This is a genomic window from Paraburkholderia sp. BL6665CI2N2 (assembly GCF_004366535.1).
GTDB lineage: Bacteria > Pseudomonadota > Gammaproteobacteria > Burkholderiales > Burkholderiaceae > Paraburkholderia.
Window position 1 is genome coordinate 6,659,007 of the sequence record NZ_SORC01000001.1, and the last position, 57,671, is coordinate 6,716,677.

Sequence of the window (57,671 nt, forward strand, 5' to 3'; positions counted from 1 at the left end):
GCATGAATCTCGACGCGCGGGCGTATCACGACTACAAACCCGTCGCGTTCGAAGCGGTGCTGCAATCGTATGCGCGTCTGCAGGCGGCGTACGAGACGATTTTCGTCGAAGGCGCGGGCAGTCCGGCGGAAATCAATCTGCGTGATCGCGATATCGCCAACATGGGTTTCGCGGAAGCGGTCGATTGTCCGGTCGTGCTGGTCGCGGATATCGACCGCGGTGGTGTGTTCGCCCATCTCACGGGCACGCTCGCGTGCCTGTCGGAGAGCGAGCAGGCGCGGGTGCGCGGGTTCATCATCAACCGTTTTCGCGGCGACGTCAGTTTGCTGAAGCCGGGCTTGGATTGGCTCGAAGCGAAGACCGGCAAGCCGGTGCTCGGCGTCGTGCCGTACCTGCACGGCCTCACGCTCGACGCCGAAGACATGCTGCCGCCCGAGTTGCGCGCGGCGCATAGCGGCGGCGCGGCACGCATGCTACGAGTGGTTGTGCCGGTGCTGCCGCACATCAGCAATCACACGGATTTCGACGCGCTGCGCGCGCATCCGCAGGTCGATTTTCATTACGTGCGTAGCGGCGCACCACCGCCGCCGGCTGATCTGATCATTCTGCCGGGCTCGAAGAACGTGCCCGGCGATCTGGCGTTTTTGCGCGCGCAAGGTTGGGACGCCGTGCTGCAAAAGCATTTGCGTTACGGCGGCCGCGTGATCGGCATTTGCGGCGGCATGCAGATGCTTGGGCGTGAAGTGGCCGATCCGCATGGTGTCGAGAGCGCGCCGGGGACGTCAGCCGGACTCGGCTGGCTCGACTACTCGACCGTGCTCACGCGCGACAAGACGCTCAAGAATGTCACCGGACACCTCGCGTTGCCGGGCTCGCCCGAAGTGGCCGGCTACGAGATTCATATGGGCGAAACGCGCGGCCCCGCGCTCGACAGGCCCGCACTGCGCTTGGGCGATGCGCAGGCGGCGCATCCCGACGGCGCGATTTCCGCCGACGGCCAGATTCTCACGACATACGTCCACGGGTTGTTCGACACGCCGGCCGCCTGTGCCGCTTTGCTCGCATGGGCGGGATTGCGCGATGCCGAGGAAATCGACTATCCGGCGTTGCGCGAGGCGTCGCTGGAACGTCTTGCGGATACGCTTGCGAAGCATCTCGATCTGCCGAAATTGTTTGCGGCGATTGGGTGACTTGGCGTCGGGCGCGGCGGGGTTGTGGGTCGATTAAATCCTATCGAGAAATAATCAAAGCCCGTAGGAAGGTTTTTTGCCTCATATGGTTCGAATAGAGTTCCAATATCGACGGCCGGTTCCAGGCTGTCCCTCTCTCAAGGATCTCGTCATGAACTCGAACCGCTCCGCCGATCTGGCCGCTCTGCTTCTTCGCGTCGCCTTGGGCGTGCTGTATCTCGCTCACAGTCTGCAGAAGATTTTCGTCTTCACGCTGCCCGGCACGGCACAGTTCTTCGTTTCGCTCGGCTTGCCGGGGTGGCTCGGCTATGTGACGGCGTTCGTCGAACTGTTCGGCGGCATCGCGCTGCTGCTCGGCGTGCAGGTCCGCTGGGTCGCGCTGGTGCTGCTGCCGTTCATGCTTGGCGCGATGTCGCAGCATCTGCATAACGGCTGGGGCTTCGCGTCGCCGCATGGCGGCTGGGAGTATCCGGCGTTCTGGGCGGTGACGTTGGCGGTGCAGTCGCTGCTTGGCGGCGGGGCGCTGGCGTTCGGCGGGGCGAGGGCGCCGCGGGCGGTGGCTGCCTGATCGGCCTGGCCCAGTAAGGCCAAACCCAGTCAAAAAAAGCACGCGTCCGGAAGGCCGCGTGCTTTTTTCATGGCGCGGCGCTCGTGGCGCCGGCTTCACGCAATCAATACAACACCATCTGCGTACAGCGAAACAGCGCCATCGTCTTGCCGTTCGGATCGGTGACCGTGGCGTCCCACACCTGCGTGCTGCGCCCAAGATGCACGCCCGTCGCGACCGCGCGGATCGTTCCCTCCGTCGCCGTGCCGAGAAAATTGCTTTTCAGTTCGATGGTCGTGAAATTGCGCGCCGTCTCCGGCAAGTGGGCGAGGCAGGCGTAACCGCAGGCGGTATCGGCGAGACCGATCACGGTGGCGGCGTGCAAAAAGCCATTCGGCGCGAGCAATTCCGTGCGCACGGCCAATTCCGCGGTCAGGACGCCTTCTTCCAGCGACAGCACATGCACGCCCAGCAAGCCGGGCAGCGAGCCTTTCTGGCGTTCGTGGAGACGTTCGACGGTGTATTCCGGGCGCAGTTTGCTCATGAGATTCGGGTCCTCAATGGAAAAATCGGCGGGCACGGCGGCCGATTAGCCGTTTGGGGGCTTCGGCCAACGTGCATTTGTCGATATTATCAACGGCTGGATCAGCAGGTGGCACTGAACCCGGCACGAATCCGGGCACACTTGCGCATGTCAAAGCAACTACGCGGCAAACCGGCTGGCGGCGCCCAGCCTTCTTTCCGGGAGAATTCATGACGGTGATCGTGGTGGCGAATCCGAAGGGCGGCGTGGGTAAAAGCACGCTGTCGACCAATCTGGCCGGCTATTTCGCCGCAGCCGGCGAATGGGTCGCACTGGCGGACCTGGACAAACAGCAGTCCGCGCACGCGTGGCTGTCGTTACGGCCCGACACGCTGCCGGCCATTGAAACCTGGGAAGTCAATCAGGACGCGCCGGCCAAACCGCCCAAAGGGTTGGAGCACGCGGTTATCGACACGCCGGCCGGGCTGCACGGCAATCGTCTGGGTATCGCGCTGGATCTGGCGGACAAGGTGATCGTGCCGCTCCAGCCGTCCATGTTCGATATTCTCGCCACCCAGGAATTCCTCGAACGGCTGGCCAAGGAGAAGGCCGTCAGGAAAGGCGCGATCGAAATCGGCGTGGTCGGCATGCGCGTCGATGCGCGCACCCGCTCGGCGGAACAACTGCATCGTTTCGTCGAGGGTTTGAAGTTGCCGGTGCTGGGTTTTTTGCGCGACACGCAGAATTACGTGCAACTGGCGGCCCACGGGCTGACCCTGTGGGACGTCGCGAAAAGCCGTGTGGAGAAGGATCTGGAGCAGTGGCAGCCGATCCTCGAATGGACTAACGGGAGCGGCAAGAAAGGATGAAGCGGGCAGACGGGCCGCGGCGCCCGCTACACCGTAATGCAGCCCACGTTATAAGTATTTGGTCGCCTCGCGAAGGGCGTGCGCTGGTGATCTACGGGGGCTCAAGTCCAGACTGAAGTTTGACGCCCACGCCTTAACCCGGCCAAAAAGAAGCGTTCAGCGCCGCGACCAGACGAGGGCTCAAGCGAACTACAAGGCGTTCAGGTCCAGTTCTGCGTCGGCACGTGATCGCGGCTGCCCTTGATCTTGTTGTTGTCGTCTACGAATACCAGGTCCGGCTTCCAGCCGGCCTTCAGTTCCGCTTCATCCACCACCGCGAACGCCGCGATGATCACCAGATCGCCCAACTGCGCGCGCCGCGCGGCGGAACCGTTCAGCGAAATCATGCCGCTGCCGCGCTCGCCCTTGATCGCGTAGGTCGAGAAACGCTCGCCGTTGTTGATATTCCAGATGTCGATCCGCTCGTTTTCGACGATATTCGCCGCTTCCAGCAAGTCTTCGTCGATCGCGCACGAGCCTTCGTAGTGCAGCTCGCAGTGCGTGACCGCGACGCGGTGGATCTTCGACTTCAGCATGTTGCGTTGCATGACCAATCCTGTGTGATTTCTTATTCGTGTCTACGCTATCTGAGACGACTTCAGATTTCGAGGTTGTCGATAAGACGCGTGGCGCCGAGCTTGGCGGCCGCCAGTACGACCAGTTCAGCGTTCGCGTCTTGCGGACCCGGCGGCAGCAGATTCGAGCGCTTGCGCACCGCGATGTAATCCGGCTGCCAGCCGCGCGCGGCCAAGGCCGCCATCGCCGCCTGTTCGACCTTCGCGAAGTCGCGCTCGCCGGAAAGCACGGCGTCGCGCACGCGATTCAATTCAGCGGCCAGCTTCGGCGCTTCGGCGCGCTCGGCGGCCTGCAGATAGCGATTGCGCGAGCTGAGCGCGAGCCCGTCGGTGTCACGCACGGTTTCGGCGGCGATGATGTCCGTGGGCAGCGCGAACTGGTTGCACATGCGGCGCACGATCATCAACTGCTGGTAATCCTTCTTGCCGAACACGGCGACGCGCGGCTGCACGCACGACATCAGCTTCATCACCACCGTGCACACGCCCTGGAAAAAGCCAGGCCGGAATTCGCCTTCGAGGATATCGCCCAGATCGTGCGGCGGATGCACGCGATACTCCTGCGGTTCCGGATACAGATCCTTTTCCGTCGGCGCGAACAGCACGTAGACGTTTTCCTTCTGGAGCTTTTCGATATCCGCTTCCATGGTGCGCGGGTATTTGTCGAAATCCTCGTTCGGACCGAACTGCAGCCGGTTGACGAAAATACTCGCCACCACCGGATCGCCGTGCTGGCGGGCGAGACGCATCAGCGACAGATGGCCCTCGTGCAGATTGCCCATGGTCGGCACAAAGGCCGTGCGATTCTGGCCGCGCAACTGGTCGCGCAATTCATGGATCGAGCTGATGACTTTCATGATCGGACAGGGATTTCCTCGCGCGGGGCGAGACTGGCTGGACGCAAAACCCTACGGAATCGCGCGGGCCGCCGCCTCACTGGTAATGACAGGTTCGGAGCGCGGGATTGTAGTGGATTTGCGTGGCCGCCGCACCGAAAAGAGGCGGCTTTTCCCATCGGGTTAAATCCTGATATGCGGGATTTCGCCCCGTTCGAGGCCGTCAGGCGGGCAGATAGGCGAGGCGCACATAAATCGGCGCGAAGGGTTCTGCCTGGGTGATTTCGACGAGCGTTTCGCGGCACAGCTCGAGCACGGCGATGAAATTCACCACCACCACCGGCACGCCCTTGCTCGTGTCGAACAGGTCGGAGAACTCGATGAAGCGCGCGTTCTGCAACTGCCGCAGGATCGAGCTCATATGCTCGCGCACCGACAGCTCTTCGCGCGAAATCTTGTGATGCTGAACCAGCTTGGCGCGCTTGATCACGTCGGCCCACGCGGCGCGCAGGTCTTCGCTGTTCACGTCGGGAAAACGCGGCGTGATGCTTTGCTCGATGTAGACCTCGGCGCGCAGGAAATCGCGCCCGAGTTGCGGCAACTGGTCAATACGCTGCGCAGCGAGTTTCATCTGCTCGTATTCGAGCAGGCGCCGCACGAGTTCGGCGCGCGGATCTTCGGCTTCCTCGCCGCTGTCGGCCTTCTTGACCGGCAGCAGCATGCGCGACTTGATCTCGATCAGCATCGCGGCCATGAGCAGATACTCGGACGCGAGTTCGAGATTGGTCTGGCGCAACTGGTCGACGTAGCCGAGGTATTGCACCGTGACGTCCGCCATCGGGATGTCGAGCACGTTGAAGTTCTGCTTGCGGATCAGGTACAGCAACAGATCCAGCGGTCCTTCGAACGTTTCGAGAAAGACTTCGAGCGCGTCCGGCGGAATGTACAGGTCCGTCGGCAGCTTGAAGAGCGGCTCGCCGTACAGGCGTGCAAACGCAATGCCGTCGACGGTGTCCGGGGTCGAATCGGTGGCGGGCGCGGCGAGCGCGGCGTCGGGGGCCGGCGGTGCGCCGTGGGCCTCGTCGGCGTGACTCACGCGCTTAGAAGTTTTGATAGTACGAGTAAGGCGTCTGTTCCACGCGCGAGGCTTTCTGCTCGGCGCGTTCTTCCAGGTCGATCGGCTGTTTGTCCCACAGCAGCGCGCGGCCGCGGCGTTGTTCGGCTTCCAGATTGGGTTTCTGTTGCTTGAGCTGGTTCAGGAACTGGGTGATGTCCGATTGATACATGGCTCGACGTCCGTGGTATGGGAATTGGCGGCTGCCCGGCGCGCATTTGCGTAGCTCGCATCTGGGTTGTTTCGTCGCACGGTGCCGCTGCTATTCCATAATTTTACCGCATGCGCGGCGCGGGGGCGAAAAACCGCGGCATAGCCGGGCGGGCGGCGCATGAAAATAGCTGGAACCCGCGTGGCGCGGCGTGCGTCCAAGGCGGGCGCGTTGGCGGCTGGCGTGCCGCGGACGTTGTTTTAGAGATCTGGCGGCGTCGCGCCGATGTGGTCAAATAGCGTGCTTCGGCCGCCGCGGCGCGCCTGAGCGACAAAATTCATCAACCACGGCCGGAGGTCCTGTTTGGCGGGGTGCGCGATCGACAAGCCGCGGCTGCGGCGCGGCAAGGCCGGTTCCGGGTCTGGGCATCGCACGCCCATGCGGCACTGGCTGCGCACGTGGCTGGCATTTGGCCTCGTCATGCTGACGCTGGCAACCGGCAACGCCCATGCAGCGAAAGCGGCGGCCAGCTACAAGGTCGACATCGAAGCCACGCCGCGCTCGCTGCGCAAGCTGTTGGAAGCGCATCTGGATATCGCGCGTTTCGCCAAACGCCCCGACATCAGCGACGACCAGTTCGAGTTTCTGATCACCGCCACGCCCCAGCAAGTGCGAGATCTGGCTTCCACACAGGGCTATTTCACGCCGATCGTGCGCACGGATGTGCGTACCGTCGACGACGCGAAGCACGTCACGGTGAGCGTCGATCCCGGTCCGCAGACCGTCGTCTCATCGGTTTCGCTGTCGTTTCGCGGGCCGGTGCTGACCGAAGATCCTGAGCAGGAAAACACCGCGCGCTTCGCATTTTCACTGCACGAAGGCGATCCGTTCTCGCAGGGCGATTGGGACGACGCGAAAAACGCGTCGCTCAAGGCCTTGCAGGCGCGTCGCTATCTGGGCGCGAAGGTCTACCACTCGGAGGCACGAGTCGATCCGCGCACGCACGAGGCCAAACTGTCGGTCACCTACGACAGCGGGCCGACCTTCACGATGGGCAAGCTCGACGTATCGGGCACGCGCCGCTATCCGGAACAGATCGTCGAGAACGTGAATCCGATTTCGGTGGGCGATATCTACGACGTTCAGCGCATCACCGAATTGCAGAGGCAGTTGCAGAACACGCCTTACTACGCGAGCGTCGCGATCGACGTGAACAGCGACCCGGCCAAGCCGGTCGAGACGCCGGTGCACGTGAAGGTGTCCGAATATCCGTACAACAGCATTCGAGGCGGCGTCGGCTATTCGACGGACAACGGTCCGCTGGTCCAGGGTTCCTATTCGTATCTCGACACGTTCGGCAAGGCGTGGCCGTTCACCATTCAGGGTCGCGTCGACCAGATCCAGCAATACGGGCAAATCCAGCTCGCCATGCCGCCGGGGCCGCGTGCGTGGACCAATAGCATGCTGGCGTCCTACACCACCACCGACGTATCCGACACGCGTATTTACAGTATCCGCGGCGGCGTGCAGCGGGCCCGGACCTCGCAATTCATCGACTACAACTATTCGCTCCTGTACTACCAGGACCGGCTCGATCAGAACGCGGCGGAGCCGACCACGAGCCGCGCGCTGGTGCCGTCCTGGTCGTGGACCCGGCGCCATACCGACGACCCGTTGTTTCCGCGCAGCGGCAACCTGATTCACGTCGAGGCGGGTTTCGCGGTCAAAGGCGTGCTGACCGACCAGACCTTCATTCGCGGCTACGCGCGCGGTCAGCAGTATCTGCCGATCGGCAAGCAAGACCTCGTGCTGATTCGCGCCGAACTCGGCGGCGTGTTCACGAGCGGCCCGTCGAGCGGCATTCCGGCGTCGCTGCTGTTTCGCGCGGGCGGATCGAATTCGGTGCGCGGCTATGGCTATCAGAGCATCGGTAACAGCGTCGATGGTTCGGTGCTGCCCACCAAGTATCTCGTCACGGGCTCGGCCGAGTACCAGCACTGGTTCAATCACGACTGGGGCGCGGCCGCGTTCTTCGACGTCGGCACCGCCACGGACACATGGGGCGAAAAAGTCTTTTATCCCGGCGTCGGCGTCGGGGCGCGCTGGCGCAGCCCGGTTGGCCCGGTCAACGTCGATCTCGCCTACGGCATTCGCAACAGGAGCGTGCGGCCGTATCTGACGCTGGGCATTGCCTTCTGATGAAAACCTGCTTCCACATGATCCACGCATGACCACCGACGTTTCCACTCAACCTCCCGTGCAGCCTCCCGGCGCTAATCCGCCAGGAGAGCCGCCGGGACAGCAGCCGCCGCCCGGGGCGCCGCCGCCCAGGCGTCGCCTCGGCCGGTTGCTGCTGAAAACGTTCGCGTGGTTGGTGGCCGTGCTGGTGTTGTTGCTCGCGTTGGGGGTGGGGTTGCTGTACGGCGCGCTGACGACCGAGCGCGGCACCGCCTATGCCTGGCAGGCGGCGGTGAAGCTGCTGGGCGGCAAGCTGAGTGGCACGCTGGAGCGAGGGACGCTCGCCAATGGCCTGCAATTGCGGCAAGTACGCTGGCGCAGCCTCGACAGCAGCGGCACCGATATTCAGATCGACCGCGTGGCGGGCCGCTGGGCGTTCGCGCGCGAGCCGTGGCGATTCACGATCGACTATCTGCATATCGGCACAGTGGACGCGCGCATCGGTTCTTCGTCGTCGAGCAGCAGCGGGCCGGTGAAACTGCCGCAGGATTTGCGCTTGCCGATGCAGCTCGACGTCCGCGACGTCCAGGTCGACAAGCTGCTGCTGCATCAGGGCGCGTCGACAACCGAATTCTCGCGCTTCGTCTTCCATGGTCGCAGCGACGGGCGCCATCACGAAGCCGCGATCGAGCGGCTGGATACGCCGTTCGGCGCGGTGACGGCGGCCGCCAAACTCGACGGTGTGCGGCCGTTTCCGTTGAGCGGGGAGATCGGCTATTCGGGGAAGGTGAACGACGAAGCGGTGCAGGTGGGCGGCCATCTGAGCGGCTCGTTGGAGAATCTCATTGCGGAACTCGACGCTAGCGGCATGAAGCTCGCCGGTCATGCGCGGGTCGAGGCTACGCCCTTCGGCGACGTGCCGCTGCAGCGCGCCACGCTGACTTTCGATCACATCAATCCGCAGGCTTTCGCGCCCGGTGCACCGCTGGCCGATCTGGCCGTGCGGGCGGAATTGCAGCCGGTGGGGCAGGGTGCGGCGGGGGAGGTCGTGCTTGGGGCGAGTGGGGCGGCGGGCGCGAGTGTCGCGAGTGCCGCGAGTGCAATAGGCGCTGCGTCCGGGACAGTTGCGGCAAGTGGGGCGAAGGCAGTGAGAAAGCCCGCGAGTTCGGCGAGTGCTGGTAATGCCGCGAACACCGCCAGCGCAGCCGACACCCGCAGCCGCGCGGCCAGCCAAAGTGCCCTCACAAGCGCAAGCCAGGCCGCGAGCGCAGCACAACCGCCCGTGGCGAAAAACGGAAAGAGCAACACCCCACCCGCCGCGACTTTCGCCGTCGCCGGCCATGTTTCGATCGTGAACGCCAAACCCGGCGCGATCGACCAGAACCTGCTGCCGCTAATCGACGCCAACGCGGACGTGCGGCTCGACGCCCAGGCGCAGCGCATCTCGAACCTCGCCGTGCGGATCGTGAAGAACGCTACGCTCACAGGCGGCGGTACGCTATCCGCCAAGCGCGGACAGTTCGATCTGCGCGTCGCCAACCTCGACCTGAACGCGCTGCAAGCGACGGTGCGCCCCACGCAGCTGTCCGGCCCCATCGGTGTGCGCCTGAACGACGATGTGCAGAGCCTCACGCTCGATCTCGCCGACCCGAAAGCGGCGTTGCGCGCCCAGGGCAAGGTGACGTTCGATCCCGCCCGCATGAGCTTCAACGACGTGCGCATCACGTCGGGCAAAGGCCGCATCGATCTGTCCGGGGCGCTCAAGCACGACGCGAATTCCACCTACAACCTGAAAGCGCAACTGACCGATTTCGATCCGTTGACGCTGACTTCGCAGATGCCGTCGCGCAAGCCGGTAGCCGAAGCGGCGCCGGCAGCGAACCAGGCCAGAAACACCAAAACCGCACAGGCCGCAGCCGCGCAAGTGGGCAGCACGGCCGGCGCAAAGTCCGCGGCGCCCGCAGATAAAGCCGCCGCCGCCGTGAAAAACACCGCCAAAGCTGCGGTCAAAACCGAAGTAGTCGACCGCAAAACGTCGCCGCCGAAGAAACGCGGCGCCCCGCCCGCCCGCAAGATCGAAGCGCGCGTGAGCGGCACGCTCACCGCCGCCGGCGTGCTCGGTCCAGTCTTCACAACCAAGGCCGAATTCAAGCTCGGTCCGAGCGTCTACGACGGCCTGCCGCTGACCGGCGGCGGAACGATCCAGTTGGCGGGTTCGCGGATTTTGCCGAGCCGCGCGAACCTCTCGGTGGCGGGCAATCAGGTGGATCTGCAGGGCAGCTTCGGCGCACGCGGCGACCGGCTGAAGTTCCACGTCGACGCCCCGGCGCTGGAACGCCTCGGCTTCGGTCTCGCGGGACTTATCGCGGCCGACGGCGACGTCACCGGCTCGTTCGCGCATCCGAATGTCGTGCTGAACTACAAGGCGGACAGCGTGGTGTTCAGCAGCAACCACATCGGCCATGCGGAAGGGCACGCCGAATTGCGCGACGGCGCGAACGGCGCGCTCGTCTTCACCACCGACGCGCGCAATGTCAGCGCGGGCGGCGTCGATCTGAGCACGCTCACGGCGCGTCTGTCCGGCACGCGCGCCAATCACACGCTCGAGGCCGCGGCCACCGGCAAGTTGCAGGAGCGTCCGCTCGATCTCACGCTCGCCGCCAACGGCAAGCTGACTGAAGCGCGCGACGGCACGCGCTGGGACGGCACCGTCACGCGCTTGCAGAACCGCGGCATGCCGGCGTTGAATCTCGAGTCGCCGCTCGCCGTCAGCGCCGGGCCGGACCGCCTGACGCTGGGCACGACGCGGCTGACGCTCGAAGGCGCGGTGTTGAGCCTGAAAACCTTCGTCTTCGACCACGGCAAGGTTCAGTCGGCAGGCAGTCTGACCGGCATCTCGGTCGCGCGGTTGCAAGACTTGCGGCGCGAGATCACGGGCGAGCCGCCGCACGTCAAAACCGATCTCGTGTTCGACGGCGACTGGGACTTCGCGCTCGGCAGCACGGCGACCGGCCACATCCAGTTGCAGCGCCGCAGCGGCGACGTCACGGTTGAAATCGGCCGGGGGCTCGCGTCTCTCGGTATTTCGAGCATCGCCGCGCGCGCTGAGTTCAGCGGCGGCAACCGGCTCAATGCCACCTTGCACGCGCAGGCGAGCCGCATCGGCGTGATCGACGCCGACGCGCACACCACGCTGGTGATGCGCGACGGCTTCCTGGCCCTCAACGAAGACGGCGCACTCACCGGCAATGTGAACGCCAACGTGCCGTCGCTGAAAACGACCGGCGGCCTGTTTGGCCCGAGCTATCTGCTCGACGGCCACCTCGCGCTCAAGCTCGCGCTCGGCGGCACCGTCGCCAAGCCGAACCTGACCGGCTCGCTGCTCGGCGACGGCCTGTCCGCGACCATGGTCGATCAGGGCGTGCAGTTGAAGGACGGCGTGGTGCGCATCGCGCTTTCGCACAATCTGGTCGACTTTCAGCAGGTTGAATTTCACGGCGCAAGCGGCACCTTGCGTGCCACCGGGCGTGTGCGTCTGGACGGCGCGGAGCCTGATCTGACCGCGAGCATCGTCGCGGACAAGCTCGAATTGTTTGCCGCGCCGGATCGTAACTTGTCGCTGTCGGGCAGCGCGAGCGTCGCGAACGCGGGCGCGCAGGGCGGCATGGCGATCAACGGCAAATTCGTGGTCGATCATGCGTTGTTCGACATGCCGGAGCAGTCCGCGCCGAAGCTCGGCGACGACGTCGTGGTGGTGCGCCCGGACGGTTCGGTGGCGGGCGAGCGGCCGCGGCCCGTGCCCGGCACCAACAAGCCGATCGGTCCGTTTGCGCCGCGCGCCAATATCGACATCAGCCTTGGCAACAACTTCCGTTTTCGCGGCCAGGGCGCCGACCTGGGCCTGACCGGCACGATCACGGCGATGAGCGCGCCGGATCTTCCGCTGCGCGCGGTGGGGAACGTGCGCGTCACGCAGGGCTCGACCTACACGGCGTTCGGCCGCAAGCTCAACATCGAGAACGGCTTCTTCACGTTCAACGGGCCGGTGGCCAATCCAGGCATCAATATCCTGGCCATGCGCCGCAATCAGCAGGTCGAGGCGGGCGTGCAGGTCACGGGCACGGTTCAGTTCCCGACGGCGAAGCTGGTGTCCGAGCCGAACGTGCCGGACAACGAAAAGCTCTCGTGGCTGCTGTTCGGCCACGGCACGGATCAGGGTAATAACCTCGGTCAGCAAAGCACCATGACGACGGCGCTCGCGCTGCTCGGCAGCGCGAGCGGCAAGCGGATCGCGCAGACGTTCGGGCTTGACGAATTTTCGGTCGGGCAGAGCGAAGTCGGCTTGACCGATCCGCAAGTGGTGATGGTGTCGAAGGCGATCAACGAGCGGCTCGTGATCGGCTACGAACAGGGGCTGCAGTCGGCGAGCAATGCGATCAAGGCGACGGTCAACCTGACGCGGTACTGGTCAGTCGGGGCTTACGGCGGCACGTTCACCGGCGTCGAACTGTTTTACACCCGGCGCTTCGACCGGATTCGGTGGTGATGGGTTGATCGGCTGCGCTTGAATCTTGGCGCCTGGGGTCAAAAAAAACGGCACGCCTTTTTAGGGCGTGCCGTTTTTTCATGCTTGCTTGCTGCGTGAGACGCCGCGCGCTTCTTACTTCACGCGCATGCCCGGCTTCGCGCCGCTGTGCGGCTCCAGAATGTACAGGCCCGGTTCCGCTTTTTCGTCGGTGGCGGAGGCGGCCAGCACCATGCCTTCGGACAGGCCGAACTTCATCTTGCGCGGCGCGAGATTCGCGACCATCACCGTCAGCTTGCCGACCAGTTGCTCCGGCTGATACGCCGACTTGATGCCCGAAAACACGTTGCGGGTTTTCTCTTCGCCTATGTCGAGCGTAAGCTGCAGCAGCTTGTCCGATCCCTCCACCGCCTTGCACTCGACGATCTTCGCAATGCGCAAATCGATTTTCGCGAAGTCGTCGATCGAGATGGTGCCGGACGTTTCGTCCTTGTCGGCGGCGGCTGCTTTCGCTGCCTTCGACTTGCCTTTGGCATCGGCCGGCGCGGTTGCTTCCGGCGTGGCTTGCAGCGAGTCGCTATTGGCTGCAATCAGCGCGTCGATCTGCTTCGAATCGACGCGCGTCATCAAATGTTTGTACGCGTTGATCGGGCGCGTGGAGCTGAGCGGCACGTTGGCGTCGGCCCATACCAGCGGTTCGATGCCGAGGAAGCCTTCGACCGCTTCGGCGAGCTTCGGCAGCACCGGCTTGAGCGCCAGCGACAGCAGACGGAACGCTTCGATGCTCACGCTGCACGTTTCATGCAACGCGACGCCGTTCGCCGGATCTTTGGCCTGATCCCACGGCTTGGCGGTATCGACGTATGCGTTCACGGCGTCGGCCAGTTCCATGGTCTGACGCAGCGCGCGGTTGTACTCGCGCGCTTCGTAGTTCGCGGCGATTTGCGGCACGGCGGCGCGCAGCGAGGCGAGCAACGGATGCTGCATCGCGCTGTCCTGCACGCGGCCGTCGAAGCGCTTGATCAGGAAGCCGGCGGCGCGGCTCGCGATGTTCACATACTTGCCGACCAGATCGCTGTTCACGCGCGCCTGGAAGTCGTCGAGGTTCAGGTCGAGGTCTTCCATCGTGCTGTTCAGCTTGGCCGCGAAGTAGTAGCGCAGCCATTCCGGATTCAGGCCCGTGTCGATCACGCTCTGCGCGGTGATGAAGGTGCCGCGCGACTTCGACATCTTCGCGCCGTCCACGGTCAGGAAACCGTGCGCGAACACGTTGGTCGGCGTACGGTGGCCCGAAAACTCGAGCATGGCTGGCCAGAACAGCGTGTGGAAATACAGAATGTCTTTGCCGATGAAGTGGTACTGCTCAGCCGTCGAACCCTTGCGAACCCACGCGTCGAAGTCAAGGCCGCGCTTTTCGGCGAGGTTCTTGAAGCTCGCGTAATAGCCGACCGGCGCGTCCAGCCACACGTAGAAATACTTGCCCGGCGCGCCCGGAATCTCGAAGCCGAAATACGGCGCGTCGCGCGAGATGTCCCAGTCGGCGAGCTTGGCTTCGCCGGCGTCGCCGAGCCACTCGCGCATCTTGTTGGTGGCTTCCGGCTGGGCCAGGCCGCCCACCCATGCGCGCAGGAAATTCTCGCAACGCGGATCGGAGAGGCGGAAGAAATAGTGCGTCGACGTCTTGCGAATCGGCGTGGCGCCGGAGACGACCGAGTAGGGATTGATCAGCTCGGTGGGCAGGTAAGTCGAGCCGCATACTTCGCAGCTGTCGCCATACTGGTCTTTGGCGCCGCATTTCGGACATTCGCCCTTGATGAAGCGATCCGGCAGGAACATTTCCTTGACCGGGTCATACGCCTGTTCGATATCGCGCGCGTCGATCAGGCCCGCTTCCTTGAGCGCGACATAGACGTTTTCGCTGAGAACGCGGTTCTCTTCGGAGTCGGTCGAGTAGTAATTGTCGAACGAAATTCCGAAGCTGTCGAAGTCGCGCTTGTGTTCCTGCCAGACGCGGTCGATCAACTGCTTCGGCGTGAGACCTTCCTTCTCCGCGCGCAACATGATAGGCGTGCCGTGCGTGTCGTCGGCGCCCACGTAATAGACCTCGTGTCCGTGCATTCGCAACGTCCGGACCCAGATGTCCGTCTGGATATATTCGACCAGATGGCCAATATGGATTTGCCCGTTCGCATACGGAAGGGCCGACGTGACGAGAATCTGGCGACGGCCTGACGGCGCGCCTGCGGAGAGATCGGTTACGGGTGCTGACATAAGGATGGTGGGAGCCTGCGGTGGGACGAAAGGTTGATTCTAGCAGGGCAGGCGCCCGGCGCGGGGCGGGCCGCCTGGGCGCGGCGTGAGTCGCTGCGGGCCGGACGGTGTGTAAACCGAGCGCCCAAAAAAAAACCGGGGCTATTAACCCCGGAGCAACAACGACAAGAGGAGAATGGTGACGCGGCGGCTTCGCCAGCCACGTACCGTAAAGACAGACAGCGGATTTTCGGCAGAGTTCGAAATTTTTTTCGTTCCCCTGCGAGTTTCTTTTCCGCCGCCTTTCACGGCTTTCCAAAGCATAACGGTCGCCGAAGGTCCAACCCCGGCGACCGGCTTTCTCAATCTCCCTCGGTCTCGTCCTTATTGCGTGGTGTGCTGAGCCGTAGCGCGCAGATAGATTTCCACGCGGCGGTTCGCGGCACGGCCGGCTTCGGTGTTGTTGTCGGCGATCGGCTGGTTCTGGCCCATGCCTTGTGCCGACAGGCGTTGCGGCGCGACGCCACGTTGGCCCAGGTAACCCGTCACGCTTTCCGCACGGTTCACCGACAGCGTCTGGTTGTAGGCCGGCTGGCCCGTGCTGTCCGTATAGCCGATCACTTGTGCGATCAGTTCCGGATTCTGCTGCATGGTTTGCGTCAGTTGATCCAGCACCGGCGCGAACGACGGCTTGACTGCGTAGCTGTTGGTGTCGAACGTGACCGAGCTCGGAATGTTCAGCTTGAGCGAACCGTCCGGCTGTTCGGTGATTTGCGTGCCGGTGCCCTTGGTGGCGCCCGACAGCTTGTTGTGAATGGCTTGCCAGTTGTAGCCGGTGATGCCGCCCACCGCCGCGCCGACGCCCGCGCCGATCGCCGCGCCCTTGCCGCCGCCGAAGATCGCGCCCAGCGCCGCGCCGGTGCCGGCGCCCACACCAGTACCGACAGCCGTGTTCGTGCCCTGTTGGCTCGCGCAGCCGGCCAGCAATGAACCGGCAACCGCGAAGACTGCCAGGCGAGTCATGATTTTTGCATTCATTTTTGATTCCTCTTGAGTGAAGCGAGTCAGGCGAGCAAGGCGCGACCAAACAAATTTATCTGGCGAAGATGACGGCCATGAAGCCGTCGGTTCACCGATACGAAAAGTCTTACGCCCTGTTCAGCCTCGGTCCGACAGTAAAAAAGGGTCTTCCGGCACGCCGTGGCGTCAGCCACTACAATAATGACTGAAGCACGCAGCGATGCGGCCCCCATGGCGTTCCGCCTGCCCGAAGGGTGCCCGGCACGCCTGGTTTTCGCAATGCTGTCTAACAATTTCTTTCAAATTCCGGCGCGTGGCCGAGACTTCGATTCCGCTGCGCCGCAGGTGTTCCCCACGGAGTGTCAATGAGTATCGATCGGGCATTGGTCGACGCTGCCCTCGCAGCCGTCGCTGACCCCAACACCGGCCGGCCGTACGCAGCCGCCAAGAACATCAGGAACGTCGCCGTGCAGGGTGACACGGTCAGCGTCGACGTGGTACTCGGCTATCCGGCCATGCGCCAATTCGACGCGATCCGCGCGCAATTTTCCGATGCGCTGCGCGCCGTGCCAGGCGTGGCGGACGTGCGTGTCCAGCTGTCGCAGCAGATCGCGGCGCACACCGTGCAGCGTGGCGTGAAACTGTTGCCGAACGTTAAGAATATCGTCGCGGTGGCGTCGGGCAAGGGCGGTGTCGGCAAAAGCACGACCGCTGTGAATCTTGCGCTGGCGCTGGCGAGCGAAGGCGCGTCGGTCGGTATTCTCGACGCGGACATCTACGGCCCGTCGCTGCCGATGATGCTCGGCATCGTCGGCCGCCCCGAGTCGCCGGACGAGAAGTCGATGAACCCGATGACCGGCCACGGCCTGCAGGCCAATTCGATCGGCTTTCTGATCGAGCAGGACAACCCGATGGTGTGGCGTGGACCGATGGCGACTTCCGCGTTGGAACAACTGCTGCGGCAGACGAACTGGAACGATCTCGACTACCTGATTGTCGACATGCCGCCGGGCACCGGCGACATTCAGCTCACGCTCTCGCAACGCGTCCCGGTGACGGGTGCGGTGATCGTCACCACGCCGCAAGACATCGCGCTGCTCGACGCGAAGAAGGGCCTCAAGATGTTCGAGAAGGTGGGCATTCCGATTCTCGGCATCGTTGAGAACATGGGTATGCATATCTGCTCGAATTGCGGCCATGAAGAGCATATTTTCGGCGCTGGCGGCGGCGAGCGCATGGGCAAGGAGTACGGCGTCGACGTGCTCGGCAGCCTGCCGCTCGACATCGCGATCCGCGAGCAGGCCGACTCGGGCAAACCGACCGTGGTGGCCGACCCGCAGGGACGTATCGCGGAAATCTATCGGTCGATCGCGCGCAAGGTGGCGATCCATATCGCCGAACGCGCTCGCGACATGACGTCGAAGTTTCCCAATATCGTGGTCCAGAACACCTGAGATAACGCACTGCGCCAGGTTTTTTGCCGCGTGGGAAGTCTCCTTGAGGATCACGCCCTCGGGCGGGCCGGCGTGACGCGCCGGGTTCGAGGGGCCCCGCTTGATCAGCCGTTCAGACAAGGGGCCAAGGCGTCTGTTTTGGCCTGGTCTCGCGGTATCATGTCGACTTCACAAGTTCGGCTCGGCGGCCGCAGGGGCGGCCACCAGGCCGGCAAGAGGATCGCATGGGAAAACGAATCGACGGGCAGGCGGTGCATGCGTTCATCGTCCTGGCTGCCAGCAGTGTGCTGTTATGCGGCTGTAGCGCGTTCCTGAGACCACAGGAAAAACGTGCGGACGCGCAGTTGCTGCCCACCGTGGGCAATCAGGCGCGCGGTCTCGTCACGTTCATCGAGCGCTCGGACGGCGTGCAGGTTACCTACAATCTCGCGGGCATGCAGCCCAATAGCGACCACGCGTTGCAAGTGCACGAGCGCGGCGACTGCAATGCCGCCGACGGTTCCAGCGCCGGCCAGGTGTTTTCGCCGGCCGCGGAGCGTCTGAAATCGGGCGCGCGCGTCGAGGGCGACCTCGGCAATATTCACGCGGACGCGAACGGCGTGGCCACGGGCTTCATCGTTGCACCGGACGTCTCGCTCGACGGCATCCGCTCGGTGTTGCAGCGCGCGGTTCTGCTGCATCACGACGCGACCGATCCCTACGCCTATCCGCAACATGGCGCAGGTCCCGCGCTCGCCTGCGGATTGATTCGTCAGTGAGCGTTGGGGAATCTGCGTGATCAAGGCCCAGGTACAGGCTGCCAGCGTCCGGTCAGGCGGTCTTGAAACAGGTATCGGACCGCTTCTGAAGCTAACCTGCGGCAGCATTCTCACGATCGCGTAAAATGAGCGCCTTTCGTTCGGCTGGCACGCCGGAAGGCCTGTTCTGCCGCATGGGCGGGACGCGCCGAAGGGCAAGCGTAGGGCGCCTGAACGGCACGCCGCCCGGACCGCTTCCGCGAAGTCAGCGCAAAGCAGGCGCGCAGCAAGCCGAAAGTAACCCGGCAGTTACCGGGTTGTTATCCGTCACATCTCTGTCATTCACGTCGAGCAGCGTTCACCTATGACTATCAAATCCGACAAGTGGATCCGGCGCATGGCCGCGTCGCACAACATGATCGAGCCGTTCGCGCCCGATCAGGTTCGCGTCTCCGAAGACGGCCGGAAGATTGTCAGCTACGGCACGTCGAGCTACGGCTACGACATCCGCTGCGCCGACGAATTCAAGATCTTCACGAACATCAACTCGACTATCGTCGATCCGAAGAATTTCGACGAGAAGTCGTTTGTCGACTTCAAGGGCGACGTCTGCATCATCCCGCCGAATTCGTTCGCGCTCGCGCGCACGGTGGAGTACTTCCGCATTCCGCGCAGCGTCCTGACCGTGTGTCTGGGCAAGTCCACGTATGCGCGTTGCGGGATCATCGTCAACGTGACGCCGTTCGAGCCGGAATGGGAAGGGCACGTCACGCTCGAATTCTCGAATACGACACCTTTGCCTGCGAAAATCTACGCGAACGAAGGCGTCGCTCAAGTGCTGTTTTTCGAAAGCGACGAAATTTGTGAAACGTCGTACGCGGATCGCGGCGGCAAATATCAAGGTCAGCACGGCGTCACGTTGCCGAAAACGTGACGTCGGCAGCGCACTGACCCACCAGCTATACCGGGTGACCGCTGCCATTGACAGAATGCAGCGGTCGTTCTTTTTGGAGAATCGCCCATGAAGTTTCGTTTTCCCGTCGTCATCATCGACGAAGATTTCCGCTCCGAGAACATCTCGGGTTCCGGCATCCGCGCTCTGGCCGAAGCCATCGAGAAAGAAGGCGCGGAAGTGCTCGGGTTGACGAGCTACGGCGATCTGACGTCGTTCGCGCAGCAGTCGAGCCGCGCCTCGTGCTTCATCCTCTCGATCGACGACGACGAGTTGCTGCCGTACGTCGATAACGTGGTGGTGGAAGGCGAAACGCCGGAGCTGGCCGCGGCGATCGTCGCGCTGCGGGCGTTCGTGACCGAAGTGCGCCGCCGCAACGCCGACATTCCGATCTTCCTGTACGGCGAAACGCGCACCTCGCGCCACTTGCCGAACGACATTCTGCGCGAACTGCACGGCTTCATCCACATGTTCGAGGACACACCGGAGTTCGTGGCGCGCCACATCATCCGCGAGACCAAGGTGTATCTGGATTCGCTCGCGCCGCCGTTCTTCAAGGAACTGGTGCAGTACGCGGACGAAGGCTCGTACTCGTGGCACTGCCCGGGACACTCGGGCGGCGTTGCATTCCTGAAGAGCCCGCTCGGCCAGATGTTCCACCAGTTCTTCGGTGAGAACATGCTGCGCGCGGACGTGTGCAATGCCGTGGACGAACTCGGCCAGTTGCTCGACCACACGGGACCGGTGGCGGCTTCGGAACGCAACGCGGCACGCATCTTCAGCGCGGATCACGTGTTCTTCGTGACCAACGGCACGTCGACCTCGAACAAGATCGTCTGGCACGGCACGGTCGCGCCGGGCGATATCGTGCTGGTGGACCGCAACTGCCACAAATCGATCCTGCACGCGATCACGATGACCGGTGCGATTCCGGTGTTCCTCACGCCTACGCGCAACAACTTCGGCATCATCGGTCCGATTCCGCGCAGCGAGTTCGAGCCGGAAAACATCAAGAAGAAGATCCTCGCGAATCCGTTCGCCCGCGAAGCGCTCGCGAAGAATCCGGATCTCAAGCCGCGCATTCTGACGATCACGCAAAGCACGTACGACGGTGTGATCTACAACGTCGAGATGATCAAGGAAATGCTCGGCGACTGGCTCGACACGTTGCACTTCGACGAAGCCTGGCTGCCGCACGCGGAATTCCACGAGTTCTATCAGGATATGCACGCGATCGGCGCGGGGCGTCCGCGGATCGGCGCGATGGTGTTCGCCACGCACTCCACGCACAAGCTGCTGGCCGGCATTTCACAGGCTTCGCAGATCGTCGTGCAGGATTCGAAGAACAGCCGCTTCGACAAGCATCGCTTCAATGAAGCGTATCTGATGCACACGTCGACCAGCCCGCAGTACGCGATCATCGCCTCGTGCGATGTGGCCGCGGCCATGATGGAAGCGCCGGGCGGCCCCGCGCTCGTGGAAGAATCAATTGCCGAAGCGCTCGATTTCCGCCGCGCCATGATCAAGGTCGACGCCGAATACGGCGACGACTGGTTCTTCAAGGTGTGGGGCCCGGACCAGTTCGCCGAGGAAGGCATCGGTTCGCGCGAAGACTGGATGCTGCGCCCGAACGACGCGTGGCACGGCTTCGGGCCGCTCGCCGAAAACTTCAACATGCTCGACCCGATCAAGGCGACCATTGTCACGCCGGGTCTGGACATGGGCGGCGGCTTCGGCGAGACGGGCATTCCGGCTGCGATCGTCACGAAGTATCTGGCGGAACACGGCATCATCGTCGAGAAGACCGGGCTGTATTCGTTCTTCATCATGTTCACGATCGGCATTACGAAGGGCCGCTGGAATTCGATGGTTACCGAACTTCAGCAATTCAAGGACGACTACGACAACAACCAGCCGTTGTGGCGCGTGCTGCCCGAGTTCGTCTCGCATCATCCGATGTACGAGCGCATCGGCCTGCGCGATCTGTGCCAGCAGATTCATAGCGTCTACCGCGCGAACGACATCGCCCGATTGACGACGGAGATGTACCTGTCGAGCATGGAACCGGCCATGAAGCCGTCGGATGCCTTCGCCAAGCTCGCGCACCGCGAGATCGACCGCGTGCCTATCGACGAGCTCGAAGGCCGCGTCACGTCGATCCTGTTGACGCCGTATCCGCCGGGTATTCCGCTGCTGATTCCGGGCGAGCGCTTCAACAAGACCATCGTCAACTATTTGCGTTTCGCGCGGGAATTCAACGAGCGCTTTCCGGGGTTCCATACGGATATCCATGGACTTGTCGGCGAAACGATCAATGGGCGCATCGAATACTTCGTCGATTGCGTTCGCGGTTGATGATGTTGCGGGTGACGTCCCTGTTGGCGGCCGGCGTTGGCGTTCGCGGCGCGCGGCGCGCGTTCGGTGCGTTGGCGCTGGCTTCGGCGGCGGTGTTCGGCGCGGCGTCGTTGCCGGCGCATGCCGAGGTTGCCGCGGCCGATCCGATCGATGCGTCGATGCGTACGTGCCTTGCGCGCGGCGACATGTCGTCGACGACGGGGCAAGTGCAGTGCATGGACAATGCGCGGATCGGCTGGAAGACCGCGCTCGATAACGCGTGGCAGCAGCTTCAACAGAAGTTGCCGCCCGCGCGGCGCAAGCAGTGGGAAAAGAGCCAGGCGAGCTGGCAAGCTTCACGCGATGCCGAGAAGCAGTTGCTCGCAGCCGTGTTTGCCACGACGCACGGCTCGATGTACGTGCTTGCCGAAGCTGACATGCAATTGCAGCCGGTGCGTGACCGCGCGCTCGCGCTGCGCAGCGCGCTGGCGAAGGCGAGCGCCGGCGGCGATCCGCCGCGCCGTGTGCGTGCGTGCAGCGCGGACGCACAATGCGAGCATGCGATGTTCGATCTGAACCGCTATTACCGACGTTTGCAGTCGAAGATGCCGGTGCGTACGCGTCCGACGCTGACACGCGCGCAGAGGGCTTGGACCGCATATCTGAATGCTACGACGCCGGTGGTCGATGAGCGTGGTCGTATCGATATCATTGGCGCGCGGGTGGCCACGCTCAAGCGATTGTCGGAGACGGTCGGCAATAGCTGAGCGTTGAGCGCCCGACGATCCGCTTTGGCAGAAGCGATGCTCAATCGAGCATATAGCCTTCTGCTTCTGGGCTTGGCAACTTGATGGCTGGTTCGCCGAGCAGGTCGCGCATTGAGTCCTCGATCACTACGGACATCATGTTGAGCGCGAGGTCGTTGTCGTCGGTGCCGAAAGGCTCTTCGATTTGCGATGCAATGGCTTCGTGCGCCATGAACGTGTACGCCACGAAGACCGCGAAGACGGGCGTGAAGATGCCGATACTGTCCACCAGTCCGAACGGCAGGGACGCGCAGAAGAAATACACCGTGCGGTGAATCATCACCGAATAGGCGAACGGCAGCGGCGTTGAAGCGATGCGCTCGCATCCGCCGATCACATCCGAGATTCCATTCAGATTTCGATCGAAGGCGATGACGGCCATTGGGTCGATCGCGCCTGTTTTGGCGTGGCGTTGCACCCATTCGCCGAGGCAAAGCATCAAGGCAGCCGGTTTGTAGCGCGATGCTACGACGCGGGCGAACAGGGTGGGCGGCAGGCGTTCGGCGAGGTCTGCGGTTGGGTCGCTTTTGCGGAGTTGGTGACGCAGCGCGTGCGGGAGAGCGCTGAGTGCTGCTGTAAATTCTTTGAGGTCTTCTTTTGGCAGCTGTTTTGCCGGCAGGGTGAGCGCCTGGCGGATGAGTGAGCGCGATTCGTTCAGCAGTTGACCCCACAGTTTGCGGGCTTCCCACCAGCGGTCGTAGCTGGCGTTGTTTCTGAAGCCTAGAAATACCGCTAACGCTATGCCTATTAGCGAGAAGGGCGCTGTGGTGTTGAGGTTTAGCGAGATCGGGAGCAGGTGGTCGTGGGCTGCTACTGCGACTATCGAGATGCAGAAGATCAGCGCGAGGCGCGGTAGCAATTGCGGGAGGACGGAGCCTCGCCAGGCTAGCAGCATGCGGAACCAATGGACGTGGGGGCGGATGATCATCTGGTTTTTTTGCCTGCGGCGCTTCGGGGTTTCTATTATCGCTTTTTTGGGCGTTGGGGGATGTTTGGGGTTTGGGCTCTGGGCTTTGGCCTTTCCTTGATTTGTTAGTGGTCCATTAGTGTTGCCCCTGTGCGGGGCGGCACCTACTTTTCTTTGCCGGCCGCAAAGAAAAGTAGGCAAAAGAAAGCGGCTCACACCGCTAGTTCTTAAGCGGGTCCCCCGCACAGTCGCGGTAGTGGTTCATCTGGAATCTGTGCTCTCGCACATTTCGCTTTCGTGACAAGGCGCTCATTCTTCCGGCGGCGCTGCGCGCGCCGTCGTGGTCGTTCTTCAACCAGTCGCTTCGTTTTTTTCTGGCGTTTCTGCTGCGTTGTAGTACTTCGTTCGTGAGCGTGCTTGGGAAATTTCAGAAATCTTGCTGGGGGGCGGCTTTTAGCTCGTGCGGGTGATCACTCGTGAAGCAAGACGTTTAAACTCAATTCGCCGTCAAAACAACGACGGCCAGGCTTGGCGGCCTGCTACCAAACACGCGCCTGCGTTGGCAGGGCGTATGTCTGTCTCAGCACGTCTTATGGGCGGGCCTTGATGGGGAGGCCTTCGGGCCTGCCGGTTTGGTAACGGCCGCCAACCTTGTCACTGTGCCCGCTCACCACCTTGCAAGCGCGTGTCGGGCGATCCAGGTAAGTTTCAGGGAGATCGCGCCATGAGTAAATCCGTCAAGAGTTCACGCACTACGTCGCGCCCACCCGTAGACGCGCTTCAATACGAAAAACTGGCCTTGTCCGCTTTCGGACATGTTGAACGGCAGCTAGGTCAACTGGACAAGCTGGTCACGTTTGTGGCATCGATAGTTAGGAGTCCGGCGGTGACGCGGGAAGAAAGGCACCGCCAGCGGAAACTGCTGGAACTGCTGTTGGACACCGTCGAGGACTACCACCGCGAAGTCGAGATTGACCGCGAGTTATACCAGGTCATCGCACTCGACGCGAAGGGCATTCCCGAAAGCCGGATCACGGCGCGCCGCGCAGCGGACCTCTTGGCAAAGGCTGCGCGGACAGCGGCGGGTGGCTGTGAGCGTATCGGCGCAACGAGGCGGACGGTGAACAAGCAGATGCAATTCAAAACGGTCTCGCGTCGCACGGCGGCAGCACACTGACGGCGAGCCACAAGCCACAAGCCACAAGCCACAAGCCACAAGCCACAAGCCGTGGGCCACGAGCCACGAGCCGTGAGCCGTACCCGTGACCCGTGAGCCACGAGCACGAGCGACGAGCGACGAGCGATGAGCGATGAGCAACGACCCGCGACCCGCGACCTGCGGCGTCGCACTGCGGCCATGAAGAAAGAGGCATGCGTCTTTCGCATTCCGAGGGTACTGCGGCACGACGCGAAGCGCGTGCCGTGGTGGCCGCGAATGCACTGAGTCAGCGCAAACGGTTTCCGACGCAACCCCGCTTAAAGATCCGAAAGCCTCCAACAGCACATCGCCGAGGCGAAGCCGACGGTCCGCACTGCGCACGGCGAAACCCACGGACTTCAAGCGGACCCTTCCGGCGAGCGCGTTGCGCGAGGCGGGAAGAATGAGCGCCTTGTCACGAAAGCGAAATGTGCGAGAGCACAGATTCCAGATGAACCACTACCGCGACTGTGCGGGGGACCCGCTTAAGAATTAGCGGTGTGAGCCGCTTTCTCTTGCTTACTTCTCTTTGCGGCCGGCAAAGAAAAGTAGGTGCCGCCCCGCACAGGGGCAACACTAATGGACCACTAACAAATCAAGGAAAGGCCAACACCACAAAAACACCCAAACCCGCGGCGCAGACCAAAAACCTCAATCCTCAAACCTCAAACCTCAATCCCTAGCCGAAGAAGCCGCCCCATGACTCAACCAATCGAGCACAGCACTAGCATCATCATCAGCCCCTTGCCTGGCCTTAGCCACAGTCTCAGCCACATCAGCGCTAGGCACAGCCCGCCGAATAGCCACCCCCACAGCAAGAATATCAATCATAACCAGATGCAAAATCCGCGAAATCATCGACAATTGCGACTCACGAATTTCAATATGATCAGTCTCAAGCGCGACAGTAGCCCGCTTAGCCAAAGGCGTATTACTCGAAGTAATAGCAATCACCTTAGCGCCGGCCTGCATAGCCACATCAAGAACGCGCAACAACTCAGGCGCGCGCCCTGACTTGGAAACAGCAACGATCACATCCCCCTTCCCAAGCAAAGCAGCCGACGCCGCCTGCATATACAAATCGCCGTAGGCGATAGTAGGAATGCCAAACCGGAAGAACTTGTAATGCGCATCCTGAGCAACGATATTCGAATTCCCGAGCCCATAAAACTCGATGCGCCGCGCGCCGTTCAGCAGATCAATAGCCCGCTCGACCTGATCGAAGTTCAAATGCTCGCGCAACTGCAAAATCGCCGACACGGTGTTATCGAGCACCTTCGCGCCGAAGTCCGTCGCCGTATCGCCGAGATGCACCTGACTATGGCTAACAGGAATAGTGCCCGTCAAGCCGGTAGCCAGCTTCAGCTTGAAATCCGACAACCCCTGGCAACCCAACGACCGGCAAAACCGGATCACAGTCGGCTGACTCACATCCGCCTTCCGCGCGATATCGACAATCGGATCATTGATAATCGACCGCGGATGATTCAGCGCAAGATCAGCCACACGTCGCTCGGCCGGCGTCAACGCATCGCGCATCTGCCGGATCCGCTCGAACACGGCCGATGAACTGCCCCCCGCACGATTCGACAACTGCTCGGCAAGAATCGCGGAAACACCCAGAAACGCCGGATATTCAGCGGTAATCACATAAGTGGGCACGTTCTGCAGATAAGCCTCGAACCGGCCTTTAGCCTCGAAGCGCTTGCGAAACGACGACCGCGAAAAGAACTCGCCAAGCCGCGGCACGACACCACCGCCAATATAAATCCCGCCCAACGCCCCAAGCGTCACCGCAATATTGCCCGCGAAGGTGCCGAGAATGCCGCAGAACACATCGACGGATTCCGCTGCCAGCGGTTCGCCTTCCAGCGCACGCTTGACGATCTCGATCGTGTCGACATTCGCCGCCACACGCTTCTTGTCGCGACCCGCGAGCGCGCGATAAATCACTTCGATACCAGGCCCCGCCGCCACGCGCTCGAACGACACATGCGACCACTTCTTGCGCGCGTACTGCAACACGATATCTTCGCGTTCGTCAGCCGGCGCAAAAGTCGCATGACCACCTTCGCTGCCAAGCGCGATCCAGCGATCATCAGCGGGAATCAAACCGGACACACCCATGCCGGTCCCAGGCCCAAGCAAACCAATCACGCTATTCGGCCGACGCGCACCCCCGCCCACCTGCACGCGCTGCGCGTCAGTGAGGCCAGGCAGCGCCATCGCCAGCGCGGTAAAGTCGTTCACCACCAGCAGCGTATCGAAACCAAGCGCGCGCCGCGTCGCCTCGATCGAAAAGCTCCAGTCGTGATTCGTCATGCTCACCTGATCGCCATCGACCGGATTTGCGATCGCAATCGCCGCATGATTCACGCGGCCGATCTTGGTGTCCTTCAGATACTTTTTGATGACTTCGGCAACGCCCGGATAGTCCGCGCACGGATAGACCTTCACCGAGCCGATTTCGCCCGGGCTCGTCTCCAGCGCGAAGCGCGCATTCGTGCCGCCGATGTCGGCCAGCAGCCTCGGTCCATCGGCGTGCTGGCCCGCGCCCGGAACAGCCTTAGTTTGCACACCAGTAGACATCGAGTCTCACTCCCTTGTCGTTTGCCAACTGCGAGATGGCATTTTTTTGTAGCGAAGCGGACGCGGCATTCAGCACGTCCATCTTGCGCGGTCCTGCAATCAGCAAAAACAGATGCTTCACTTCCTTCAACGCGGACATCGACCAGCTCACGCGCGCATGAGGCGCGCTGCCAGGATGCACGGCAACGAAGCGGTCGGTCGTGGTGATCGCATGATCCCATTCGGGCGAGTCGGCGAAGATAGACGCGGTGTGGCCGTCTTCACCCATGCCGAGAATCGCGACGTCGGGCGCGCTGCTAAAACGCGCGTCCGCGTTCAGCGCGGCGACGTGCGCGTTGAGATCCTGCGTGGTGTCCACGAGCGGCCAGAACGTGGTGTCCTTCGCGGCGTTCTGCAACAGCGTGGCGTGCACCAGCTGCGAGTTGCTCGCGCTGTCCGTTTCCGGCACCCAGCGGTCGTCGACCAGCGTCACGGCAATGCGCGCCCAGTCGAAGCTTTGCGTCGACAACGTCTGCAGGAACGGGCGCGGACTGCTGCCGCCGGACACTGCAAGCATTGCGGGGCGCGCGCCGGTGGTGGAACCGGCGGCCTGCGCGGCGAGCGACGCATGTAACGCGTCGCCGACCGCTTTCGCCAACGCGTCGGATTGGGCGCGTGGGTCGTCGAAAGTGTGAAGCTGGATCACTTCTCCTCCGTGCTGCTTTTTTGTGTGATCTGCGGAATGTGCCGTACTGCTCTCACGCGATGCCTGCACAGTGGATGACTTGCAGGCGCCCTCGTGATACCGGCGCCATTCCGTTCAGTTCGTCGGTGGGTCTTACGGGCGGCGCGTCATATTCCATTCAATACGACGTGCCGCCGTGATTCAATTCTCTTCTTCGAGCCAGCAGGTGCCGTGCTGCGCCAGCATCGCGCTCGAAGCAGCCGGTCCCCACGTGCCCGACGCGTACGGCTTGGGCGGCTTGTTCGACGCCTTCCATTCGTTCAGGATCGGTTCGACCCAACGCCACGCGGCTTCCTGCTCGTCGCGCCGCACAAACAGCGCGAGGCGGCCGTTGATCACGTCGAGCAGAAGGCGCTGATACGCCTCCATCTGTCCTTCGCGGAAGAACTGGTCGAACGCGAGGTCGAGGTGAACGCTGGCCAGGTTCATGCCCTCGCCGGGCTGCTTCGCGAGACAGTACAGGCGAATGGTTTCGTTCGGCTGCAGACGGATCACCAGGCGGTTCGCACCGGCGCGCAATGCGGAAGCGCCGAGCGCCGAATGCGGCACCGCACGAAAGTTCACGACGATCTCGGCGACGCGATCCGCCAGGCGCTTACCGGTGCGCAGGAAAAACGGCACGCCGGCCCAACGCCAGTTTTCGATCTCGACCTTCAGCGCGACGAAAGTCTCGGTCGTGCTGTCCGGCCGCACGCCGGGCTCGGTTGCGTACGCGGGCACCGCGGTGCCGCGGATCACGCCGGAATGATATTGGCCGCGCACGGCGACCTTGCCGATATCGCGCGGATCGATAGGCTTCAAAGCGCGCAGCACGCGCAGCTTTTCGTCACGTACCGAATCCGAATCCATGGAGTGCGGCGGTTCCATCGCGACGATGGAAAGCAGTTGCAGCAAATGGTTCTGCACCATGTCGCGCAACGCGCCGGTGTTGTCGTAGAAGTCGCCGCGCGCTTCCACGCCGAGTTCTTCGGCAATCGTGATCTGAATGCTCTCGACCCACTCGCGACGCCACAGCGGTTCGAACAGCGCATTGCCGAAGCGCAGCGCCAACAGGTTCTGCACCGGTTCTTTACCGAGGTAGTGGTCGATCCGGTAGATCTGTTCTTCAGCGAAGATTTCGCCGACCGCGTCATTGATGGCATTCGACGACTTGAGGTCGTAGCCGAGCGGCTTTTCCAGCACGATGCGCGAATTCTCGTTCAGCCCAACCGATGCCAGCGCATGGCAGATGGGCACGAACAGCGACGGCCCCGTAGCCAGATAGAACACGCGAATGCCAGGCAGGTTCTGTATGGCGTCGCGCAAGTGCACGAAGTCTTCCGCTTTGCCGAGGTCGATGTTCACGAACTCGATGCGCTCCAGAAAGCTCGACCATGCCGCTTCGTCCACACCGTTCTTCGACACATGCGGCTTGACGTGCTCGTTCACCCAGTGGATGTACTCGCCGCGATCCGTTGCATGCCGCGCCACCGCAACGATCTTGCCGCTGTCGGCCAGCATGCCGCCTGCACGGTGCGCTTCAAACAGTGCGGGGAGGATCTTGCGCATCGACAGATCGCCGGTTCCGCCGAAGAGAACGAAGGTGAAGCTTGAATCGGTTTGCATGAGTCTCCGTCGATGTCCTGGGGCCGCGGAAGATGAGCGAAAGCGCGACCGTAGTCCGATAAAATATTTTTTGACACTGAATTGTAGTTTAACTACAATCCAAATCAAGAGGTAGCGCTAATTCGATGAAAAAAGCGTGCGCTGTGAGTCAAGATGCGCGTTTTCCCGAATCGGCAGGCGTCCCCTGCATGTTAATGGACATTGCGTGTCGGCACGCGCCAGCATGCCCCGGCGGCCTTACGGAAAGCCGGGGAGTTGAGCGGCTTTCCGTAATGGTCGGCACCAGGTTGACATGTAAGGCACCTCGAGTCTGCCGCGCGAAACGCGGGCAGGCAAAAATCAAAAGAGGAGACAGTCAGTTGCATCCCGAACCACTCATCTCTTGAGCTTCCAGCGGCCGGACATTGGTCCGCCGGCACATGCCTCGCGCATGCGCCCGACCGTGCTCGATCGCCCAGTGTTTTGCCTGTTTGAACCAACCACAGCACCCTGGCGACATCAGGGGCCATTTGTTTTTTGTTCAGGTGTCTGGAGGAGATAAGCAATGAAATTTCGCGCGATCATGGGCGCTTTGTGCGCCGCAGGTCTGATGTGTGGCGTCTCGGCCGTGCAAGCCGCCGAGTCGGTCGAAGTGTTGCACTGGTGGACTTCGGGCGGTGAATCGAAAGCCGTCGGCGTCCTCAAGGACGACATGACGAAGCAGGGTTACACGTGGAAGGACTTCGCGGTTGCGGGTGGCGCCGGCGCGGCTGCCATGACGGCACTCAAGACGCAGGTGATCTCGGGCAACGCACCGAGCGCTGCGCAGATCAAGGGTCCGCTGATCCAGGACTGGGCGTCGCAAGGCGTGCTGGTGCCGATCGACTCCGTCGCGGGCGACTGGAAGAAGAATCTGCCGCCGGAAATCGACAAGATCATGCACGCGGACGGTCACTACGTGGCAGCGCCGTTCTCGGTGCACCGCGTGAACTGGCTGTACATCAACAAGGCAGCACTGGACAAGGCAGGCGGCAAGGCGCCGACCACGTGGCCTGAGTTCTTCGCGGTGGCCGACAAGATGAAAGCCGCGGGCATCCAGCCGATCGCGATGGGCGGCCAGCCGTGGCAAGACCTGACGCTGTGGGAAGACGTCGTGCTGTCGCAAGGCGCGGGCTTCTACAAGAAGGCGCTGGTCGACCTCGACGAGAAGACGCTGACGTCGGATCAGATGGTCGGCGTGTTCGACACGGTCCGCAAGATCCAGGGTTACTTCGACGCGGGCCGCACGGGCCGTGACTGGAACCTGGCAACGGCCATGGTCATCAACGGCAAGGCCGGCATGCAGTTCATGGGCGACTGGGCGAAGGGCGAATTCGCCAACGCCGGCAAGAAGTCGGGCTCGGACTACATCTGCGCCGCGGTGCCGGGCACGGAAAAGTCCTACACGTTCAACGTCGACTCGTTCGTCTTCTTCCAGCAGAAGGGCGCGAAGGCGGCCACGCCGGGTCAGCTCGCGCTGGCCAAGACGATCATGTCGCCGGACTTCCAGGAACAGTTCAGCCTGAACAAGGGTTCCATCCCGGTTCGTCTGGGCGTGTCGATGGCCAAGTTCGACGACTGCGCGAAGAAGTCGTACGCGGATGAACAAGTGGCGATCAAGTCGGGCGGCTATGTGCCTTCGCTGGCACACGGCATGGCGCAACCGGATGCAGCAGCCGGCGCGATCTCGGACGTGGTCACGAAGTTCATGAACTCGCAGCAGGATTCGAAGAGCGCCGTTGCCGCGCTCGCGAAGGCAGCGAAGACCAAGTAAGTGAAGTAAGCGAAGCGGCGCGCCTGGCGGTTCAGCAACGGGCGCCGGGCGCGCCCTTCACGTCGCTGATTGCACTGGTTGCACTGGTCACAAGCGGCTTCACCCCTGGTTTCATAGAGTCACACCTATGCCGTTGCGGCCTCGCGTCTGTCAGGCGTGAATCTCCCGGCGGTACAGTTTCAGCAGGAGTCGAGTAGTGACTGCTTCTATCAGCGGAAACGGGAAAACGGCTAGCGCCGCCCGCCGCGCGTCGCCCATGGCGGCCCTTGCCGATCGCTGGATTCCGAAGCTGGTGCTCGCACCCAGCGTCGTGATCAGCCTGATCTTCGTCTATGGCTTCATTGCAATTACCGGCTATCTGTCGCTGTCCAATTCGCGCCTGATGCCCCGCTATGAATTTGTCGGTCTCGATCGTTATCGCGAACTGTTCGATAACGATGTGTTCTGGACCTCGGCTGCGAACCTCGGCTGGTTCGGCATCCCGTTCATCGGTATCTGTATCGGTCTTGGTCTGTTTCTCGCGATCCTGCTCGATCAGCAGATCCGCAACGAAGGCGCGCTGCGCGCCGTGTTCCTGTACCCAATGGCGCTGTCGTTCATCGTGACGGGTACGGCGTGGCAATGGATCATGACGCCGAGCATCGGCCTCGAAAAAGTGTTCCACGACTGGGGCTGGACGAGCTTTTCGTTCAGCTGGCTGGGCGATCCGGACAAGGCGATTTTCTGCGTCGTGATCGCGGCCGTGTGGCAGTCCACCGGCTTCGTGATGGCGCTGTTCCTTGCGGGCTTGCGTGGTGTCGATGGTGAAATCTTCAAGGCTGCGCAGATGGATGGCGCGGGCTTGCCCACCATCTACCGCAAGATCGTGATTCCGAGCATGCGCCCGGTGTTCTTCTCCGTGCTGCTGATTCTCTGCCACATCACGATCAAGACCTTCGACCTAGTGGTTGCATTGACCGCGGGCGGTCCGGGCACGTCTTCGTCGCTGCCGGCTATTTTCATGTACACGTTTTCGTTCAATCGCGGGCAGCTGGGCGTCGGCGCGGCATCGTCGATGATGATGCTCGCCACTGTCGTGGCCGTGCTCGTGCCGCTCATGTATCTGGAATCGAGGAGCACCCGCAATGCAGCCTAAGATGACGATCAGCCGTGCCGTCATTTATGCGGCCTTGTTCCTGTTCGCCCTGTATTTCCTGTTCCCGCTGTACGTGATGCTGTCCACGTCGTTCAAGGACATCGATCAACTCCGCACCGGCAATCTGCTCACACCGCCCACGCACTGGACCGTCGATCCGTGGATCAAGGCCTGGAGCGGCGCCTGCACGGGCGTGCGTTGCGACGGCATGCAGCCGTTCTTCATGAACTCGGTGCGCATGGTGATTCCCGCCGTGCTGATCTCGTCGATCATCGGCGCGTTCAACGGGTATGTGCTGACGCACTGGCGTTTCCGTGGCGCGGATCCGATCTTCACGATGATCCTGGTCGGCTGCTTCATTCCGTTCCAGGCGATCCTGCTGCCGATGGCGCGTTTCGAAGGCTTTCTCGGCCTGTCGAACACGACCACCGGTCTGGTGGTGGTGCACGTGATCTACGGTATCGCCTTCACCACGATGTTCTTCCGCAACTTCTACGTCAGCATTCCGGCTGAACTCGTGAAAGCGGCGCGTATCGACGGCGCGGGTTTCTTCACGATCTTCACGAAGATTCTGCTGCCGGTTTCGCTGCCGATTTTCATGGTGTGTCTGATCTGGCAATTCACGCAGATCTGGAACGACTTCCTGTTCGGTATCGTGTTCTCCGGCGTCGATTCCATGCCGATCACGGTGGCGCTGAACAACCTCGTGAACACCTCGACCGGCGTGAAGGAATACAACGTGGACATGGCCGGCGCGATCATCGCCGCGTTGCCCACGCTACTGGTCTATATCATCGCCGGACGCTATTTCGTGCGCGGCCTGACGGCCGGCGCGGTGAAGGGCTAAAGGCCAGGCTAAATCATCCGAGCGCGGCGGCTTCTGTTCGATTCGAAGCCGCCGTCACCCGACAAAGTTTTCAAGCAGTACCAGAGACAAGAGGATTCACAGCATGGCAAGCCTTTCCATCCGTGACGTGTACAAGACTTACCCGAACGGGGTGCCAGTTCTGAAGGGTGTCAATATCGACATCGAAGACGGCCAGTTCCTGATTCTGGTCGGCGGTTCGGGCTGCGGGAAGTCGACGCTGCTCAACATGATTGCCGGCCTCGAGACCGTGACCAAGGGCGAGATCCAGATCGACGGCAAGACGGTGAATAACCTGTCGCCGAAAGATCGCGACATTGCGATGGTGTTCCAGTCGTACGCGCTGTACCCGTCCATGACGGTGCGCGAGAACATCTCGTTCGGTCTGAACATCCGCAAGGTGCCGAAGAACGAGCAGACGCAGATCGTCGACCGCGTGTCGAACACGCTGCAGATCACCCACCTGCTGGACCGCAAGCCGGGTCAACTGTCCGGCGGCCAGCGTCAGCGCGTGGCCATGGGCCGTGCCTTGGCGCGCGATCCGGTCATGTTCCTGTTCGACGAACCGCTGTCGAACCTCGACGCGAAGCTGCGTATCGAGATGCGCTCGGAAATCAAGCTGCTGCATCAACGGCTCGGCACGACGATCGTCTATGTAACGCACGATCAGATCGAAGCGATGACGCTCGGCGACCGCATCGCGGTGATGAAAGACGGCGTCGTGCAGCAGTTCGGCGCGCCGCAGGACATCTACGACTCGCCGTCGAATTTGTTCGTGGCCGGCTTCATCGGTGCGCCGCCAATGAACTTCATCCAGGGCAAGCTGGTGGAGCAGGGCGCGGGCGTGGCAGTCGAACTGGATACGGGTGTTGCGCGCACGCCGCTGAACCTGCCGTTTGACTCGGCGAAGGTGAAGTCGCACGTGGGCCGTGAGGTGATTCTCGGCCTGCGTCCGGAGCGCATCACCGACGCGCGCGGCGCGCACGGCGACAACGCGAAGCTGCAGCCGATCGAAGTGAAGGTCGACGTGATCGAGCCGACCGGTCCGGATACGCTGGTGTTCGCGCAGGTCAACGGCAAGCGCATTGTGAGCCGCGTGCACCCGGCGTCGAATCCGCAACCGCTGACGAATACGACGCTGCTGTTCGATACGTCGAAGGCGGTGCTGTTCGATCCGTCGAATGAAGAGCGGATTGCCTAAGCGCGAAAGTCCGATTGCATGAGAAGAGAAAAGCCCCATGCGTTGCAAGACGCATGGGGCTTTTTATTGTGGCGACCTTGGCTTACTGCTCCGGAATACGCAGATCCGGATTGTTGCGTGCCAGTTCGGTCACCCATTCGATGAAAGCACGCAGCCGCGAACTCAGATTGCGGCGATGCGCATACAGCACCGAAAGCGGCGTGCTGGGGCTCGTATAGCCGGTGAGGATTTCCTTCAGCGCGCCTTGCGCAATCAGATCGGCGACCATGAAGCGTGACGGCTGGATGATGCCGTGACCGAGCGCCGCCGCGCCGATATAGACGCTGCCGTCGTTCACCGCGAGCACGCTCTTTAACGACACCTTGGCAATATCGCCGTCCACCTCGTATTCGAACGGAAACGTCCTGCCGGTGCGCGCGGACACGTAGTTGACCGCGCGGTGCTCGCTCAATTCTTCGAGCGTGGTCGGCTCTCCGTGCTTCTCCAGATATGCCGGCGACGCGCACGTGACAATGCGCGCCTGGCCGATGCGCCGCGCGACGAGACTCGACTCTTCCGGCGTGCCCATACGGATCACGCAATCCACGCCGTCCTGAATCAGATCGATGTTGCGGTCGGCGAGGCCGAGCCGCACGTCGATCTCGGGGTATTGCCGGTAGAAATCGTCGAGCGCGGGCAGCAGTAGCGCGCGCGCCAGCGTACCGGACGTATCCACGCGGATCGTGCCGGCCGGATTTTCGCGCTTGTTCGACAGTGACGACTCGGCGTCGGTGACCTCGGCGAGAATGCGCACGCAGCGCTCGTAGAACAGCGCGCCGTCTTCGGTGACGCTGACCTGGCGCGTCGAACGATTCAACAGACGCACGCCGACGTGTTCCTCCAGCGCCTGGATGGTGCGGCTGACTTTGGCGCGCGGCAGGTCGAGCGACTCGGATACTTTGGTGAAGCTGTTCGCCTCGACCACACGCGTAAATATCTCCATGGCTTCGAAACGGTCCATGTTTTGCCTTAAGGTTGATTGGCGGAAGTAGGTTTCGAAGTGAAGTGTATAGGCTGGGAAATTTGTTGTCGCAAACCGTTAGGGTCGACGTGGCGCAGACGCTCGTCTTTTGCGCGACACGGCCACGCCGCAGGCCTCAATCCCGGTCCGGCGCGCCAAGCGGGAAATACGAACGATAGGGCCGCGCTTCATCCACCGCGCGAGCGAACGACGGCCGCGCCAGCAGGCGCTTGCGGTAGGCGAGCACGTGCGGAAACGCCGGGCCGATCGTGTGCGTCCAGTCGGCGTAAAACAGAAACGGCGCGGCGCCGCAATCGGCGAGGCTGAAGGTGTCGCCGGCCGCCCATTCGCGCTCCGCCATCACCTTGTTCAGCCAGCCGTACGCGGTATCGAGCATGGCGCGCGCATCGGCGACGGCTTGCCGGTCGCGCTCCGGTTCAGGGCGCATGCTGTCGTAGACGATCTTTTGCTGCGGCGTCGAGATGTAGTTGTCGAAGAAGCGATCCATGCTGCGCACTTCCAGCGCCGCGCGAGGATCGGCTGGCAGGAGTTGAACCGGCCCGGCGTGATAAAGGCCCAGATACTCGATGATGATGCTCGCCTCCATCACCGTCCGGTTGCCGTCCACCAGCACCGGAAAGCGCTTGATCGGCCAGAGTGCGGCGAATTCGGCCATGACTTGCGGGTCGTCGTGCGCCAGCAGGCGCAGTTCGAACGGCGTGCCGTTTTCGTAGAGTGCGGTCAGGACCTTCTGGCAGTACGAGGAGAAGGGATGGGCGTAGAGCTTCAGGGTCATCGTGGTCACCTTGGACGGTTGGTGAGTTGCTGTTGCACGAAAACGGCCGGAGGACCGTTTTATCTCACGACGAGTGGGAGCCACGCAAATCGACAGCCACGACCCTTGGCATCACCATTCGCTACGTTAAAACGTCACAAAGCCATCAAGAAAGATGGTGTAACATTTGAAAACTTTGTAAGAGACCGCGACGTGACCGGCTAGACGGCGCAGCAACAACGAGCCCGGGGCGTCACTCAACCAAAAACGAATAATTCGACGCACGGGGAGCTTCACATGTCCAGCATCACGTCCTCGGTGAACAGCGCGACGGCCAACGCGCAGAGCCAGGTTCAGCAGGCAGCGCAATCCATCATCAGCGGTTCGACCGGCAATTCGTCGATGGATGTCTCGACTCTGGTCTCGGCACTCGTCAACGCCAAAACGGCGGGGCAGGCAGCCGCGTTGCAAGCCAGGCAGACCAGCGACAACACCACGTTATCCGCCTACGGCGCGCTCAGTTCGGCGTTGTCCGCCTTGCAGGCGGCGATCAAGAACCTGTCGGACGGAACGACGTTGTCCACCTTCGCGGCCACCGCGAGCGCCAAGGGCCTTGACCCGAAAGCGGGTCCCGGCGCGGTGGCCGGCAGCTATACGATCGACGTGACGCAGATCGCTTCGTCGCAAAGCCTGTCTTCGGCGGCTTTCGGCGCGACCACGCAACTCGGCACAGGCACGTTGAGCATCTCGGTCGGCGGCAAGTCGATGGATGTCTCCATCGACAACACCAACAACACGCTGAGCGGCATCGCCGCCGCGATCAACAAAGCGTCCAACAACCCCGGCGTCACGGCCACGATCGTGACCGGCACCGGCGGCGCTCACCTCGTGCTGCGCTCGGCGGCCACCGGTTCGGGCAATACGATCAATGTGACCACTAGCAACGTCCAGAACGACGCGGGCCTGTCGAGCCTCGGCGTGACGTCGACGCCCGGCGCGAACGGCGGGGCGTCCACGATCGTGTCGTCGGATGCCGGCAATGCGTGGCATCAGAGCGAAGTGGCGCAGGACGCGCTGCTCACCATCGGCGGAATCGCGGCGCGCAGCGCCAACAACGCCGTCACCGATGCCATCGCCGGCGTCACGCTGAATCTGTCGAGCGCTTCGGTCAACAATCCGCAGACGCTGACCATCGCGCCGGACACCACCGCGCAGAACACGGCCATCACGAATTTCGCCAACCTGTACAACACCGTCGTCACCACGATCAGCAAGCTGTCCTCGTACGACAAATCGTCGAAGCAGGCCGGCGCGTTGCTCGGCGATTCCACGCTGTTGACGGTCAAGAACGCGCTGGCGTCGATCGTGAGCGGCGGGGTGGGTACGGGCACGTCGGTGGTGAGCCTTGGGCACATCGGCATCACGTTGAAGGGCGATCCGGCGGACGGCACGCTGGTGGTCGACAACGCGAAACTCACTACTGCGCTCAATACCAGCCCGGCGCAGGTTGCCGCGTTATTCAACTCGACCGATGGTCTCGGCGCGAAGTTGAACAAGAGCGTCAACGAGTTCACGCGGACGGGCGGCATCATCGACACGCGCAATACCGCGTTGAATGCCGACCTGAAGAGTGTCACCGCGCAACAGACCAGGCTCAGCGATTACTCCACGCAACTGACGAAGCAGTATCAGAGTCAGTTCACCGCGTTGAACACCTTGATGGCGACCATGAACAACAATTCGGCCTATCTGACGGCGCTGTTCGGCGGCTCGAAGAGCGCGGGGGCGTTGGCGACCAACAAGTGAGTTTGAAGCGCGGCGCGTTGCAGCTTACGGGCAATGCGCCGTGCGACCTTGCGAGCCACGCCGCGTCAGTCAATGCGGCAAACGCACATTGAACCTGAAGGTCACCAACCTCGCGAGCAGGATGAAAGCGGTGGCAATCAACACGCTATACACCGTGTCGAAATCGATGTAATCCAGCAGCACGTACAGCCAGCAGCCCACGAACGCACACGTGGCATACGGCCGCGAATCGCGCAGGATCAGCGGCACTTCGTTGCACAGCACGTCGCGGATCACGCCGCCGAAAACGCCCGTCAGCACGCCCATCATCACCGAGGTGAACCACGGCATCTGCGCGTCGTGCGCGATCGACGTACCGCCAATGCTGAACAGTCCCAGCCCGATCGCATCGGCTACCAGCAGAACCCGCTCTGAAAACAGCCGCGAGGTCATCTTCAACAGCGTCGGCGCGAACAGCGACATAACGAAGATCGCGATCAGATAGCCTTGATGTTCGACCCAGTAAAAAGGCCGCCTCTCCAGCAGCACATCGCGCAACGTACCGCCGCCGAAAGCCGTGGCGATCGCCACCAGAAATGTCCCGACGGCATCGAGCCGGCGGGTTTTGGCTTCGATGAAACCGGAAATGGCGTACGCGAAAATCGCCAGCGCCTCCATGATGGTCAGCGCGAGCGTCAGCCTTGGATGGATCACCGTGGCTCCGTCAGGCTTTGGCGTGAGCCGGCGCAGCGCCCGGCTGCAGCAGCACGACCACCGCGCCGGCGCCGCCGTCATGCGGACGCGCCTGGCAGAATGCGATCACTTCGGACTTTTGCACGAGCCACGCGCGCACTTTGCCTTTCAACACCGGCTCCTTGCCGATCGACCCCAAGCCCTTGCCGTGAATCACGCGCAAACACCGCAAGCCGCGCTTCACCGATTCGCGAATGAACTCGGCCAGCGCCTCGCGCGCTTCCTCGCGCCGCATGCCATGCAGATCGATTTGCGCTTGCACGATCCAGTCGCCGCGCCGCAGTTTGCGCACGACTTCCTGGCTCACGCCGGGACGGCAGTAGTACAGCGTCTCATCCGTTTCGAGCAGAATCTCGGGATCGAACTCGTCCGAGATTGCTTCGTGCAGCACGGCTTCTTCGTCGAGTTTGGTCTGTACCGGCAGCGGCGGCGGGGGATTGCGCGGCAGCGTGGCGCGCGGCGGCACGGCGAGCGGCGCGACGGAGCCGATCTCGCGGCGGAACAGATCGGCGTCCGCCGAGGCTTCACGCTGCGCGGCAGCAGCGGCTACCCTTTCGCGCTCGCGCCGTTGCGTGTCGACTTTGAGCGCGTCGCGCAATGCGCCGAGGCCGGCGAGACCGGCCGCCGGATCGAGCTTCGGTTTGACGGCAGGCGCAGCCGGTTCGGGCGCGGGCCGCGCGACGGCTCGCGCGCGCTTCGGTTCGCTCGGGTGAGGCTGATTCTTCGGCATATCGCTAGTAACAGGCAGAGAAAGTAGATCGGTCGCGCGACGTTTCCCGGCGACCGGAAGACCTGAATGCGAAAAGGCCGCCGGCTTTGCAGCCGCGGCCTTCTTTCAAGCGGGCGGCCGGGCGATGCCCAGCCGCCATTTTACCGTTGCGCTCAGTCTGCCGACGCGGTTCGCAGACTGGCGCGGCCGCCGCCGCCGTCGATTAACGCTCGGCTTCCTGGCTCATCGCGTGCTCGCCGACCATCTCGTCGATGGTTTCCAGGTAGCGTTGCGCGTCGAGCGCAGCCATACAACCCGTGCCGGCGCTGGTGATCGCCTGACGGTACACGTGGTCCTGCACGTCGCCCGCGGCGAACACGCCCGGCACGCTGGTGGCGGTCGCGAACCCGTTCAGGCCGCCCTTGGTGATGATGTAGCCGTTCTTCATCTCCAGTTGGCCGGCGAAAATGTCCGTGTTCGGCTTGTGGCCAATCGCGACGAACAGACCTTGCAGCGCGATGTCTTCGGTGGCACCCGTTTTCGTGTTCCTGATCCGCAGGCCGGTCACGCCGGACTGGTCGCCGGTGACTTCGTCGAGCGTACTATCCCACTTGATCTCGACCAGGCCTTCCTTTTCCTTTGCCAGCAAACGGTCGATCAGAATCGGCTCGGCGCGGAACTTGTCGCGGCGATGAATCACGGTCACCTTCCTGGCGATCCCGGACAGATAGAGCGCTTCCTCGACCGCGGTATTGCCGCCGCCGATCACGGCCACATGTTGTTGCTTGTAGAAGAAGCCGTCGCAGGTGGCGCAAGCCGACACGCCTTTGCCCATGAACGCTTCTTCCGACGGCAGGCCGAGATACTGCGCCGAGGCGCCGGTCGAGATGATCAGCGAGTCGCAGGTGTATTCGCCCGAGTCGCCGATCAGGCGGATCGGCCTCTCATCCAGCTTGGCCGTATGAATGTGGTCGAAAATGATTTCGGTGTTGAAGCGCTCGGCGTGCTCCAGGAAGCGCCCCATCAGTTCCGGGCCTTGCACGCCGTTGGGGTCGGCAGGCCAGTTTTCGACGTCGGTCGTGGTCATGAGCTGGCCGCCTTGAGCCAGGCCCGTGACAAGCACCGGCGCGAGGTTGGCGCGCGCCGCGTAGACCGCCGCCGTGTAGCCGGCGGGACCGGAACCGAGAATCAGAACCTTGGCGTGTTTCGTGGAAGTTGCAGGCATGATCGAATCCTTTTACGGCGCCCGGCTCGCCCATGCGAGGCCGCGCGACTTGAGCTGAAACTATAGATGGGTATCAGCGCGACATTATAAAGGGCGGGGCGCCGGCCTGCTCCATGAAGCTTTCCGATCACGCCGATAGCGTCGGCGGCGGGCCTCGCCACGCCTTTCTGTGGCCAAACGGCCAAGTTACCGTCATTTACAGCCTCGCGCGGGACACTGCGTTTACAATAGGCCGGATCGAAGTTCCCGGAAGCCGGGATCGGGCCCGAAGCCGCGCTGGGCGAGGCTTAACCACGACTCAGGCCGGAGCCGGGCACACACCGGGCACACACGCAACAGGATCAATGGCAAAAGCTCCCTATTCCGCGAGCGCGCAGGCATTGCCGCACCGCATGTCGCGCCTTTTCACCGAAATCCGCTGGATCCTGCAGGTGGCGCTCGGCGTTTTCCTGCTCATGGCGCTCGTCAGCTACAGCCGGCGCGATCCGAGCTGGACCCACGCCGCGCAGGTCGACCATATCGCCAACTGGGCGGGCCGCGTCGGCGCGTGGACGTCGGACATCCTGCTCTTGCTGTTCGGTCTGTCCGCCTACTGGTGGATCGTGCTGCTCGGCCGCCATATCTCCGCGAACTACAAGCGCATCACCCATCACGAGGAAGAGCAGGACGACGTGCCGCGCGAGAGTTGGCTCGCCGACGCGTTCGCTTTCATGCTGGTCCTGCTGGCCTGCGACGGCATCGAGGCGTTGCGCATGTGGTCGCTGAAAGTGCAGTTGCCACGCGCGCCGGGTGGCGTGATCGGCGAGGCCGTCGCGCGTGGTGTGTCGCATGCGCTCGGCTTCACGGGCGGCACGCTGGCGCTCCTGATCGTGCTCGGCATCGGTTTGTCGCTGTATTTCCGTTTTTCGTGGCTGTCCGTGTCGGAGAAGGTCGGCGAATCGATCATTTCCGCGGTGACGTTCGCCAAGCTGCGCCGCGAGGCCGGCCGCGACCGCAAGCTCGGTGAAGCGGCTGCGGTCAAGCGCGAGGGCAAGGTCGAGAAGGGCCGCGTGCGGATCGAGGAGCACGAGCCGGTCATGATCGTGCCGCCGGTCGTCACCCCGGCCAAGTCGGAGCGTGTCGAGAAGGAGCGGCAAGTGCCGCTCTTCACCGACCTGCCGGGCGATTCCACCTTGCCGCCCATTTCGCTGCTCGATGCCGCGCCGGTCGCGCAGGAAACTATCTCCGCGGATACGCTGGAGTTCACCTCGCGCCTGATCGAGAAAAAGCTCAAGGACTTCGGCGTCGAAGTGAGCGTGGTTGCGGCGTATCCCGGCCCGGTGGTCACGCGCTATGAGATCGAGCCGGCCACCGGTGTGAAGGGCAGCCAGATCGTCGGTCTTGCCAAGGATCTCGCGCGTTCGCTGTCGCTCGTGTCGATTCGCGTGGTCGAAACCATTCCTGGCAAGAATTTCATGGCGTTGGAGTTGCCGAACCAGCGTCGTCAGACCGTGAGTCTCTCCGAGATTCTCGGCTCGGCGGTCTATGCGGATGCCGCGTCGCCGCTGACCATGGGGCTCGGTAAAGATATCGGCGGCAAGCCGGTGTGCGCCGACCTCGCGAAGATGCCGCACTTGCTGGTGGCGGGTACGACGGGTTCGGGCAAGTCGGTCGGTATCAACGCGATGATCCTGTCGCTGCTCTACAAGGCGAGCGCCGATCAGGTCCGCATGATCCTGATCGATCCGAAGATGCTCGAAATGAGCGTGTATGAAGGCATTCCGCATCTCTTGTGTCCGGTCGTGACGGACATGCGTCAGGCCGGTCACGCGCTCAACTGGGCAGTCGCTGAAATGGAACGCCGCTACAAGTTGATGAGCAAGCTCGGCGTGCGTAACCTCGCCGGCTACAACAACAAGATCGACGAGGCCGCCAAACGCGAAGAAAAACTGCCGAATCCGTTCAGCCTCACGCCGGACGATCCGGAGCCGCTCACGCGTCTGCCGAACATCGTCGTGGTGATCGACGAACTGGCCGACCTGATGATGGTGGTCGGCAAAAAGGTCGAAGAACTGATCGCGCGGATCGCGCAGAAAGCGCGCGCGGCCGGCATTCACCTGATTCTGGCTACTCAGCGTCCGTCGGTGGATGTGATCACCGGCCTCATCAAGGCTAACGTGCCGACGCGGATGGCTTTCCAGGTGTCGTCGAAGATCGACTCGCGCACCATTCTCGACCAGCAGGGCGCGGAATCGCTGCTCGGCATGGGCGACATGCTGTATCTGCCGCCGGGCAGCGGCTTGCCGGTGCGCGTGCACGGCGCGTTCGTGTCGGACGAGGAAGTGCATCGCGTGGTCGACAAACTCAAGGAGCAGGGCGAGCCGAACTACATCGAGGGCATTCTCGAAGGCGGCGTGACGGGCGAGGGCGACGAAGGCTCCGCGGGCGCCGGAGGAACCGGATCGGGCGACGGCGAGTCGGATCCGTTATACGACCAGGCGGTCGACGTCGTGCTGAAGAACCGGCGTGCGTCGATCTCGCTGGTGCAGCGGCATTTGCGCATCGGCTATAACCGTGCGGCCCGGTTGCTCGAGCAGATGGAAAACTCGGGCGTGGTGTCGGCGATGTCGTCGAACGGCAATCGCGAGATTCTGGCGCCGGCGCGGGAAGCGGAATAAACCGCGGGCAGCGAGTCCGCAGTGAGGCGGCGAATGTGCCGTCGGCTGCGAGACGCGGGCGCCTCTTTATCGCAACCGAAAGCAAGGCAAGCCATGCTTTGCCGCGTTGAGGCTCCGCCACCACTTCGACGGCTGGTTTGGGCGAGCGATGCTTTGCGGCATCAAAGGGCCGGTCGCTACCCTAAGGCTCGTTTAAGGCGGGGTGGCTAAGCTGCTCACGACACGTCTGAGTACGGCGCCGATGGGAAACAGGCTCGCTGGCATCGCGGCAGCCCCTCGCCAAATACGGGCACCCAAGGCATTGCTCAATGCGCAAGCAAGCGGTCACGACCGCTCAACGAATTCAATCAAGGGAGAAAACCACATGCAGCTATTCGCGCAGCAGCACGCTCGAGAGAATGCTCAATCCAACCGATTTGGCCAGTTCGCCCGCAGCTTTGTGCGCGGCGTCGGCAGCGTGGCGATCGGCGCGTCGGTGCTGTTCGCGTCGCAGGCGTTCGCGAGCGGGACCGAGCAACTGAAGGCGTTCGTCGCGCAAGTGCATTCGGCGCGCGGCACTTTTGTCCAGCAGGAGGTGCGGGCGCCGAGCAAAGCGCAAGGCGCAAGCGGCACGTTGTCGACCCAAGGCGCGGGCAAAACCGGCACGTCGAGCGGCACCTTTACGTTCGCGCGCCCCGGCAAGTTCATCTGGCAATACGAGAAGCCCTATGCGCAACTGTTGCAGGCAGACGGCGACAAGCTCTACGTCTACGACAAGGATCTGAATCAGGTGACGGTGCGCAGCCTCGGCGGTGCGCTCGGCGCGAGCCCGGCGGCGATCCTGTTCGGCAGCAACGATCTCGACAAGAACTTCACGCTGCGCGATGCGGGCGTGAAGGCCGGCATCGACTGGCTCGAACTCACGCCGAAAGCGAAAGACACGCAATTCCAGCGCGTTGGTATCGGCTTCAAGGATGGCAATCTCGAAGCGATGGAATTGCACGACGTGTTCGGCAACGTGACGCTGCTGACCTTCTCGAACATTCAGAAGAATCCGCCGCTGCCGGCCGACGCATTCAAGTTCACGGTGCCGAAGGGCGCGGACGTGATCAACGGATAAGCCGATACGCAGTTGGCGTGCGATCGTTAAAAAGCCATGGCATGCCATGGCTTTTTTATTGCGCGTGTTATTTGGTCACCAGTCGGCCACTATTCGTCCACTTCCAGAACCTGCGCCGGATGCGCGGCCTTCATATCGTCGATAAACGCTTCGACGATATCCGTACGATGCTGCCGCGCCCGAGTGACCATGTGAAACGCGACGCGATAACGCATCTGCGCCGGGTTCAGCGCGGCGAGCAGCCCTTGCTTGACGAACGGTGCGGCGAAATGCCCCGGCAGATAGCCGAGATGATGCCCGGAGAGCACCAGCATCGCGACCGCTTCCATGTTGTCCGCGACTGCGGTGACGTTCTGCGGCGTGGTCGAACTCTCGGCTTCGGGCAGCGGATAGCTGCGCCACGCCCATTCATGCTGCGCGGCCTCCGCGGGCGGCACGTCACCGGCCTGAGCGAACAACGGATGCCCTTTCGCGCAGTAGGCGAACTGATCTTCCGCGAACACCTCGGTGTATTCGAGCGACGGCACGCGATGCCAGAAATAGCCGATGCCGATCTGAATGCGCCCATTGAGCAGCAGTTCTTCGAGTTCGCCCGGCGAGCGCACCAGAATCGAAAATCGCACGGACTGATCGCGCGCCCGGAACCGGCCGATTGCGTCGCTGATGCGCGCGCTCGCCGACACCGGCGTGTGGCCTATCATGCCTATATCGAGCGTGCCGACCAGCTTGCGGCCGACGTTGCGCGCCTGCATGCCGAAGGTATCGACGGCTGACAGCAGGGCGCGCGCCGCGTCGATGAATTGCTCGCCGCGCGCGGTCAGACTGAAGCCGCCGCGACCGCGCTCGCACAGCCGGTAGCCAAGGCGGGTTTCCAGCGTGGCGAGTTGCGTGCTGATGGTCGACTGGCCGACGTTGAGCGTCGCCTGGGCCGGGGAGACGCCGCCCGCATCGACAATGGCGAGAAATACGCGGATCAGCCGCAGGTCGAGATCGGTGAGTTGGGAGAACATACGTCAGGATACATCGCTGAAGATCAATGTGAAGTTTATTCCGTCGGTATTTTAACTTCTGGGAAACTGCTCAAGAATCGAGATTCGCCCGGCAAGGTGCGCTTCTGATGCTTCCCCTCGGCCGGTCTGGACGATTTTGCTTGCTGCCCCTCTTTTCATTGCCGAGACACGATGAATACCTCTTCCTTCATTTCCCCAGAAGCCGGCGAACGGCCGCAACCGCTGTCCGGCAACGCGATGCCCCGCTGCGGCGGCATCGCGACGATGATGCGGCTGCCGAACGTCGGCTCGGCCGAAGGCTTCGACGCCTGCTTCGTCGGCGTGCCGTTCGATCTCGGTACCTCGAACCGGACCGGCGCGCGCTTCGGACCGCGCCAGATCCGCAGTGAATCCGTGCTGCTGCGTCCGTACAACATGGCGACGCGCGCCGCGCCGTTCGATTCGCTGCGCGTTGCCGACCTCGGTGACGTCGCGATCAATCCGTATAACCTGCACGATTCGATCAAGCGCATCGAAACCGCCTACGACGAAATTCTTCAGCACGATTGCAAGCCGATCACGCTGGGCGGCGATCACACCATCGCGTTGCCGATCCTGCGCGCGATTCATCGCAAGCACGGCAAGGTCGGCCTGATTCATGTCGACGCGCACGCCGACGTCAACGACACCATGATGGGCGAGAAGATCGCGCACGGCACGCCGTTCCGCCGCGCGGTGGAAGAGGGCTTGCTCGATTGCGACCGTGTCGTGCAGATCGGCCTGCGCGGCACGGGTTACGCAGCGGAAGACTTCGACTGGTGCCGCGATCAGGGTTTTGAAGTGGTGCAGGCCGAGGCGTGCTGGAACCAGTCGCTCGTGCCGTTGATGGCGCGCATTCGCGAGCGCATGGGCGACGGCCCGGTGTACATCACGTTCGACATCGACGGGATCGATCCGGCTTTTGCACCGGGCACGGGCACGCCGGAAATCGCCGGTTTGACGGTGCCGCAGGCGCTGGAAATCATTCGCGGCTCGCGGGGGCTGAATATCGTCGGCTGCGATCTGGTCGAGGTCGCGCCGCCTTACGATCCGTTCGGCACGACCGCGCTGCTCGGCGCGAATCTCGCGTTCGAGTTGCTGTGTGTGTTGCCGGGCGTCGAGTATCGGGCGTCCACACGCTAAAACGATTCGAGCGATAAGAAAAGGCCTGCGTTTGCAGGCCTTTTTGCGTTTATGTGACGCGCACGCTAGCTCATATGAGCCTCACGCATACGCCGTCTTACGCGCCGACACGAACACCAGATAGCACACCGCGCCGATGACCAGCGCGGGCAAGGTCGCGCCGAGATTCGGCAGCCATTGATTGATCACCTGATACGCGACGATGCCGATCGCCCACGCGAGGAACGCGCTCAGATGCCAGCCGCCCGAGAAGCCATAGCGGCCGCGCGCGTCGGCGAGCGCGGCAACTTCGATACGGCGCTTGCGCACGATGAAGTGATCCACCAGCACGACACCGAACAGCGGCGCGAACACCGAGCCGATCAGCAGCAGGAAGTTCTGATACTTCGCCATTGGCACGGCAAGGGCGATCAGCGTGCACAGCGCGCCGAACGCTGCCGACAACATGGGCACGCTGCCGCGCGTCCAGAACGTGCCGGTCGACACCGCGGCCGAGTGGATGTCAGCGAAGGCGTTGTCGACTTCGTCGATCAGGATCAGCAGCAGCGCGAGGCCGCCGCCCGCTTGCGCCAGCGCGCCGGTCAACAGCGTGTCGCCGCCGCCCGCCGCGAGGCCGTAGATCGCACCGAGTGCGTAAAACCAGATGTTGGCGATGCCGTAACCAATCAGCGTGCCGCGGAAGGTTTCGCCGGGCTTCCGGCCGAAACGCGTGTAGTCGGCGATCAGCGGCAGCCATGAGAGCGGCATGGCCACCACCAGATCGATCGCGCCGCCAAACGACATCTCACCTGTGCCGGGGCGGCGCATCAGCGCGGCCAGATCGTGCTTGGCGAGCAGATTCCACGTGAGCCACGCCGCGCCCGCGAGCAGCAGCCAGATGCCCCACGTGCGCAGAAAGCGCCGTACGAACGAGAGCGGGCCGCTGATCGCCAGCAGCGTCGCGAGCAAGCCGAAGATCACCGTCCAGATGAGCGGCATGGAAAGGCCGAAGGCCTGCCTGGCGAGCGCGTCGGCGGAATCGCGCATCACGATCACCTCGAACGAGCCCCAACCGACCAGTTGCACCGCGTTCAGCACGGCCGGCACCGACGCGCCGCGCACGCCGAGCGTCGGCCGCAGCGACGACATGGCCGCGAGCCCCGTATCCGTGCCGATCACGCCAGCCAGCGCCAGCAACACCACGCCAATCACGCTGCCGATCACGATAGCCAGCAATGCGTGCGGCAGCGACAATCCCGGCACCAGCAGCGCGCCCGCCTGCGCGACGAGCAGGCCGATGCCGAGCGAGAACCAGAGCGCGAAGGCGTCGCCGGTGCGGAACGCGCGGCGCGCGTCGGGCACCGGCGTGAGCGGTGCGTAGGTGGAACCGGCGTCGCCGGTGAGTGGATCTTGTGCCATCTGGTCTTGTCCCTGTTGATAGTGCTTGCCGACTTATTTGCAAACCCGTTTGCCGACTCAGTCGCCAACTCAGTTGCCGATCTAGTTGCGAAGTTGTGTCGACGCTTGTGTCTGCTGTTATGTCCGCGGTCAGGTCATGCGTTGCCTGCCCTGTCCGCTCGATCTTCCAATTGCTTCAACCGTTGCCGGATTGCGACCGCGCGAGTCGTTCCCGGCGCGCCGCGTGTGTTCGTTCGGGAGCCGGGCGATTCTTGCCCGGGCGCCGTCACTGTCATAATGCAGGACGTTGCCCGCACCTTCACGTGCTGGCGTGGCTCACCGGCAGTACGCCGCCTTCACACGGACCGCGTCCGGAAAAGCCGAGATTATCCCCAAAACGTCATGTTTGAAGAAACACGTGCCAATGTTCCGCTCGCCGAACGCCTGCGGCCCCGCAATATCGACGAAGTGATCGGCCAGAAGCACCTGCTCGGCCCGAACAAGCCGCTGCGGGTCGCATTCGAATCCGGCGAAGCCCATTCGATGATCCTCTGGGGCCCGCCCGGCGTCGGCAAAACCACGCTCGCCCGGCTCATGGCCGATGCGTTTCACGCGGAGTTTATCGCGCTGTCCGCCGTGCTCTCGGGGGTGAAGGATATCCGCGAGGCGGTCGAGACCGCGCAGATTCATCGCGCGAACGGGCATCAGACGCTCGTGTTCGTCGACGAAGTGCACCGCTTCAACAAGAGCCAGCAAGACGCGTTCTTGCCGCACGTCGAGTCGGGGTTGTTCGTGTTCGTCGGCGCGACGACCGAGAATCCTTCGTTCGAGGTGAATAGCGCATTGCTCTCGCGTGCCGCCGTCTACGTGCTGAAAAGCCTGACCGACGAAGAGCAGCGCGAGTTGCTCGAACGCGCGCAGCAGGAGCTCGGCGGCCTCACGTTCACCGACGAAGCCCGCGACGCGCTCATCGGCTCCGCCGACGGCGACGGTCGCAAGCTCTTGAACAACCTGGAAATCGTCGCGCGGGCGGCGGCGCAGCAAAAGACCACCGAAATCGACGGCGCGCTGCTCGGCAGCGCACTCGCCGAAAATCTGCGCCGCTTCGACAAAGGCGGCGACGCATTTTACGACCAGATCAGCGCGCTGCATAAATCGGTGCGCGGCAGCAGCCCGGACGGCGCGTTGTACTGGTTCTGCCGCATGCTCGACGGCGGCGCGGACCCGCGTTATCTGGCGCGCCGCATCGTGCGCATGGCGTGGGAAGACATCGGCCTCGCCGATCCGCGCGCCGCGCGCATTGCGCTCGACGCCGCCGAAACCTATGAGCGTCTGGGCACACCCGAGGGTGAACTGGCGCTTGCGCAGGCAATCATCTATCTGGCGGTCGCGCCGAAGTCGAACGCCGGATACAACGCGTATAACGAGGCGCGGCGCTTCGTGAGCAAGGACCAGTCGCGCGGCGTGCCGGTGCATCTGCGCAACGCGCCGACCAAGCTGATGAAGGAACTCGGCTACGGTCACGAGTACCGCTACGCGCACGATGAACCCGATGCCTACGCGGCCGGTGAAACTTACCTGCCGGACAACATGCGCGATCCGCACTGGTACGAGCCGACGCCGCGCGGTCTCGAAGGCAAAATCGGCGACAAGATGGCGCGTCTGGCCGAGCTCGACGCGCAGTGGCGCAGCGAGAACAAACCGAAGAAGGGCTGACGTTTTCGAGCGCCTCTCGCGCTCCGGCTCGCTTTGCGCGCGGTTTCGCGCCTCGCTTTGTGCTTCGATGTACGCGTTGTTTCATGCCTCGCCGTGCGCCTCGACCCGCGCCTCGTTCCGCGCCTTGGCGCGCGCCGTGTCGGCATTCCGCACACGCCGGCCATCTAACGCACCGGCCGCCCGCGCCGGTGCGCTAAAATCCCACCTTCATACAACGAATACCCGCCCCATCCCATGCTCGACACTCAGTTGCTGCGCAAAGACCTCGACGGCGTCGCCAAGCGCCTCGCCGACCGCGGCTATACCCTCGACGTGGCGGCCTTCGCCGCGCTCGAAGCGGAACGCCGCGATACCCAGACCCGTACCGAAGAGATGCAGGCGCGCCGCAACAGCCTGTCGAAGCAGATCGGCGCGATGAAAGGCAAGGGCGAGGACACCTCGGCGGTGATGGCCGAAGTGGGCGGTATCGGCGACGAGATGAAGGCGTCGGCGGCGAAGCTCGACGACATCCAGAAGCGTCTGTCGGAACTGCTCCAGGGCGTGCCGAATTTGCCGCATGAAAGCGTGCCGGTGGGCGAGGACGAAACCGGCAACGTCGAAGTGCGGCGCTGGGGCACGCCGCGCCAGTTCGATTTCGAGGTGAAGGATCACGTCGATGTCGGCACACCGCTCGGGCTCGACTTCGAGACCGGCGCGAAGCTCTCGGGCGCGCGCTTTACGATGTTGCGCGGACAGATTGCGCGGCTGCATCGTGCGCTCGCGCAGTTCATGATCGACACGCACACGCAGCAGCACGGCTATACGGAGGTCTACACGCCGTACATCGTGAATCCGGAAATTCTGTACGGCACCGGCCAGTTGCCCAAATTTGCCGACGACATGTTCCGCGTCGAAAAGGGCGGCGACGAAAACACGGTCACGCAGTATCTGATCTCCACGTCGGAGATTTCGCTGACGAACACGGTGCGCGACAGCATCCTCGAAGCGGACGCGCTGCCGGTCAAGCTGACCGCGCATTCGCCGTGCTTCCGCTCGGAAGCGGGCTCGTATGGCCGCGACACGCGCGGTCTGATTCGCCAGCATCAATTCGACAAGGTCGAGATGGTGCAGATCGTCGCGCCGGAAACGTCGTACGCCGCGCTGGAGGAGATGGTCGGCCACGCTGAGACGATCTTGCAGAAGCTGGAATTGCCATATCGCGTGATCACGCTGTGCACGGGCGACATGGGCTTCTCGGCTGCCAAGACGTACGACCTGGAAGTGTGGGTGCCGGCGCAGAATACCTATCGCGAAATCTCGAGCTGCTCGAACACGGAGTCGTTCCAGGCGCGTCGCATGCACGCGCGTTATCGCAATGCGCAGGGTAAGCCGGAGCTGGTGCACACGCTGAACGGCTCGGGTCTGGCCGTCGGCCGCACGCTCGTGGCGGTGCTCGAGAACTTCCAGAACGCCGATGGTTCGGTCACTGTGCCGGTTGCGTTGCGTCGGTATCTGGGCGGCATTGAACGACTGGAAGTGGCGGCTGGATGAGCGGTTCCATAAGCGGCGGGATGGTAATTGCGTCGATGCTGTGCTGATGTTGCATCGAGACATGTACGGCGTGCCGGGCGCTTCTGAAGTTTTTTTGGGTCAAGGGGCTTGGCAAACCGAAATAGGCTGTTTTATAATCTTTTTCTCCCAAGCAATCGACCCGCTTGGTACTGATGAGGCGGTAGTCACCGTGATTCAGTAGACCCGGAAAGGTGGCAGAGTGGTCGAATGTACCTGACTCGAAATCAGGCGTACGGTTTTCCCGTACCGTGGGTTCGAATCCCACCCTTTCCGCCAAATTTAAAAACCCCGCAGAGCGAACGTTCTGTGGGGTTTTTGTTTTGACGCAACGCGACTTCGGACTGTTCGTCGAACAAAGCAGTCACCTCAAACCAGTCACCTACCAGCCTCAGCGCAATTCCCGCTTGCTGCATCCAAAGAGATCCGCGCTGCGTAAATCCCCTCAAGGACCGCAACCCCCGCACACCTCTTGAATTCAACGCGTGTCCCCAACTCAAGGAGACGCGCCCATGCCCCATTCCGCACCGACCTCACCACTACCGCGCGGCTCGCGGGTCGCGGTCATCGGCGCCGGCATCTCGGGTTTGGCCAGCGCCTATCTGCTGACGCGCAACCATCGGGTCACGCTGTTCGAATCGGCCGGCTACCTGGGCGGCCACACCAACACAGTGGATGTCACGCTCGACGGCCACACGCATCCCGTCGACACCGGCTTCCTCGTGTTCAACGACCGCACCTATCCGAACCTGATTGCGCTATTCGCCGAACTCGGCGTGCAGTCGCATCCGAGCGACATGACCTTCTCGGTCTCGCTCGACGAAGGCCGTCTGGAATGGGCCGGCACCAGTCTGAACACGGTGTTCGCGCAGCGCCGCAATCTGTTTTCACCGACCTTCATCGGCATGCTGCGCGACATCATGCGGTTTAACGGCAGCGCGCAACTCAACCTCGAACTGGCGATTGAAACGCGCGCGTCGATGGGCGAGCTGCTGACGGAAGGCGGCTACGGCGGCGCGTTCCAGCGACAATATTTGCTGCCGATGGCCGCCGCGATCTGGTCGAGCGCTACCGCCGACATCCTCGCGTTCCCGGCCACGACTTTCCTGCGCTTCTGCCTGAACCACGCACTGCTGCAAGTGAATCGCCGGCCGCAGTGGCGGACCGTGGTCGGCGGCGGCCGCGAGTATGTGAAGCGTCTAACCAGCACGCTCGATGACATCCGCACCGGCACGGCAGTGCGCGGCGTGCGGCGTGACGCCAACGGCGTCGACGTGTTCACTGACCACGGCACCGAGCGCTTCGACGCGCTGGTGCTCGCCACTCACGCGCCGACCACGCTGCGCCTGCTGGAAGACGCCGATCAGGACGAGCGCGGCGTGCTCGCCGCCGTGCGCTATCAACCGAACGTCGCGGTGCTGCATACGGATACGAATCTGCTGCCGCGTCGTCAGCGCGTGTGGTCGGCTTGGAATTATCTGGGCAGCCGCAGTGTCGACGGCACGCATCCAGTGTGCGTCAGTTATCTGGTCAATCAGTTGCAGCCGCTGCCGTTCAGGACGCCGCTCGTCGTCACGCTCAACCCGGTCACCCAGCCGGCGCCGGGCACCGAACTACGCCGCTTCGTCTACGACCATCCGCTGTTCGATCTGGCCGCGATCGACGCGCAGCACCGTCTGCCTTCACTGCAAGGCAAGCGCCGCACGTGGTTCGCGGGCGCGTGGACAGGCTACGGTTTTCATGAGGATGGTCTGAAATCGGCGCTACGGATCGCCGCCGATTTCGATGCATCGCCGGCATGGGCCAGGCTATGAACCCGTCGAGCGACAATGCCGGCGCTGATCCAGCAGCCTGGCTGCTGACCGGCAAGGTGACGCACGAACGTCTGCGCCCGAACCATCATCGCTTCACGTATCCGGTGTTTTACGTGCGATGCGACCTGGATCGGCTGGCCTCGCTCGATAGCGGCTGGTTCGGCATCGACCGCTGGCGGCCGCTCAGTCTGTATCGACGCGACCACGGTCCGCGCGACGGCAGCGACCTCGCCACATGGATGCGCGAGCAACTACGTGTCGCAGGCATCGAGGAAGCCGACGGCCGTATCTGGCTACAGGCTTTTCCACGCGTGTTCGGCTACGCGTTCAACCCGATCAGTTTCTGGTACTGCCACGACCGCGACGGCCGGTTGCGCGCCCTGCTTGCCGAAGTGCGCAACACCTTCGGCGAGCGCCACAGCTATCTGCTCAGGGCAAACGGCAACGCGCCGATCACCACGAGCACGCGGCTCATGTGCCGCAAAGTGCTGCACGTGTCGCCGTTTTGCCGCGTGGAAGGCGGCTACACCTTTCGCGTCAAGGAAGCGCCCAGCAGCGCGTCGGTCTCCATCGACTATCACGACGCCGACGGTCTGCTGATCCGCACCGCACTCGGCGGCCGCCTGAAGCCGCTCACGCGCGCGGCCGCGTTCGCCGCGCTGCTGCGTCAGCCGCTCCTCACCGTGGGCGTCGTCGCGAGAATTCACTGGCAGGCCGTGCGCCTTGCCCTCAAGAAAACGCCGTTCCACGGCAAAAACCCCGCGCCGGCCCGCACCGACCACGCGTCCACCCACCACGCCGCAGCCGCCAAACCATCCGCCGCCGCGCGCCCCGTTTCGTCCGATTGAGGAGATTCAGTCATGGCGCTTTCAAGAACCCTGAGCGGGCACCAAACCGCCCCCGCGTCAGGCCGTCTGTTTCTGTCCTTGCTCGAGCGGATCCAGGTGGGGCATCTGATCCTCATCACGCCCGATGGTCAGCAGCGCGTGTTCGGCGATCCGCACGCGGCGCCCGGCGCGCGTCTGGAGATGCGTGACTGGCGCGCGTGCGGCGCGATTCTGCGCAAAGGCGATATTGGTTTCGCGGACGCATGGCGCTCTTTCTGGGTCGATACGCCCGATCTGGCCGCGCTGCTGCGCGTCGCGATCCGCAACGAGCGCGCGCTGCAACGCACGGTGTATGGCGGCTGGCTGGCGCAGCTCTGGTACGGACTGCGTCATAAGCTGAGGCGGAACACACGTTCGGGCAGCCGGCGCAACATTCACGCGCACTACGACCTCGGCAACGCGTTTTACGCGCAGTGGCTCGACGCGACTTTCACCTATTCGAGTGCGGTGTTCGACGGCAATTTCCATCAATCGCTCGAAGACGCGCAGCACGCGAAGTATCAACGCATCATCGATACGCTTGGTTTGCGCGAAGGCATGCACATTCTGGAAATCGGCTGCGGATGGGGCGCTTTTGCGTTGCACGCGGCGCGTCTGGGCATTCACGTGCATGGCGTGACGATCTCGCCGGCGCAACTCGAATTCGCCCGGCAGCGTGTGAACGAAGCAGGCCTGAGAGAGCGCGTGCAACTCGAACTGCGCGACTATCGCAGCCTGACCGGTCAGTACGATGCCGTCGTATCGATTGAAATGTTAGAGGCCGTTGGCGAACAATTCTGGCCGACGTACTTCCAGATTCTGCGCGAACGTCTGCGACCGGGCGCTCGCGCGCTAGTGCAAACCATCACGATCGACGACTCGCATTTTGCCGCTTATCGCGCGACCAGCGACTTCATTCGCGAGTTCATTTTTCCTGGCGGCATGTTGCCGAGCCCGCAACGTTTCACGCAAGCCGCGCGGCGCGGCAAGCTCACGGCGCGCACGTCGCTGGCGTTCGGCCGCGATTACGCGGAGACCTTGCGCCGCTGGCGCGGCGCATTCGAAGCGCAACTCGATACGATCCGCGTGCAGGGTTTCGACGAGATTTTCGTGCGCACGTGGCGGCTGTATCTGGCGTATTGCGAAGCGGGCTTCGACGAAGGACGCACGGACGTGATGCAGTTCGTGCTCTCGAAGGCGGATTGACGTGCGCGCGCTCGTCGCTCTTGTGCTGATCTTCTGGGCGAGCGCCGCTTTCGCCGACCGGCGCGGCGACGTCGAGTCCGCGCAACTCGTCGGCGAAGGCGATTTTAGCGTGCTTGGCTTCCGGCTCTATCGCGCGCAGATGTGGAGCGAACGCGTGCCGGTCGATTACGACGCCCGTTTCGCGTTGCATATCGTGTACGCGCGCGGCATCAAACGCGAGCGTCTTGCGGACGCCGGCATCAGCGAGATCGAGCGTCTGGCGGGCGCGCCGATTCCGGCCGACACGCTGGAACGCTGGCGCGCGGACATGCTGCAGGCGTTCGTGGATGTCAGCCCCGGCGACCAGTTGAGCGCGGTGTATCTGCCGGACAAGGGCGTGCGTTTTTATGCCGGCGAGCGCATGACCGGCGAGTTCGACGATCCCGCCTTCGCGCGTGCATTCTTCGGCATCTGGCTCGATCCTTCCACGCGCGCGCCTAGTTTGCGCAAGCAATTGCTGGGTATGGCGCGGTAGTTCGTGGCGGGTTGCAGCGGCGCTATTCGTTGATGCCCCGGTTGCTCTGCTTCTCGCAATCGGAGCCGGCGGCGGGCGCTCCTGTGGATGCCGAATTGTCACCCGGCGCAGCGGTGGCCTTCGCGCGCTGCCGACGCAATTGATAAACGTTGCCCTGTGCATCGAAAGAGGCGGGCGACGATTGCGCATCACCGCATGCGGCGCCGCCACGCGAACGCTGCGCTTCATTGTTCGCCTGCGCGTCGATAAACGCGCTCGCATCGTCGAGCACCGGCGCAAAGCCGCGCAAAGGCCCGGCAAACGCGCCCACCAGCAGCGCATGCCCGACGCGCGGATAGTGCTTCACTTCGACATCCGCATCGCCCGACGCATGCAGTTTCGCCGCGAGCCGGTCGGTGTTGCCCGGATCGACGGTCGTATCGTGCTGGCCGGCGGCGAGGAATATCGGCGGCTCGTCGCCGGCGACAAAGTTGATCGGCTGACTTGCGGCACGCAATGCACGCGGGAAGATTTCCTCGAGCGTCGCGTCGTGCAACGGCAGAAAATCATACGGGCCAGCCAGGCCGATCACGCCGCTGATATCGGTTTTGCTCATCTGCTGCACGGCGAGATAGCGGCCATCGGTGGCGAGCAGCATCACGATGTGCGCGCCCGCGGAGTGTCCCATCAAAAAGATTCGCGACGGGTCGCCGCCGAACTCGGCCGCATGGTCGCGTGCCCAGCGCACGGCTGTGGCCGCGTCGTCGACGAAGCCGGGGAACGCCGTGTCGGGCCACGTCCGATAGTCGGGCAGCACGGCGACGAAGCCGCGCGAGGCTAATGCCGCGCCGACGAACAGATAGTTGCTGCGCGAACCGTTCTGCCAACTGCCGCCGTAGAAGAACACCACGACCGGACGGCCGTGCGAAGAAGCGGCTGGCGGCGCGCCGACGGCGGGTACGTAGACGTCGAGCTTCTGGCGCGGCGCGTTGCCGTAAGCAAGGCCGTTTTCGGCGCGGAACTGCTTGTGCGATACGGCGGCGTTCAGCACGCCGGCCGCGCTGCAGCCGCCGAGGGCGGCGAGCGCCAGCGTGGCGGTCAAGGTGAGCAGGCGTCGAGGCATGGGAGTCGAATCCGTCCGAATAGATGCGTTCGAACAATGTACGCGCCAACCCCGCGAGCGGATGCAGGTCGCGCCATGACCCGACCGGCTCACGCGGCATGAAACGGCGGCCACGGCGAAATCCTGGCCGCTTGCAACAGCAGAATGAGATTGAGCGCCAGCACGACCACCGTGCCGAGGGTCGCCGCGAGAGTCGTCGCGCGACGATTCCGGTAGTGACCCATCAGATCGCCGCGCGAGCTGAACCACACGAGCGTGATCGTCGTCGCGGCGCCCCGTTGCCGGTGCAACTGACACAATGGATAAATCAACTCAAGCGCTCATGTTCAGCGAACCGTTCACGCCGTTCGGGAAGAAGCCGCCTTTGGTCGCCGCCGAACTCGTCAGATAGACGATGTTGAGGACGTTGCTGTAGTTGCGGCTGAATGCGAGCCCATTGCTGTCCAGCGGCACGATGTTGGACGTGCCGGCGGTCGCGCCGGTGATGCCCTGATCGTCGTGGCCGTTATGATCGAGGCTGTTACGTGCAGCCGAAATCGCATTGGCGGCCGTGACGAGACCGGACATGTCGATACCTTTCGAGTACAGCACCGTGCGCACCAGGCCGGCGTGATACGCCTCGGCCGCGAGAATGCCGGCCGCCGCTTCGAGGAACGTCTTGTTGGTGATGAGCGGCGAGGCGCCTTTATAAGCCGTTACGCCGACGTCCTCGCAGATGTAGGCGCCGAGCAGGAAGTTGTTGTCGTTCGCATACGGATTGAACGGGGTGCCGGCTGGCACGAGGCCGGCGGCGCGCGCCGCGTTCGAAAACGCGCCGTTCGGATCCGTGCCGCCGATGTCGATTGCCGGCATGGCAACCGCGGCCGAACCCAACGCGCTGCGCAGGAAGGTGACGTGCTCGCGCTCGTCGTTGGCGATCTCGTTGGCGTACGCCTTCACCACCGGGTCCTGAAAGGGCACTTGCTGCCCCGGGATCACCGTGCCCATCGTGCCGACGCCGGCCGTCATGCTCGCGGCGAGCCCGGCACCGGTCGTCGCGTACGTATAGAACTGCGATTCGAGGTACTCCAGATTCAGCGCGAAATTCAGGATTTCCGCGTCGGTCGGCGCACTCTGGGCCGACACGCTCGAAACCGAGCCGCCCCCGCCGCACGCGCTGATCAGCGTGCCGCCGACAAGTCCCAGACTCAGGCCGCCGGCGTTGCGAAAGAACTGTCTGCGTTGCAGGCGGCGCGTGG

At 63.0% G+C, this 57,671-nt stretch carries 46 protein-coding genes and 1 tRNA gene (2 of these 47 cut by a window edge); 26 read left to right on the forward strand and 21 right to left on the reverse strand.

Translation table 11 applies throughout. The features are described from left to right. Both B0G81_RS29890 and B0G81_RS29895 read left to right on the forward strand, forming a co-directional pair. Positions 1 to 1,190, forward strand: partial view of a cobyric acid synthase gene (locus tag B0G81_RS29890; protein WP_208328620.1) — the 3' portion only. The gene continues 271 nt to the left of window position 1, outside the view; only the last 1,190 of its 1,461 coding nucleotides appear in the window; its start codon lies off the left edge, out of view; it ends in the stop codon at positions 1,188 to 1,190. Between the two features lie 151 nt (positions 1,191 to 1,341). Continuing rightward, positions 1,342 to 1,758, forward strand: a complete 417-nt coding sequence (locus B0G81_RS29895; RefSeq protein ID WP_116119236.1) for a DoxX family protein — start codon at positions 1,342 to 1,344, stop codon at positions 1,756 to 1,758. A gap of 103 nt (positions 1,759 to 1,861) precedes the next feature. On the opposite strand, the gene B0G81_RS29900 is transcribed toward B0G81_RS29895, so the two are convergent. Next, a complete protein-coding gene (locus tag B0G81_RS29900; RefSeq protein ID WP_106279901.1) occupies positions 1,862 to 2,281 on the reverse strand; it encodes a PaaI family thioesterase in 420 nt (139 codons plus the stop codon). A 209-nt stretch (positions 2,282 to 2,490) separates the two neighbouring features. On the opposite strand from B0G81_RS29900, the gene B0G81_RS29905 reads away from it, so the two are divergent. After that, positions 2,491 to 3,129: a ParA family protein gene (locus B0G81_RS29905; protein ID WP_116119237.1), complete on the forward strand. Its 639-nt coding sequence runs from the start codon at positions 2,491 to 2,493 to the stop codon at positions 3,127 to 3,129. A gap of 200 nt (positions 3,130 to 3,329) precedes the next feature. On the opposite strand, the gene panD is transcribed toward B0G81_RS29905, so the two are convergent. The 4 genes from panD to B0G81_RS29925 form a co-directional block, all read right to left on the reverse strand. After that, positions 3,330 to 3,716, reverse strand: coding sequence for an aspartate 1-decarboxylase (gene panD, locus B0G81_RS29910; protein ID WP_012432059.1), 387 nt, complete (start codon positions 3,714 to 3,716; stop codon positions 3,330 to 3,332). Positions 3,717 to 3,766: 50 nt separating this feature from the next. Continuing rightward, on the reverse strand, positions 3,767 to 4,600 hold the full coding sequence (panC, locus tag B0G81_RS29915) for a pantoate--beta-alanine ligase (RefSeq protein ID WP_116119238.1): 834 nt from the start codon (positions 4,598 to 4,600) through the stop codon (positions 3,767 to 3,769). A gap of 202 nt (positions 4,601 to 4,802) precedes the next feature. After that, a complete protein-coding gene (locus tag B0G81_RS29920; protein ID WP_134140376.1) occupies positions 4,803 to 5,675 on the reverse strand; it encodes a ScpA family protein in 873 nt (290 codons plus the stop codon). 4 nt (positions 5,676 to 5,679) lie between these two features. Then, positions 5,680 to 5,865, reverse strand: coding sequence for a DUF3460 family protein (locus B0G81_RS29925; protein ID WP_007175923.1), 186 nt, complete (start codon positions 5,863 to 5,865; stop codon positions 5,680 to 5,682). Between the two features lie 342 nt (positions 5,866 to 6,207). Here B0G81_RS29925 and B0G81_RS29930 point away from each other — a divergent pair, with 342 nt between their 5' ends. Continuing rightward, positions 6,208 to 8,043, forward strand: a complete 1,836-nt coding sequence (locus B0G81_RS29930; protein ID WP_134140378.1) for an autotransporter assembly complex family protein — start codon at positions 6,208 to 6,210, stop codon at positions 8,041 to 8,043. Positions 8,044 to 8,071: 28 nt separating this feature from the next. Beyond that, complete coding sequence (locus tag B0G81_RS29935; RefSeq protein ID WP_134140380.1) at positions 8,072 to 12,568, forward strand: translocation/assembly module TamB domain-containing protein; 4,497 nt, start codon at positions 8,072 to 8,074, stop codon at positions 12,566 to 12,568. A gap of 114 nt (positions 12,569 to 12,682) precedes the next feature. Here the strand turns inward: B0G81_RS29935 and metG are convergent, their stop codons facing one another. Both metG and B0G81_RS29945 read right to left on the reverse strand, forming a co-directional pair. Further along, positions 12,683 to 14,818, reverse strand: coding sequence for a methionine--tRNA ligase (metG, locus tag B0G81_RS29940; RefSeq protein WP_134140382.1), 2,136 nt, complete (start codon positions 14,816 to 14,818; stop codon positions 12,683 to 12,685). A gap of 363 nt (positions 14,819 to 15,181) precedes the next feature. Continuing rightward, positions 15,182 to 15,835, reverse strand: coding sequence for an OmpA family protein (locus B0G81_RS29945; RefSeq protein ID WP_106279916.1), 654 nt, complete (start codon positions 15,833 to 15,835; stop codon positions 15,182 to 15,184). 347 nt (positions 15,836 to 16,182) lie between these two features. On the opposite strand from B0G81_RS29945, the gene apbC reads away from it, so the two are divergent. From apbC to B0G81_RS29970, 5 genes are all read left to right on the forward strand, one after another. Beyond that, on the forward strand, positions 16,183 to 17,271 hold the full coding sequence (gene apbC / locus B0G81_RS29950; protein ID WP_134140384.1) for an iron-sulfur cluster carrier protein ApbC: 1,089 nt from the start codon (positions 16,183 to 16,185) through the stop codon (positions 17,269 to 17,271). A 224-nt stretch (positions 17,272 to 17,495) separates the two neighbouring features. After that, positions 17,496 to 18,029 (forward strand): superoxide dismutase family protein, encoded by a 534-nt coding sequence (locus B0G81_RS29955; RefSeq protein WP_106279920.1) that lies wholly within the window; start codon positions 17,496 to 17,498, stop codon positions 18,027 to 18,029. A 343-nt stretch (positions 18,030 to 18,372) separates the two neighbouring features. Further along, complete coding sequence (gene dcd, locus B0G81_RS29960; protein WP_012432068.1) at positions 18,373 to 18,942, forward strand: dCTP deaminase; 570 nt, start codon at positions 18,373 to 18,375, stop codon at positions 18,940 to 18,942. Between the two features lie 87 nt (positions 18,943 to 19,029). Then, complete coding sequence (locus tag B0G81_RS29965; RefSeq protein WP_106279922.1) at positions 19,030 to 21,315, forward strand: arginine/lysine/ornithine decarboxylase; 2,286 nt, start codon at positions 19,030 to 19,032, stop codon at positions 21,313 to 21,315. Between the two features lie 2 nt (positions 21,316 to 21,317). Then, on the forward strand, positions 21,318 to 22,061 hold the full coding sequence (locus B0G81_RS29970; protein ID WP_243856802.1) for a lysozyme inhibitor LprI family protein: 744 nt from the start codon (positions 21,318 to 21,320) through the stop codon (positions 22,059 to 22,061). Between the two features lie 40 nt (positions 22,062 to 22,101). Here B0G81_RS29970 and B0G81_RS29975 read toward each other — a convergent pair whose 3' ends face one another. Next, positions 22,102 to 23,028, reverse strand: a complete 927-nt coding sequence (locus B0G81_RS29975) for a bestrophin family ion channel (protein WP_134140386.1) — start codon at positions 23,026 to 23,028, stop codon at positions 22,102 to 22,104. Between the two features lie 703 nt (positions 23,029 to 23,731). Here B0G81_RS29975 and B0G81_RS29980 point away from each other — a divergent pair. After that, on the forward strand, positions 23,732 to 24,184 hold the full coding sequence (locus B0G81_RS29980) for a hypothetical protein (protein WP_134143253.1): 453 nt from the start codon (positions 23,732 to 23,734) through the stop codon (positions 24,182 to 24,184). A 693-nt stretch (positions 24,185 to 24,877) separates the two neighbouring features. Here the strand turns inward: B0G81_RS29980 and B0G81_RS29985 are convergent. The 3 genes from B0G81_RS29985 to zwf form a co-directional block, all read right to left on the reverse strand. Continuing rightward, entirely contained in the window at positions 24,878 to 26,794 is a 1,917-nt protein-coding gene (locus tag B0G81_RS29985) for a bifunctional transcriptional regulator/glucokinase (RefSeq protein WP_106279928.1), read from the reverse strand. Then, the gene (gene pgl, locus B0G81_RS29990) at positions 26,772 to 27,479 is read right to left on the reverse strand and encodes a 6-phosphogluconolactonase (RefSeq protein WP_134140388.1); all 708 of its coding nucleotides are present in this window, start codon (positions 27,477 to 27,479) and stop codon (positions 26,772 to 26,774) included. Before pgl ends, B0G81_RS29985 begins: the two co-directional genes overlap by 23 nt. Before the next feature lie 180 nt (positions 27,480 to 27,659). Beyond that, complete coding sequence (zwf, locus tag B0G81_RS29995) at positions 27,660 to 29,123, reverse strand: glucose-6-phosphate dehydrogenase (protein ID WP_106279932.1); 1,464 nt, start codon at positions 29,121 to 29,123, stop codon at positions 27,660 to 27,662. A 544-nt stretch (positions 29,124 to 29,667) separates the two neighbouring features. On the opposite strand from zwf, the gene B0G81_RS30000 reads away from it, so the two are divergent. From B0G81_RS30000 to ugpC, 4 genes are all read left to right on the forward strand, one after another. Further along, the gene (locus B0G81_RS30000) at positions 29,668 to 30,915 is read left to right on the forward strand and encodes an ABC transporter substrate-binding protein (protein ID WP_106279934.1); all 1,248 of its coding nucleotides are present in this window, start codon (positions 29,668 to 29,670) and stop codon (positions 30,913 to 30,915) included. A 196-nt stretch (positions 30,916 to 31,111) separates the two neighbouring features. Further along, complete coding sequence (locus B0G81_RS30005) at positions 31,112 to 32,050, forward strand: sugar ABC transporter permease (RefSeq protein WP_106279936.1); 939 nt, start codon at positions 31,112 to 31,114, stop codon at positions 32,048 to 32,050. Next, positions 32,040 to 32,897, forward strand: a complete 858-nt coding sequence (locus B0G81_RS30010) for a carbohydrate ABC transporter permease (RefSeq protein WP_106279938.1) — start codon at positions 32,040 to 32,042, stop codon at positions 32,895 to 32,897. Before B0G81_RS30005 ends, B0G81_RS30010 begins: the two co-directional genes overlap by 11 nt. 103 nt (positions 32,898 to 33,000) lie before the next feature. After that, positions 33,001 to 34,116 (forward strand): sn-glycerol-3-phosphate ABC transporter ATP-binding protein UgpC, encoded by a 1,116-nt coding sequence (ugpC, locus tag B0G81_RS30015; RefSeq protein ID WP_134140390.1) that lies wholly within the window; start codon positions 33,001 to 33,003, stop codon positions 34,114 to 34,116. An 82-nt stretch (positions 34,117 to 34,198) separates the two neighbouring features. Here the strand turns inward: ugpC and B0G81_RS30020 are convergent, their stop codons facing one another. Together B0G81_RS30020 and B0G81_RS30025 are read right to left on the reverse strand one after the other, a co-directional pair. Next, positions 34,199 to 35,116 carry a LysR family transcriptional regulator gene (locus B0G81_RS30020; protein ID WP_121306454.1) on the reverse strand — a complete coding sequence of 306 codons (918 nt, stop codon included), beginning with the start codon at positions 35,114 to 35,116 and terminating at the stop codon, positions 34,199 to 34,201. 136 nt (positions 35,117 to 35,252) lie between these two features. Then, positions 35,253 to 35,912 (reverse strand): glutathione S-transferase family protein, encoded by a 660-nt coding sequence (locus B0G81_RS30025; protein ID WP_134140391.1) that lies wholly within the window; start codon positions 35,910 to 35,912, stop codon positions 35,253 to 35,255. 276 nt (positions 35,913 to 36,188) lie between these two features. Between B0G81_RS30025 and fliD the strand changes: the two genes are divergently transcribed. Continuing rightward, complete coding sequence (fliD, locus tag B0G81_RS30030; protein WP_134140393.1) at positions 36,189 to 37,697, forward strand: flagellar filament capping protein FliD; 1,509 nt, start codon at positions 36,189 to 36,191, stop codon at positions 37,695 to 37,697. A 69-nt stretch (positions 37,698 to 37,766) separates the two neighbouring features. Here fliD and B0G81_RS30035 read toward each other — a convergent pair whose 3' ends face one another. From B0G81_RS30035 to trxB, 3 genes are all read right to left on the reverse strand, one after another. Continuing rightward, positions 37,767 to 38,387: a trimeric intracellular cation channel family protein gene (locus B0G81_RS30035; RefSeq protein ID WP_106280433.1), complete on the reverse strand. Its 621-nt coding sequence runs from the start codon at positions 38,385 to 38,387 to the stop codon at positions 37,767 to 37,769. A gap of 13 nt (positions 38,388 to 38,400) precedes the next feature. Then, positions 38,401 to 39,159: a Smr/MutS family protein gene (locus tag B0G81_RS30040; RefSeq protein WP_116142603.1), complete on the reverse strand. Its 759-nt coding sequence runs from the start codon at positions 39,157 to 39,159 to the stop codon at positions 38,401 to 38,403. A gap of 202 nt (positions 39,160 to 39,361) precedes the next feature. Further along, the gene (gene trxB, locus B0G81_RS30045) at positions 39,362 to 40,363 is read right to left on the reverse strand and encodes a thioredoxin-disulfide reductase (RefSeq protein WP_134140395.1); all 1,002 of its coding nucleotides are present in this window, start codon (positions 40,361 to 40,363) and stop codon (positions 39,362 to 39,364) included. A 344-nt stretch (positions 40,364 to 40,707) separates the two neighbouring features. On the opposite strand from trxB, the gene B0G81_RS30050 reads away from it, so the two are divergent. Both B0G81_RS30050 and lolA read left to right on the forward strand, forming a co-directional pair. Continuing rightward, on the forward strand, positions 40,708 to 43,020 hold the full coding sequence (locus tag B0G81_RS30050) for a DNA translocase FtsK (RefSeq protein WP_166679080.1): 2,313 nt from the start codon (positions 40,708 to 40,710) through the stop codon (positions 43,018 to 43,020). A gap of 364 nt (positions 43,021 to 43,384) precedes the next feature. Continuing rightward, entirely contained in the window at positions 43,385 to 44,119 is a 735-nt protein-coding gene (gene lolA / locus B0G81_RS30055) for an outer membrane lipoprotein chaperone LolA (protein WP_121306449.1), read from the forward strand. An 89-nt stretch (positions 44,120 to 44,208) separates the two neighbouring features. Here lolA and B0G81_RS30060 read toward each other — a convergent pair whose 3' ends face one another. Beyond that, the gene (locus tag B0G81_RS30060) at positions 44,209 to 45,129 is read right to left on the reverse strand and encodes a LysR family transcriptional regulator (RefSeq protein ID WP_134140397.1); all 921 of its coding nucleotides are present in this window, start codon (positions 45,127 to 45,129) and stop codon (positions 44,209 to 44,211) included. A gap of 171 nt (positions 45,130 to 45,300) precedes the next feature. Between B0G81_RS30060 and speB the strand changes: the two genes are divergently transcribed. Beyond that, positions 45,301 to 46,290 (forward strand): agmatinase, encoded by a 990-nt coding sequence (gene speB / locus B0G81_RS30065; RefSeq protein WP_012432090.1) that lies wholly within the window; start codon positions 45,301 to 45,303, stop codon positions 46,288 to 46,290. An 81-nt stretch (positions 46,291 to 46,371) separates the two neighbouring features. On the opposite strand, the gene cytX is transcribed toward speB, so the two are convergent. Continuing rightward, entirely contained in the window at positions 46,372 to 47,688 is a 1,317-nt protein-coding gene (cytX, locus tag B0G81_RS30070; RefSeq protein WP_134140399.1) for a putative hydroxymethylpyrimidine transporter CytX, read from the reverse strand. A gap of 381 nt (positions 47,689 to 48,069) precedes the next feature. Here cytX and B0G81_RS30075 point away from each other — a divergent pair, with 381 nt between their 5' ends. The 7 genes from B0G81_RS30075 to B0G81_RS30105 all read left to right on the forward strand — a co-directional run bounded on the left by B0G81_RS30075 (position 48,070) and on the right by B0G81_RS30105 (position 55,331). Next, positions 48,070 to 49,383, forward strand: coding sequence for a replication-associated recombination protein A (locus B0G81_RS30075; protein ID WP_134140401.1), 1,314 nt, complete (start codon positions 48,070 to 48,072; stop codon positions 49,381 to 49,383). Positions 49,384 to 49,617: 234 nt separating this feature from the next. Beyond that, positions 49,618 to 50,913: a serine--tRNA ligase gene (gene serS, locus B0G81_RS30080; RefSeq protein ID WP_134140403.1), complete on the forward strand. Its 1,296-nt coding sequence runs from the start codon at positions 49,618 to 49,620 to the stop codon at positions 50,911 to 50,913. Between the two features lie 206 nt (positions 50,914 to 51,119). Next, positions 51,120 to 51,210: transfer RNA gene (locus tag B0G81_RS30085), tRNA-Ser, on the forward strand. 233 nt (positions 51,211 to 51,443) lie between these two features. After that, positions 51,444 to 52,745, forward strand: a complete 1,302-nt coding sequence (locus tag B0G81_RS30090) for an FAD-dependent oxidoreductase (protein WP_134140405.1) — start codon at positions 51,444 to 51,446, stop codon at positions 52,743 to 52,745. Continuing rightward, positions 52,730 to 53,593, forward strand: coding sequence for a DUF1365 domain-containing protein (locus B0G81_RS30095; protein WP_243856646.1), 864 nt, complete (start codon positions 52,730 to 52,732; stop codon positions 53,591 to 53,593). Before B0G81_RS30090 ends, B0G81_RS30095 begins: the two co-directional genes overlap by 16 nt. Before the next feature lie 12 nt (positions 53,594 to 53,605). Continuing rightward, on the forward strand, positions 53,606 to 54,817 hold the full coding sequence (locus B0G81_RS30100) for a cyclopropane-fatty-acyl-phospholipid synthase family protein (RefSeq protein WP_134140407.1): 1,212 nt from the start codon (positions 53,606 to 53,608) through the stop codon (positions 54,815 to 54,817). Between the two features lies 1 nt (position 54,818). Next, the gene (locus B0G81_RS30105) at positions 54,819 to 55,331 is read left to right on the forward strand and encodes a chalcone isomerase family protein (RefSeq protein ID WP_134140409.1); all 513 of its coding nucleotides are present in this window, start codon (positions 54,819 to 54,821) and stop codon (positions 55,329 to 55,331) included. Positions 55,332 to 55,353: 22 nt separating this feature from the next. On the opposite strand, the gene B0G81_RS30110 is transcribed toward B0G81_RS30105, so the two are convergent. The 3 genes from B0G81_RS30110 to B0G81_RS30120 form a co-directional block, all read right to left on the reverse strand. Beyond that, the gene (locus tag B0G81_RS30110) at positions 55,354 to 56,433 is read right to left on the reverse strand and encodes an alpha/beta hydrolase (protein ID WP_134140410.1); all 1,080 of its coding nucleotides are present in this window, start codon (positions 56,431 to 56,433) and stop codon (positions 55,354 to 55,356) included. Positions 56,434 to 56,522: 89 nt separating this feature from the next. After that, positions 56,523 to 56,744 carry a hypothetical protein gene (locus B0G81_RS30115; RefSeq protein WP_208328567.1) on the reverse strand — a complete coding sequence of 74 codons (222 nt, stop codon included), beginning with the start codon at positions 56,742 to 56,744 and terminating at the stop codon, positions 56,523 to 56,525. 1 nt (position 56,745) lies between these two features. Beyond that, on the reverse strand, positions 56,746 to 57,671 hold the 3' portion of the coding sequence (locus B0G81_RS30120) for a ferritin-like domain-containing protein (protein WP_134140412.1). It continues 55 nt past the right edge of the window; 926 of the gene's 981 nt are visible here — the last part of the coding sequence; the start codon falls outside the window, past its right edge; its stop codon occupies positions 56,746 to 56,748.

Excerpts from the sequence above, each read along its gene's own strand:
- B0G81_RS30050 (WP_166679080.1), top strand. The coding sequence starts at position 40,708 with ATGGCAAAAGCTCCCTATTCCGCGAGCGCGCAGGCATTGCCGCACCGC.
- B0G81_RS29900 (WP_106279901.1), bottom strand. The coding sequence starts at position 2,281 with ATGAGCAAACTGCGCCCGGAATACACCGTCGAACGTCTCCACGAACGC.
- B0G81_RS29925 (WP_007175923.1), bottom strand. The coding sequence starts at position 5,865 with ATGTATCAATCGGACATCACCCAGTTCCTGAACCAGCTCAAGCAACAG.
- dcd (WP_012432068.1), top strand. The coding sequence starts at position 18,373 with ATGACTATCAAATCCGACAAGTGGATCCGGCGCATGGCCGCGTCGCAC.
- B0G81_RS29965 (WP_106279922.1), top strand. The coding sequence starts at position 19,030 with ATGAAGTTTCGTTTTCCCGTCGTCATCATCGACGAAGATTTCCGCTCC.
- B0G81_RS30095 (WP_243856646.1), top strand. The coding sequence starts at position 52,730 with ATGGGCCAGGCTATGAACCCGTCGAGCGACAATGCCGGCGCTGATCCA.
- B0G81_RS30040 (WP_116142603.1), bottom strand. The coding sequence starts at position 39,159 with ATGCCGAAGAATCAGCCTCACCCGAGCGAACCGAAGCGCGCGCGAGCC.
- apbC (WP_134140384.1), top strand. The coding sequence starts at position 16,183 with ATGAGTATCGATCGGGCATTGGTCGACGCTGCCCTCGCAGCCGTCGCT.
- B0G81_RS29980 (WP_134143253.1), top strand. The coding sequence starts at position 23,732 with ATGAGTAAATCCGTCAAGAGTTCACGCACTACGTCGCGCCCACCCGTA.
- B0G81_RS30020 (WP_121306454.1), bottom strand. The coding sequence starts at position 35,116 with ATGGACCGTTTCGAAGCCATGGAGATATTTACGCGTGTGGTCGAGGCG.
- B0G81_RS30075 (WP_134140401.1), top strand. The coding sequence starts at position 48,070 with ATGTTTGAAGAAACACGTGCCAATGTTCCGCTCGCCGAACGCCTGCGG.
- ugpC (WP_134140390.1), top strand. The coding sequence starts at position 33,001 with ATGGCAAGCCTTTCCATCCGTGACGTGTACAAGACTTACCCGAACGGG.
- trxB (WP_134140395.1), bottom strand. The coding sequence starts at position 40,363 with ATGCCTGCAACTTCCACGAAACACGCCAAGGTTCTGATTCTCGGTTCC.
- B0G81_RS29955 (WP_106279920.1), top strand. The coding sequence starts at position 17,496 with ATGGGAAAACGAATCGACGGGCAGGCGGTGCATGCGTTCATCGTCCTG.
- cytX (WP_134140399.1), bottom strand. The coding sequence starts at position 47,688 with ATGGCACAAGATCCACTCACCGGCGACGCCGGTTCCACCTACGCACCG.
- speB (WP_012432090.1), top strand. The coding sequence starts at position 45,301 with ATGAATACCTCTTCCTTCATTTCCCCAGAAGCCGGCGAACGGCCGCAA.
- zwf (WP_106279932.1), bottom strand. The coding sequence starts at position 29,123 with ATGCAAACCGATTCAAGCTTCACCTTCGTTCTCTTCGGCGGAACCGGC.
- B0G81_RS30090 (WP_134140405.1), top strand. The coding sequence starts at position 51,444 with ATGCCCCATTCCGCACCGACCTCACCACTACCGCGCGGCTCGCGGGTC.
- metG (WP_134140382.1), bottom strand. The coding sequence starts at position 14,818 with ATGTCAGCACCCGTAACCGATCTCTCCGCAGGCGCGCCGTCAGGCCGT.
- B0G81_RS30110 (WP_134140410.1), bottom strand. The coding sequence starts at position 56,433 with ATGCCTCGACGCCTGCTCACCTTGACCGCCACGCTGGCGCTCGCCGCC.
- B0G81_RS29975 (WP_134140386.1), bottom strand. The coding sequence starts at position 23,028 with ATGATCATCCGCCCCCACGTCCATTGGTTCCGCATGCTGCTAGCCTGG.
- fliD (WP_134140393.1), top strand. The coding sequence starts at position 36,189 with ATGTCCAGCATCACGTCCTCGGTGAACAGCGCGACGGCCAACGCGCAG.
- panC (WP_116119238.1), bottom strand. The coding sequence starts at position 4,600 with ATGAAAGTCATCAGCTCGATCCATGAATTGCGCGACCAGTTGCGCGGC.
- B0G81_RS30025 (WP_134140391.1), bottom strand. The coding sequence starts at position 35,912 with ATGACCCTGAAGCTCTACGCCCATCCCTTCTCCTCGTACTGCCAGAAG.
- B0G81_RS30010 (WP_106279938.1), top strand. The coding sequence starts at position 32,040 with ATGCAGCCTAAGATGACGATCAGCCGTGCCGTCATTTATGCGGCCTTG.
- panD (WP_012432059.1), bottom strand. The coding sequence starts at position 3,716 with ATGCAACGCAACATGCTGAAGTCGAAGATCCACCGCGTCGCGGTCACG.
- B0G81_RS29985 (WP_106279928.1), bottom strand. The coding sequence starts at position 26,794 with ATGTCTACTGGTGTGCAAACTAAGGCTGTTCCGGGCGCGGGCCAGCAC.
- B0G81_RS30060 (WP_134140397.1), bottom strand. The coding sequence starts at position 45,129 with ATGTTCTCCCAACTCACCGATCTCGACCTGCGGCTGATCCGCGTATTT.
- B0G81_RS29945 (WP_106279916.1), bottom strand. The coding sequence starts at position 15,835 with ATGAATGCAAAAATCATGACTCGCCTGGCAGTCTTCGCGGTTGCCGGT.
- serS (WP_134140403.1), top strand. The coding sequence starts at position 49,618 with ATGCTCGACACTCAGTTGCTGCGCAAAGACCTCGACGGCGTCGCCAAG.
- B0G81_RS29895 (WP_116119236.1), top strand. The coding sequence starts at position 1,342 with ATGAACTCGAACCGCTCCGCCGATCTGGCCGCTCTGCTTCTTCGCGTC.
- B0G81_RS30100 (WP_134140407.1), top strand. The coding sequence starts at position 53,606 with ATGGCGCTTTCAAGAACCCTGAGCGGGCACCAAACCGCCCCCGCGTCA.
- B0G81_RS30000 (WP_106279934.1), top strand. The coding sequence starts at position 29,668 with ATGAAATTTCGCGCGATCATGGGCGCTTTGTGCGCCGCAGGTCTGATG.
- B0G81_RS29970 (WP_243856802.1), top strand. The coding sequence starts at position 21,318 with ATGTTGCGGGTGACGTCCCTGTTGGCGGCCGGCGTTGGCGTTCGCGGC.
- B0G81_RS29905 (WP_116119237.1), top strand. The coding sequence starts at position 2,491 with ATGACGGTGATCGTGGTGGCGAATCCGAAGGGCGGCGTGGGTAAAAGC.
- B0G81_RS29935 (WP_134140380.1), top strand. The coding sequence starts at position 8,072 with ATGACCACCGACGTTTCCACTCAACCTCCCGTGCAGCCTCCCGGCGCT.
- lolA (WP_121306449.1), top strand. The coding sequence starts at position 43,385 with ATGCAGCTATTCGCGCAGCAGCACGCTCGAGAGAATGCTCAATCCAAC.